Here is a 57,671-nt window from a genome sequence, read left to right as displayed (position 1 = left end):
ATTCTTAATAGACCATACAAATGAAAAAAAATATTGCAATAATAATGGGCGGTTATTCTAGTGAATATAAAATATCGCTTAAAAGTGGAAATGTGGTCTATGAGTATCTGAACAAAGAAAAATTTAATCTTTACAGAATACATATTTTCAAGAATAAATGGGTCTATTTAGATGATGCCGGTAACGAAACTCCAATTGACCGTAACGACTTTTCTATCCCTTTGAACAATACCTCTATAACATTTGATTGTGTTTTTAATGCCATACACGGTTCACCTGGTGAAGACGGACTCATGCAGGCCTATTTTGAATTATTAGGAATAAAACACACTTCTTGCGATTTTTATCAAGCAGCGCTAACTTTCAATAAAAGAGATTTATTAAGTGTATTAAAACCTTACGGAATTAAAGCTGCACCTTCTTATTACCTAAACTTAGGTGATGAAATAAATGAAACTAAAATTATAGATAAGGTAAAACTACCTTGTTTTGTAAAGGCCAATAAGTCTGGTAGTAGTTTCGGTATTACTAAAGTCTATAAAACAGAAGAATTAAAAGGTGCTATTGAAACTGCTTATAAAGAAGATGATGAAATCATTATTGAAGGTTTTCTTAATGGTACAGAAGTTTCTGTAGGCGTACTAAAACTAAATGGAAAAACTACTGTATTCCCGATTACAGAAATTGTTTCTGAAAATGACTTCTTTGACTACCAAGCAAAATATGAAGGTAAATCACAAGAGATCACTCCTGCAAGAATCAACCCTGAACAATTAGAAAAAGTTACGATCGCTGCTAAAAGAATATACGACGTTCTAAAAATGAAAGGCTTTTCTAGAAGTGAGTTTATATTTATTGATAATGAACCATTCTTATTAGAAATTAATACTACACCTGGTTTAACGACAGAGAGTATATTACCACAACAAGCCAAAGAAGCTGGTATTGAGCTAGGTATGTTATTTGAGTATGCAATTACAGAGGCATTGGCTTAAATTAACTATATTTAAAACGTAAAACCCATCTATGAGACGCGCAATTTTTCCTGGTTCTTTTGACCCTTTAACTTTAGGGCATCATGATATTATTATGCGTGGTATAACTTTGTTTGACGAAATTATTATCGCCATAGGAAAAAATGCTGATAAAAAATACATGTTCAGCTTAGAACAGCGTATTTCATTTATAGAAGAGGCATTTAAAGATGTACCCTCTATTTCAGTAAAGTCATACACAGGTCTAACTGTTGATTTTTGTAAGAAAGTAGATGCAAATTTTATTTTAAGGGGATTACGAAATCCTGGTGATTTTGAATTTGAGAAGGCAATTGCACATACAAATCGTAAATTATCTGAGATAGAAACTGTGTTTCTATTGACCTCATCGGGCAAATCATACATCAGCTCATCTATTGTAAGAGACGTAATACGTAATGGTGGTGACTACACTGGCTTAGTACCCGATTCTGTAAGAAAATAGATGAAGTTCATTGGTCTCACAACAAAATAGTCACATAAAACCACACTTTTAAGTAAAAACACAACAATTTGTAAGAAAGAATTGGAATATTCCTATAAATTAATAGGAAAATTCTTTCTAACCATGTTCAAAGCACAAAATAGTTCATCTTTTTCTTTAGATTGGATCAATCAAATTCCTTCATCTATTGTCATAATTGACACAGATTTTAAACTGATCAGTGCTTCACCTAGATGGCAGGCAAATTTTGAATTGGACCTAAATGATATTGAAGGCAAATATTTTCTCGATTTATTTCCTGATTTATCTCAAGATTTTATTTCTAGACTAAAATATAGCTTAGATGGATTAAGAGATATTAAGTTTAAATATAATGCTAAGGACAATCAGTACTCTTCTAAAGATTCTGTTTGGCATCTAAATCCTTGGAAAGATGGTTATGGCAACATAATAGGCGTTATCATTAAAGTAGAACCTATTTCAAAAACTCAAGAGATTGAAATTGAACTTAATAGAACCAAACTTATTCTAAATCAAAAAAGTTCTGTTGCCAAAATTGGTAGTTGGGAATTTGATGTACTTAAAGAAGAATTAAACTGGACTCCGGTTGTAAATAAAATTTATGGTTTATCTGCCAAATTTGAACCCAATTTAGAAGACGCAATAAGTTATTATACCGAAGAATCTAGAGAAGTTATCACGAAGGCTATTTTTGAAGCTATAAACTCTGGTATACCTTGGAATGAAAAAGCACAACTTAAAAGAGAAGATGGCATCATCATATGGGTCAACACCATTGGTAGACCAAAATTTAAAGATGGTAAGTGTACAAGAATAATTGGTACAATTCAACATATTCAAAATGAAACAAAGCCAAATATAGAAGTTAAGGACAACGCATTAATTGAATATCCATTATTTGAAAAGGTGCCTTTTGGATTAGCAATTATAGACTTTTCAAATGGAAATTTTTTAGACGTAAATAATGAATTCGCCAAACTTACATCTTTTGAAAAAGAACACTTCTTAGGTCATAATTTTAAGAATTTTATTAACGATACTGTTAAAAACAAAAGCACTGAACTTATAGACGAACTGAATGAACAGGGTTGTTTTAAACCTGTTAAGTTCACCTATACCAATCAAAAAAAACACAATATAAATATTAAAATGAGTGGTACTCTAGTTGAAGGTACCTCTGGTATTAAAAGAGTTTTATGCACTTTTGAGAATATAACCTCACAAACAAAATTAGAAAGAAACCTAAAGAACACCATTACATCGTCAAGAGAAAAAAATGAGCAACTATTAAATTTTGCCCATATGGTATCTCATAATCTAAAAACACATGCAACGAATTTTTCACTTTTACTAAATTTTTTAAATGATGAAGCTGGAAAAATTCAGCGTAACAAATATATGAACATGTTGTTTAGCGCTTCAGACAACTTATCTGAAACAATAAGAGGGCTTAGAGAGATTGTTGCCGTAAAGTCCAGCATTAATGAGGAGAAAAAATTACTTTCTTTAAATGACTGCTTATTTGTTGTTGAACAGAATGTGGCAGGTCTACTAAAAGAAACAAATGGTAAAATCATTAATGAAATACCAGAGACAACTCAAGTAAAGGCACTACCAGCCTATTTAAATAGTATTTTAACCAACTGTATTACAAACTCAATTAAATACAGGTGTGATGATAAAAAACCAATCATCATTTTAAGTATCGAAGAGAATAAAAACTACACAATTCTAAGTGTAGAAGATAACGGTCTGGGTATCGATTTAGAAAAATATGGCAACGAATTGTTTGGTCTTTATAAAACCTTTCATCAAAATAAAAAATCTAGAGGTATAGGTCTATATATTACTAAACACCAGGTAGATGCAATGAATGGTAAAATAACGGTTGAGAGTAAGCCAAATGAAGGAACCACTTTCAGGTTTCACTTCAACAAAAAATAAAATTGATAGAATAAATAGTTTATAGATTGTTTTACAACATAATTGACAACATTCACAACAAATATGTACCAAAACAAAGCAACCCCCACTACATTCGTAAGAAATTTCATCGGTATGATAAAAGTTCCCCTAATATCTAATACCTCGTTTATAATTAGACAATTGCCAACACCAACCGCTTTTGTAGACACAAATTATAACATTGTTCAGACATCTGACAAGTGGACGAGTATTTTTAATGAAAATGAAGAGTCTAACAAATCAAACAGTTTATTTGCGGTTTTTCCAAATTTAAGCCATAAATGGAAAATGGTATTAGAGAATTGTTTTAAAGGAAATCCTCAGCCTATGGGCATACATAAAACCATTGATACCAAAGGTCAAGACATTTGGTTCGAGTGGACGAATGCCCCATGGTATGACGCTAATGAGAATATTGTTGGAGCAATTATTCAATTAAATAATATTACCGATGCTGTTAATAATGAACTAGAACTTAATAAGAAAGAATTACTCTTACAACAACAAACGGAAATTACCAAAATTGGCAGGTGGGAATTTAATATGGAAGACAACCAGCTATTTTGGTGTACTACAACAAAATCCATTCACGAGGTATCACCTGATTTTAAACCCAATATTGAAACTGCACTTTTTTATTATAAAGAAGGGCATAGTAGAAATACTATATCAATGGCGCTTTTTGAAGCGCAAGATAAAGGTAAACCTTGGAGCAATTTAAAGCTGCAAATTATAACGGCAACAGGCAAAGAAAAGTGGGTAATGGCCGGCGGAAAACCTATTTATAATAAAGGTAAAATGGTAGGTCTAATAGGTACTTTTCAAGACATTCACGAGCAAGTTGAAGCTGATATTAAAATTATAAATAACGAAAAATTACTTAGAACCTTAATAGATAATTTACCTGTAAATGTTTATATAAAAGATACGGAATCAAGAAAGGTTCTTATAAATAAAGCAGAGTGCGAATATTTAGGGGTTAACGACCCAAAAGAAATTTTAGGCAAAAACGATTTTGAACTTTACCCTTCCGAATCAGCTGAAAAATCTAGAGCTGAAGATTTAAGAGTAATGAAAACTTTAAAACCGGTAATAGCAAAAGAAACGGTCAATACTAGATTAGATGGCAAGCAGACTTCATTTCTAAGCTCTAAAATACCATTGCTAAATGGTAAGGGTATTGCATATGGACTTGTGGGTATTAGTCTAGATATATCTAAACTTAAGGAAAAAGAGAAAGAGCTTAGAAATATTATTAATATTGCATCGGTTCAAAATAAAAAACTTTTAAACTTTGCACACATTGTTTCGCATAATTTGCGTTCTCACTCTGCAAATTTCTCCATGTTATTAAACTTTTTAGAAAGTGAAAAAGATGAAGATGAGAAGAAAAGCATAGTTGCTATGCTAACTAAAGCTTCTAATAATTTATTAGAAACTTTAGATAACTTAAACGAGGTAGTTTCAATAAATACGAATACAAATATTGAAATTAAAGAAATAAGTTTAAATGAAAAGGTAGAAGATGCATGCCAAAATCTTTCACCTTTCATCTTAGACAATAAAGCGACATTAGAAAACAAAATACCAGAAAATTTTATAGTAAAGTCGGTACCTGCATATTTAGATAGTATACTTACCAACTTTATCACAAATGCGGTAAAATACAAACATCCAAATAGAGATTCATATGTATCGTTGAGTGCAGAAAAAAAAGGCAATTATGCTATTTTAACTATAAAAGATAATGGTCTAGGTATTGATTTGGATAAATATGGCGAAAAACTTTTTGGCATGTACAAAACATTCCACGACCATACAGACGCTAGAGGTATCGGCTTGTACTTAACAAAAAATCAAATTGATGCTATGAACGGCAAGGTTGAGGTAACTAGTAAAGTAGGAAAAGGAACAGAATTTAAAATTTTCTTTAATGAAAAAAATTAGTGACATCACTATTATTGATGACGACGCCATTACGGTGTTCGGCTTACGTAAATTAATATCTACAAGTATTGAATGTAATTCAATAGAGTCTTATGCCAATGGAAAAATTGCATTGGACGCTCTGACCAATTTCTTTAATAACAATCAGCAAATTCCGCAGATTATCTTTTTAGACATCAACATGCCTATAATGGATGGATGGGAATTTCTAGAGGCTTTTATTGAGCTTCCGATTACCAATAAGATTAGAATAAATATAGTAACATCTTCCATTGACCCGCGAGATAAACAGCAATGGGAACATTATAAAGACAAAAGCCACCATTTAATAACTTTTAATCAAAAACCAATTGACAGAAATAAAATAACAGAAATTACCCAACTGGCTTAAAACAATGAAGTAATCGCTATTTTTACAATCAATTATCGGTTCTAATCACCTCTTAAATTGTTTGTACATGAAAAATATTTTTTTACTATTTTTAGCGCTGTTAATTTTCTCCTGTGAAAGTAAAGTTGAAGATACCAAGACCGATTTCCCCACTCCTTTTGAAAATTCGAACAAGGTAGAAACTGCTACATATGACCAGGTAATCGATTTTTATTTAAAACTATCGAAAGAGTTTTCTACAATAAACATACAGACCATTGGCACAACCGATAGTGGTAAACCATTACACGTAGTTACCTATAGTGCTGTAGGTGATTTTGATTTTAATAAATTAGGTGAGAATAATACCATGATGTTGATTAACAATGGTATTCACCCAGGTGAAAGTGATGGTATCGATGCTACAATGTTGCTTTTTCGCGATTTAGCAAGCAATAACATTGAAACTCCTAAAGAAACAATAATTGCTACCATACCTATTTATAACATTGGTGGTGCATTAAACAGAAACAGTACATCAAGGGCCAACCAAAACGGACCACTTGAATATGGTTTTAGAGGCAATGCCAAAAACTACGATTTAAATAGAGATTTTATTAAAGGCGACACCAAGAATGCTGCAACTTTTGCAGAGATATTTCATCTTATTAATCCTGATGTATTTATTGATAACCATGTTAGTAATGGTGCCGATTACCAATACACCTTAACGCATCTTTTTACACAGCATAATAAACTAGGAGGCGAATTAGGTGAATATATTCATGATTCTTTGATGCCTCAATTACAAGATTCGTTAGCAAAATCTAATTGGGATATTACACCATATGTAAACGTATTCAATTCCCCACCAGAAAAAGGGTTTCAACAATTTTTAGATTATCCAAGATATTCTACCGGTTACACAACACTGTTCAATACTGTAGGTATGATGGTCGAAACACATATGTTAAAACCATATGAAAAGCGTGTAACGGGCACTTATGAATTGATGCGAAAAATGATAGCCATAGTTGAAAAAGACGGCAATAAAATTAGAAATCTACGAGATTCCGCTTTATCATTTTATAACGAAAAGGAATATTACACCACTGCTTGGACTATTGATACCACCAAAGTTTCCAATTATATTTTCAAGGGTTTTAAGGCTGATACTATTATTAGTGAGGTTACCGGTTTAAAAAGACTAAAATACAACCGAGAAATACCTACTGAAACTGAAGTAGCTTATCAAGATTTTTATACGCCAGCAGACTCGGTTAAAATTCCGAATGCATATATATTAGGTGCACAATGGAGAAATGTAATTGAAAAAATAGATTTAAATAAGATTATATATACGACACTTCAGAAAGATTCGATAATTACCGTAGAATCTTATAAAATTAACGATTACCAAACCTATACATCACCCTATGAAGGACACTACCCGCATTATAATACAACCGTAAACGTCACAGATGACAATAAAGAATTTCATGCAGGTGATCTTATAATACCTACTAATCAACCAGGTTTTAGATATCTTTTAGAAACATTAGAACCCGCTGCATTTGATTCATTTTTTAATTGGAATTTCTTTGACACTATACTGCAGCAAAAAGAAGGATTTTCACCTTATGTGTTTGAAGATACCGCATTAAAAATGTTAGAAAATGATTCTATACTTAAAGCAAAGTTTGAGGATAAAAAAATGCTAGATTCAGATTTCAATGAAAATTGGTACAAACAATTAGATTGGCTTTTTAAGCAAAGTGATCTTTATGAAAAAGCACATTTACAATATCCGGTATATAGAATTAAAAAATAAAACCTAATCTTCCCCAAATAAAATTTTAATATTTACGTAAGAATTCTCAAGCGCCCTTTGAATTTTAGCGGATCCTTTCCATTTTACTTTATATATGCCCTCCTTTTTTTCAGGTTTTAATTTACCTTCAAAATCGGTGCTCATGGCGTACCAATATACTTGCTTCAATTTATTGACACCGTTACGTTTAAAAATGTGATAAGTGGTGCGTATATAATTATCAATAACAAGATCCCTAACACCTGTTTCTTCCTCAACCTCTCGAATGGCACATTCTTCTATTGACTCACCCTTATCTAACTTACCTTTTGGCAAATCCCATTTATCATTTCTATAGATAAAAAGTACTTTTCCTTCCTTATTTTTCACCACACCGCCACCAGCAATTACTAAAGGAATTTCTTTTGTGAACTTCTTTAAAATTTCGTCGTGATTAGGATGATAAATAAACGCTTCTTCCAACTTCCCCTTCCTCAATGAACTTATTGCCTCTTGTATAGATTCTTGATTTAACGAAAAATACTCCCCATTTGTAGTATCAGAGAGTTTATTTGTCAAAATCAAAGGCAATTCATTAACAAAAACTTTATACATTTGCGTCATGGTTTTAGACAAAAACACTGCAAAAAAAACAGCAGAGCTTCTCTTGCAAATTAATGCAATAAAATTGAAACCCGAAAATCCTTTTACATGGGCTTCGGGTTGGAAATCTCCAATATATTGCGACAATAGAATATTACTCTCTTATCCTATCATCAGAAACTATATTCGCGATGAAATGGCAAAGCAAGTAGAGCAACTTTATGGCAAGCCCGATTGTATCGTTGGGGTCGCTACAGGAGCAATAGGAATAGGAGCTTTAGTAGCCGATAAACTTAATTTACCCTTCGTATATGTAAGACCTGAACCAAAATCTCATGGTCGCCAAAATCAGATAGAAGGCCATTTAGAAGCACACCAAACGGTTGTTGTCATAGAAGACTTGATCAGTACCGGAAAAAGTAGTTTAAACGCTGTAGACGCCTTAAGAGCTATTGACGCGAATGTAAAAGGCATGTTAGCCGTTTTTACTTACGGTTTTGAAACCGCCGCAAATAACTTTAAAGAAAAAAATACCGAACTACATACTTTAAGTAGCTACGAATATCTTATCGAACAAGCATCTGATACAGGTTATGTAAAAGAAGAGCAGTTAATTACATTAATGGAATGGAGGAAAGATCCTTCAAAATGGACAAATAAATAACTATGTTAATAGAAACACCAAAGACACAAGTATCTAAAAGCACTGAAGATACTTTTAACTTTTTGAATGACCTGCCTAATTTTAGACAGTTAATGCCAGAGAATATTGACAAATTTGAAGTTTTAAACGAAAATAGATTTCTTTTTGCTTTAAAAGGAATGCCAGAAATTGTTTTAGAGAAAAAAGAACAGACACCATTTAATCAAATAATATTGGGTGCTGCCAGCGAAAAACTACCATTTACATTAACTGCAGATATTACAGAAATTGAAAGTGGTATAAGTGAGGTTGTTTTAAGTTTTAAAGGTGAATTCAATGCCATGATGGCGATGATGATCAAAAAGCCTATCACCAATTTCATCAATACTTTATCAACGAATTTGGGTACAGTCTAATACATCAACTGTATTTCTTTCAATCCATATTCTTGAAAATCACCATTTTCATCTTTCACTATAAGCTTGCCACTATTAGAGACTTTTTTTATTGTGCCAGTGAATAGTTTATTATGTTGGTTCTTAAAAGTACTCATCTCCCCTATTTTAAATAATAGAGAATGATATTGATTGTACAATTCATTCTCTAAAGATTGAATAGGCTTATTTAAATAGATATTTAATTGTTCTATTAAAGAATAAAACACCAAATCAAGATCAAAATCAGTACCCATAATATTTTTTAATGAAGACGCATGTGGTGCTTTTTTGAACACTTCTTGATTCACATTCAACCCAAAACCAATTATACTTCGTTTTATTTTAGAACCAGACAAAATATTTTCGATAAGAATACCTCCTATTTTATGATTACCTGACAGAATGTCGTTAGGCCACTTTATACTTAAATTTGGTATTCCTAAACGTTTTAAACTATCTATTATCGCAAGGGATACAGAGACACTGACTAAAAAAACTTCTTTAATAGGCACGTCAATATTGTGCTTCAACATACTGAATGCTAGATTTTTACCTGATTCAGATTCCCATTTCGCATTCATTTGACCCCTACCAGAAGTTTGATTTTTAGTTGTTATTATGGTAAAATCTTCCAATTCTTTTTCAAACAACAACTCTTTTAAATAGGTGTTTGTAGATTGCGTGGCATCAAGTTTGATTATTTGCATTTACCGTTCTTATTGTGAATGTTTAATGTATTGTTAAAAACTAGTCCTAAAAGAACAAAAAAATAATAACTTTGTAAAAACTAAAATTTTTGAATGCAGGAAAGTAAAACTAGCAAAGATGAGTTAATTGCATTAATAATTCAGGGAATTGACGAAGTAAAAGGTCATAACATCAACCTATTAGATTTAAGAGAAATTGAGAATACCGTTTGCGATTACTTCATAGTTTGTAACGGTACTTCAAATACGCATGTTAATGCTATTGTAGGTTCTATCCAAAAAACAGTAAGTAAAGCGATTCAAGATAAACCTTGGCACGTAGAAGGCGAAGACAATGCCGAATGGGTATTAATGGACTATGTAAATGTAGTAGTTCATGTATTCCAAAAGCAAGTACGAGAATTTTATGATATAGAAGGTTTGTGGGGAGATGCAAAATTCACAACCATAGAGAGTAGCGTAAACTAATAAAAAAATAAAATGGCAAAAGAAAACAAAACAAATCCGAAAAAACCAAAGTTTAGCTCTTGGTGGATTTATGGATTAGTAGCAGTATTATTAATTGGATTTCAATTATTCAATAGTGATGATCTAGCTAGCACCAATAAAACGACTACTTCAGAATTACAACAATATCTGAGAAATGGTGATGTTAAGAAGATTTTAATTATTACAAATACCAATCAAGCAAAGGTTTTTCTTAAAGACGAAGCTATAGCAAAAGAGGTACATAAAGATGTAAATGAGAAATCATTTCTTCCATCTTCCGGCAACTTACCACAGTATACGCTAGACTATGGTGATCTTCAAATATTTCAAAATGAAATAACTGACATCAAGAAAGAAAACAATTTAGATACCGTTGTTGAATTTGGTAAAGAGTCTACAGCCATTTTAGATTTCTTGCTATCCTTATTACCATTTGTACTAATCATTGGTATTTGGATTTATTTGATGCGTAGAATGTCCGGCGGCGGCGGCGGCGGCGCTGGTGGTCAAATCTTCAACATCGGCAAGTCTAAAGCTAAGTTATTCGATGAAAAGACAGATACTAGAACATCTTTCAAAGATGTAGCTGGTTTAGAAGGTGCTAAAGAAGAGGTTGAAGAGATTGTGGATTTCTTAAGAAACCCAGATAAATATACTTCATTAGGTGGTAAAATACCTAAAGGAGCATTACTAGTAGGACCTCCAGGAACAGGTAAAACTCTTTTAGCAAAAGCCGTTGCAGGTGAGGCTAAAGTGCCTTTCTTTTCATTATCTGGTTCAGATTTCGTGGAAATGTTCGTAGGTGTTGGTGCTTCTAGAGTACGTGACCTTTTTAAACAAGCGAAAGACAAATCGCCAGCAATTATATTTATTGATGAGATTGATGCTATTGGTAGAGCTAGAGGTAAAAACAATTTTACCGGTTCTAACGATGAGCGTGAAAATACATTGAACCAATTATTAACTGAGATGGATGGTTTCGGTACTAACACAAATGTTATTGTACTTGCAGCAACCAACCGTGCAGATGTATTGGACAAAGCCTTAATGCGTGCCGGTAGATTTGACAGACAAATTTATGTGGATCTTCCAGATATTCGAGAGCGTAAAGAAATATTTGAAGTTCACTTAAGGCCTATCAAAACTGCTGAAACTCTAGATTTAGATTTCTTGGCAAGACAAACGCCTGGTTTCTCTGGTGCAGATATTGCAAATGTTTGTAACGAAGCGGCATTAATTGCAGCACGTAACGAGAAAAAAGCAGTCACAAAACAAGATTTCTTAGATGCCGTAGATAGAATCGTTGGAGGTCTAGAAAAGAAAAATAAAATCATTACTCCTGGTGAGAAAGAAACTATAGCATATCATGAAGCTGGTCATGCAACCACAAGTTGGATGTTAGAGCACGCTGCCCCTTTAGTTAAGGTGACAATAGTACCTAGAGGACAATCATTAGGTGCTGCATGGTATTTACCAGAAGAGCGTTTAATTGTAAGACCAGAACAGATGTTGGACGAAATGTGTGCAACCATGGGTGGTAGAGCCGCTGAAAAAGTTATTTTCAATAAAATATCTACTGGTGCATTGAGTGATTTAGAGAAAGTAACCAAACAGGCGAGAGCAATGGTAACTATCTATGGTCTTAATGATGAAATAGGAAACATAACCTATTATGATTCTGCCGGGCAGGATTCTTATGGTTTTTCAAAACCGTATAGTGAAGATACCGCTCGAAAAATAGATGCTGAAATTTCTAAAATTATAGAAGAGCAGTACCAAAGAGCCATTAAAGTTCTTACAGATAATAAGGACAAGTTAACCACATTGGCCGAACGACTATTAGAGAAAGAGGTTATCTTTAAAGAAGATTTAGAAAAAATATTTGGAGTAAGAAATTTTGAAAAAGATATTCTAGCTCTAGAAAATAAAAAAAATCTTGAAAAATTAAAAGACTCAGATTCAAAAACAGAAGAGGAAGAAATTACAGAGAATAAATAAAATTGCAGTACTTTAGACTAGCAATTATTTCAGCAGCGTAAATGGGGTTTTTAGATATTTTATTTGGTGGTGGCAAGAAGAAGGTTTCGAAAGAAACTGTGGAGACGCGAGGTGACCACATGCCCGATTTAAATATTCCCGTTGATGAAAAATTTACTATTCATTTCAAGCAAAATGGCGGTAAGTTCATTTATTGCGATTCTGATGTAGAAGTATCAAGAGCGATTCAAAATATTGTTACAGAAAATAATTGGGAAAGTGAGCCTTTCTTTGTTCTCAATGAAAGGCTAGCCCAAAAATTTTCAAAAGAACCTATCACTTTTACCGATAAAGCTCGTGAAAGCGAAGTTTTTTTTACAACATGTGAACATTTAATCGCTCAAAATGGAAGTATTTTGGTTTGCTCTAATCAACTACACGAGAAAAAAGTAAACGAACTACCTAGTAATGTTGTGGTTTTTGCTACAACCAGCCAGCTGGTAGAGTCTATAGGTGAAGGTCTAAAGACCATTAAGAAAAAATACGGCCAAAAAATACCGGCCAACATAACTACATTAAAACATTTTAAAGCTACCGAAGAAAATTCAGATGATTTTTTAACGTATGGTAGTAGTACTAAAAATCTTTATCTTTTACTTCTGGAAGATTTATAGTATGAAAGAAATTTTAAGAAGGTCACTAACAGGGGCTGTCTACATTATATTATTATTGTCAGCAGTCTTTTTAAGTTCTGATGCCTTCGATTTTTTATTCATGACCTTTGGTTTAGCTTGTTTATATGAGTATAAAAAACTGGTACACTTAAAAGGCTATCACATATTTGCAGCATATTTAGCTTTATGGTGGGCTTTTATTTATTTGGTGAAAAACCAACAAGTCATCAATATACTAATGGTGATTACCATTGTTGTTGATATATACCTACTCATCAACCTTTTTACGAAAAAACCTGTAAAATTCAATACCTCGATGAAGTTTATAGTGGGTCTATTTTATATTGGCGGTGGTTGTATTTTTCTAACCATGATACCCTATAAAAATGACGCTTTTGCCAAATTATTGATCATGGGTATTTTTATACTAATATGGGTTAATGATTCATTTGCTTACTTGGTAGGTAAAAGCATAGGTAGAACTAAATTATTTCCTTCAGTTTCTCCAAAGAAAACCATTGAAGGTACCTTAGGAGGCTTTATATTTGCACTTATAGCGGCATATTTAATGGCTACCTTTGAAGCTTTGATTAGTCCAATTCAATGGATGATACTTGCAACTGTAATTGTTGTTGCCGGTAGCTTAGGCGATTTAATAGAATCGAAATTAAAAAGAGCAGCTGGTGTCAAAGATAGTGGCGCTATATTACCAGGCCATGGTGGCATGTTAGATCGTTTAGATAGTTTGGTTTTTGCTGCGCCATTTGCTTATTTAACTTTAAATATATTTAGTTATGTTTCATAAGGAGGGACAAAAAATAATATTGTTTTCTTTTTGTTTAGTAGGAATTAGCGTACTATTAGCTCATTTCTTCATTGATATATCTTGGTTAAAATTGACCATACAATTACTTGGTTTAATTGTATTGATAATCATACTTCAATTTTTTAGAAACCCTAAACGATTAGCAGCAAAAGACTTCAATGAAATTCTGTCTCCTGTTGATGGCAAGGTGGTTGTTATTGAAGAAGTTTTTGAAAAAGAATTCTTCAAAGAAAAGAGAAGACAAGTTTCTATTTTTATGTCCCCTGTCAATGTTCACGTAACAAGATACCCCGTAAGTGGTAGCATTACGTTTTCAAAATATCACCCAGGTAAATTTCTAGTAGCATGGCATCCAAAATCTAGTGAAGAAAACGAAAGAACTACGGTAGTAATAAAGACACCAAAATTTGGTGAAATATTATATAGACAAATAGCAGGCGCATTAGCAAGACGTATTGTTAATTATGCAGAAAAAGGGGAAAGTGTACAACAAGGAGATGACGCAGGGTTTATAAAATTTGGTTCTAGAGTTGATTTATTTTTACCTTTAGATTGTCAGATTAATGTAAAGCTAAACCAAAAGGTTAAAGGCGCACAGACTTGTATAGCTACTTATGTTGACCCAAACGAGAATGAAGAAATTACGTATTGAATTTGAGGAAACCGTTGCTTTGGTCAATAACTTTACCGAACCGATACCGGCTGACATACTTTTAAAGTTGTACGCTTATTACAAAATAGCCAATGCTAATTTTGACAACCCGGGTAGTAAAACCCCTTTAATCAATGCTTTTAAAGCAAATGCTTTATTTCAAGCCAAAAATATGACTAAGAAAAAGGCAATGAAAGCCTATATAGAATTAGTTGAAAAAGAATTGAAGTAAATAAGTATTTGATCCTAATTTTTACATTCTTAAAATAAAACCTTGACCGTGAATATTATCTATACTAATAGTCTTATCTTTTTCTAAATATTTGCGAAGACGGGTTATAAAAACATTCAAACTCTTTTTATTGAAGTAATCGTTAGCCCCCCATAGTGTAATTAAAATATCTTTATGGTTACATAACTCATTTTTTCTCATTACTAAATACTGTAGTAGCTTACTTTCTTTAGTTGTTAAATGAATAGCTTCTTCTCCATATAATAATTCTTGATTGATAGAATTAAAACTATACCGACCAATTTGAAAAATTTTATTTCCATTTTCTACTTTATCTGTACTATTTAATCTTGATAATAAATTTTCGATCCGAATAACTAGCTCCTCTTCATCAATTGGCTTTTTCAAATAATCTACAGCACCTAAGTAAAATCCCTTAAGTACATCAACTTTTAATGCACGCGCAGTTAGAAATAGAAAAGGTAAATTCGGAAATCTCTCTTTTATTTTCCCGGCAAGTGCAAACCCGTCCATATCTGGCATGGTAACGTCTAAAATTGCTAAATCATATATTGTTGTTTCTAAATCTTTTAAAGCGATTACCCCATTGGTAAACCAACTAATTTCAAAATTCTTCAAACCTAGGTATTCAGAAAGTAGATACCCTAAATCAGCACTATCTTCAACTAACAATATTTTGGGTTTTCGCTTATTCATTACTCAGAGGTATTGTAAGAGTTATTTTGGTTCCTTTACCTTTTTCACTTTCTATCACTACTTTTCCTTTATGCTTTTCAATAACTTTTTTAACATAGCTCAACCCAAGACCATAACCTTTAATAGGCTGCATGCCTTCTTCGGTAATTCTATAATATTTTAAGAATATTTTCTTTTTTTCTTCTTGCGAAATACCTTTTCCATTATCTGCGATTTCAATGACAAGTTGCTTATTCACCTTGTACGCATTTAGTTCAATCACTGGATTTTCAGAGTATTTCTTTGCATTATCCAATAGATTATTAATCGCATTTTCTAAATGAAAAACTTCAGTTTTTATTAAAAATTTTTCTTTTTCCACATGATATACAAACTGAACATTTTCAATAGTAATCAAAGTTGAAAACTCCTCACATAATTTCACTAAATATGGTCGAAAATCATTTTTCTCAAGCTCTAACACTTTATTGTTCGACTCTAGATTACCTAATTCTAATACTTTATCAATATGAACAGAAAGTCTTTTTACCTGCTGCCTTATTAACTCCAAAATCGGTCTCTGTTCTTGTGATGCCGATTCTTCAAGAATTTTAGTTGCCAACCCAATTGAAAACACCGGAGTTTTTAATTCATGTGTTAGATTGTTTATAAACTCATTGGTGGTAGTTATTACTTTACGTTGCCAATAATATGTTTTAAGAACCCAGATTACCGCAATACCTATACCTAAAATAAAGAGAATACTTGGTAAGGTAATTGCGTTTAATTTAAATAAAAAAAAATTGTTAAGGTTGTTGAACTGTAGTTCTAACAATACTTTTTCCTTAAGTAGTGTAGGTAAATAGCCAGTTAGTTCAATTGGGTAAAATTCAGCGTTAATATCATTTTTAAATTTTTTAGGTGATTGAAGGTAAAATGATGAATCTCTCGTGTATAGCGTATAACTAAAGTCGGTATCGATTCCATTTTCCACGAGTTTTTCTGTAATAAAATCTTTTAAATAATATCTTGAAGCATCTTGCACACTATCTACACTCATCGTAAAATACGCCGTATCTTTTCTTAATGCACTGCCTATTAAATAGGTTAACTGATTTTTTGACTGTAGCCCTAATGAAATATCGTTACTTACTTTTCCTAAATTAGAATTGAATTGAAATTTGGCTAAATTTAAACCAATCTTTAAATATTGGTATTGCACTACGGCCAACCCAATTAGACAAATAAAAAACAAGGCTATATAAATGTTTCTTTTCTTAAACATATTTCTCAAAGAAACTTAATTTAATCGGAATATTAATAAACTTAAACTTTTATTAAACCTATTAACTTTTCATTAATCATTGTTGTAAAACGGTTAATCTCAAAGTTGGTTTATTAAATTAATTTGGTCGCGAGTTAATTAAACAAACTTAAGTCTTTTAAGTTATTTCATAGAATTTCAAATAATGGTCTTCTTTATGCAAATAGAGATGGCCATTATTACCCTAACCAATTAATCATGACCAAAAAACTAGTATTCCTAACTCTTTTTATTTTTATTTCAGCTACAAAATTAAAAGCACAAGGGTGTGTAGCTATTCGTCATTTTTCATCTTGTGTAGGAAACAGCTTAGAGAACAACCTATTAAATAAAGGTGATATTCAACTAGGAATAAATTATCGTTTTTTTAAATCTTTTCGTCATTTTAGAGGTCTCGAAGAAGAGCCCGATCGCGTTACAAACAATACCGAAGTGGTCAATTTTTCACATAGCACCGATTTCTTTTTAACATATGGTATTAGTAAAAGGGTATATTCAAGTATTACATTACCAACCGTTTTCAATTCAAGATCTTCTCTATATGAGCATGGAAGAAATGAGAGAAATACAACTTTCTCTAGAGGTATCGGAGATATTCGATTCGGTATTGGAGCTTGGCTATTAAATTTTGAAGAAAATATAAACGGAAACATTTCAATAGGTCTTGGATTAAAATTACCTACGGGAAATTATAATGCATCAGACATATTTTATAACGTTGGACCTAATGCCGAACCACAAACCAGACCTGTAGACCAATCAATTCAACCTGGAGATGGTGGTATTGGCTTCACATTAGATTTTCAATCGTACAAAAAAATGGCTAATGGACTATTTGGATATGCCAGTGGCTTTTATCTTTTAAATCCGAGAGAGACTAATGGAATCAGGACTTTTAGAGAAACACTAAATCCAATACTTGAAAATGAATCTATAATGGCCGTACCTGACCAGTACTCTATAAGAGCTGGCTTTAGCTATACTATTTCCCCTTCCATATCAAGTTCTTTAGGCTCACGTTTTGATTGCGTGCCCGTAAAAGATTTAATTGGAGGGAATAACGGTTTTAGACGACCTGGCAATGTATTATCGATAGATCCGGGACTTTCATTAAACCAAAACAACTTTTCATTTAATTTGAATATTCCATTCGCTGTTAGAAGAGAACGCCCCCAAAGCATCACAGACATTCAAACTGAACAATTAACTGGATCGCCTAGGCATGGAGATGCCGCTTTCGCAGATTATGTAATCAATTTTGGAATTACCTACCGCATGAACAATTCTAAAGTAAAAATAGCCCCAGAGCTATTGGAAGAATTTAAATAATAATATCTTATATAATTGATGAAGCCATATTATGCAGTACAAAGAGAAATTACAAAGTAAAATCATCAGTATCGCACTTGGTACAGTTTATTTTATTTTTGGTGTTTTAAAATTTTTTCCAAATTATAGTCCTGCAGAAGATTTGGCTAAAAATACCATTCAAATACTAACATTACATGTTTTGCCACCTCATTTTGGTTTAATTTTCTTAGCAATTATTGAAACTTTTATCGGACTATCATTATTATTAAATGTGAAAAATAAATTTATAATATACACTGCTATAGTACATATATTGATGACATTTTCTCCTCTTTTACTAATGCAAGAAGAAGTATTCGGTGAAAATCAATTTAAAGTTACATTGTTAAGTCAATATATTTTTAAAAATATAATCATTTTAGGAGCCCTATACAATTTTAAAATAGAAGCCGACCTGATTCAAAATAAAGGAAATAACAAGAAAAGGGATTTTTTAAATTTACAAATCAGAAAAATGTAATTTTAAACAGCGTAAGCTCATTCAAATAATGAATCTAAGTCAGCATCGCAAAGTGAACAAAAAAGAGTATCTAATTTTGCACATACGTCATTAAAAAAACGCTCTCCTTTTTCTGATGTAGCAAACTCCGGATTACCAATACCTGTATCACTACTTACTTTAGACCACTGCCGTTCTGCCCACGCCCATCCTTCATTAAATGCATCGATCTTGAATGATTTTGCACTACCACTACCCCATTTGTCTTTTGTTAACACCAAATCTGGTCTTAAATAAAGCATTAAGCTTGTTTCCATCTCATCTGCATGATCGCCTTCTTCTTGAAAATATTTAGATTTATCTAACATTGGCGGAAAAAAGCAAAAGCTTATAAACATCTCAGGAAACATCAAGCCAAGCTCTCTTACAATAGGCTTAAAATTATTACCACCATGACCGTTAAATAGTAATAACTTCTTAATACCTTGTCTATTCAACACCGTCAACAGGTCTTTAAGAATAGCCAACTGTGTTGAAGGATTTAGATTCATATCTAAATAAATGTCGCTCTGACCTGTATTTACACCATAAGGTATTGTCGGCAGAACTATGACTTTTTTACCTTTCTTCCAACTAATGCCAGCTGCCGATTCAACCATACTTTGCGCTTGATAATTATCTGTACCATACGGTAAATGATAGTTGTGCGCCTCTGTAGCGCCCCAAGGCAAAACTGCCAATTCTATTTGTTCATCTTTTAAATGTTCCCAATTGGTTTCTGCAAGTACATATGGTCTAATCATAGTATTAAAGATACTATTTAAGCATAAAAAACCCTCGAATTAGATCAAGGGTTCATATTTTTTATTATAAAATGATATATGTAATCTTACTTACAAGACCTTCTTACCTGAAATGATATTGTAAAGAATAACAACAACTGCTATCACTAATAAAATGTGTACTAGACTACCTGTTGCAAGACCAGGAACAATACCTAACATTCCCAATAACCATATAATTATACAAATAACTGCTACTAACCATAATAGACTTCTCATAATGTGTTTTTTTAGATTGTTTATATGACAAAACTAAAGAGATTAGCACTGTCTGCTTGACTCAAATAAATTGATTTCTAGCTCAAAATCTGAAGTAAACTAAAAACACACGTTATTATAAGTGCTTAAAATCAGTCATTTAAACTAACTTTTCTTTAAAAAATTCAATAGTTCTGGACCATGCCAATTCTGCGGCAGGTTCGTCATACCTTGGTGTAGATGTATTATGAAAACCATGATTTACCTCTGGATAGAAATAGGCGACATTTTCTTTACCAAGTTCATTCAACGCCTTTTCATACGCTGGCCATCCGGCGTTTACCCGTTCATCTAAACCCGCATACTGCAACATCAAAGGTGCATTTATATTTTCTATGCCTTCCGTTGGTTGACCACCATAAAATGGAACAGCAGCTGCCAAATCTGGTATTTTTACTGCCATCATATTAGAAATCCATCCGCCGAAACAAAAACCTACAACTCCTATTTTGCCATTACAGCTTTCGTGATTTTTTAAATATTCAAATGCCGCTATAAAATCTTCTAACATTTCATCTCTATCTCGCGTTCTTTGCATCGCTCTACCTTCATCATCATTGCCGGGATAACCACCTAGCGGACTCAATGCATCTGGAGCGATGGTCATAAAACCAGACAAAGCTGCTCTTCTCGCCGTATCTTCTACATACGGGTTCAAGCCTCTATTTTCATGAACCACCACAATACCGGGTAATCTACCCTCTGCCGATTTTGGCTTGGATAATAACGCCTTTATTTCTCCACCACCTTTAGAGGAATTATATGTAATAAAACCCGAATCTAAATCTGGATTGTCTTTCGCCACCAAAAAAGTATTTTCATAATCTGGCATTAAAAAACTCATTAATGATGGCACTGTGAGTCCGCCAACGGCATATACCGATAGTTTCTGAACAAAGTCTCGGCGTTCTAATTTATTATGGGCATATGCGTCATACAGGTCGAATACCTCTTGTTTAATATCTTCTTTCTTTAATAATTTCATTTTTCTAGCTTTTTGTTCACTTAAAAATACGAAAACAACATGATTACCTAAATACTTTTAACAATAGAAAAAGCCTCATTCCCAATTAAATAGGAATGAGGCTTAATTAATTTATCAACTAAAATGCTAGCCTAAACTCGCTAAACTTTTTTCTAATGTTTCAATTTTAGCTTCAGCATCTGCCAATTTTTGACGCTCTATTGCGATTACTTTTTCGGGTGCATTATTAACAAATCGTTCATTAGAAAGTTTCTTTTGAACAGAAATCAAGAACCCTTTTGTGTACTTCAGCTCTTCGTTAATCTTTACGATTTCAGCTTCTACATCAATAGCTCCTTCCATTGGCACAAAATATTCGTTACTTTTTACACGGAACGTCAATGCGCCCTCTAGCTGCTCGCCTAAATAACTGATTTTAGAAACATTGGTGAGTTTAGAAATAACAACATCCCAACGGTTGCTTGCTTTTTCAGAATTAAGAACCGATAATTCCAAAGATTCTTTCATTGGAATATTCTTGTTTTTTCTGATGGTTCTTACTCCTGCAATTACCTCTGCAGCAAAATCGAATTGCGCTATAAGCTCTTCATCAATTTTACCAACTGTTGGCCATTTCGATATTACCAATGCCTCACTCTCATCTCTCTTTGCAATATGCTGCCAAACTTCTTCAGTCAAAAATGGCATAAAAGGGTGCAATAACTTCAAATTTTGTTCAAACAGCTGAATTACTTTATCGAACGTTGTTCTATCTATAGGTTGTTGGTATGCAGGCTTAATTATCTCTAATAACGAAGAACTATAATCGTCCCAAACCAATTTATAGATAGACATTAAAGCATCTGATATACGGAATTTACTAAAATGATCTTCGATTTCTAATAAGGTCTTATTTAGCTTTGACTCGTACCACTCTAAACCAAGCTTTGAAGCTTCTGGTTGTGGAATATCGGCTATTTCCCAACCTTGTACTAATCTGAATCCGTTCCAGATTTTATTGGCAAAGTTTTTTCCTTGCTGACATAAATCTTCATCGAACATTAAATCGTTACCTGCCGCCGAACTTAATAATAGCCCAACACGTACTCCGTCAGCTCCATAATCCTCTATCAGCTTTAATGCATCGGGTGAATTACCTAATGATTTAGACATTTTTCTACGTTGCTTATCTCTAACCAACCCTGTGAAATAAACATTTTCAAAAGGTTTCTCGCCTCTGAACTCATATCCGGCAACAATCATTCTAGCTACCCAGAAAAATAAAATATCCGGACCAGTTACTAAATCATTTGTTGGGTAATAGTAGTTTATCTCTTCATTATCTGGCTCCATAATACCGCCAAATACACTCATTGGCCATAACCATGATGAAAACCAAGTATCTAAAACATCGGCATCTTGTCGTAAGTCACTTTCTTGTAATTTAGCATTTCCAGATTTTTCTTTAGCTAGTTGTAATGCATCTTCCAAACTGGCCGCAACAACGAAATCTTCTTGACCGTCACCGAAATAAAATGCTGGTATTTGCTGACCCCACCATAATTGTCTAGAAATATTCCAATCACGAACATTCTCCATCCAATGACGGTAAGTATTTTCAAATTTCTTCGGATGCAGCTTTACATCGCCACTCTCCATAACCGCTTCTAAAGCTGGTTTTGCCAAATCTTCCATTTTCAAGAACCACTGATCAGACAATTTAGGTTCAATAACAGCCTTGGTTCTTTCTGAAGTACCTACTTTGTTAATATGAGTCTCTGTCTTAACCAGAACACCTAAATCTTCTAATTCTTTAGAAATTTCTTTTCTAACAACGAAACGATCTTTACCCTCATAATGCAATCCGAAACTATTTAAAGTCGCATTGTCATTAAAAATATCGATAGTTTCTAAATGGTGTTTTTCTCCAAGTGCTTTATCATTAATATCATGTGCAGGTGTTACCTTTAAACATCCTGTACCGAATTCAACATCTACGTACTCATCTTCGATAATAGGAATAACCCTATTACAAATTGGAACTATTACCTTTTTCCCTTTTAGATATGTAAATCGCTCATCGTTCGGGTTAATACATATTGCAGTATCACCTAATATTGTTTCTGGTCTGGTAGTTGCAATCGTTACTTTTTCATCAGACCCCTCGATAGCGTATGACAAATAATATAACAACCCTTGCTTTTCTTCATAGATAACTTCTTCATCTGACAAGGTGGTTTGAGCTTCTGGATCCCAATTAACCATTCTATACCCACGGTATATCAAGCCTTTATTGTAAAGGTCTATAAACACCTTTATAACACTGTCGTAGCGCTCTTGATCCATAGTGAATGCGGTACGGTCCCAATCACAAGAACAACCCAATTTTTTCAATTGCTCAAGAATGATTCCGCCATATTCATTTGTCCAATCCCAAGCATGTTTTAAAAACTCATCTCTTGTAAGATCGTTTTTATTGATGCCTTGTTCTTTTAATTTAGCTACAACTTTCGCTTCTGTAGCAATTGAGGCATGGTCGGTACCAGGTACCCAACATGCATTTTTACCTAAAAGACGTGCACGTCTGATCAATACATCTTGTATGGTATTGTTCAGCATGTGGCCCATATGTAATATACCCGTTACGTTTGGCGGTGGTATTACAATACTATAAGGTTCTCTATCATCTGGTACAGAATGAAAGTAACCGTTTTTCATCCAGTAATCATACCAATGAGATTCTGTGGACTGCGGATTATATTTTGAAGGAATTTCCATTTTTTGGAACAGTTTTTGAATAATAATAAAATGGGTTATTAAAAATAAAGCCGAATTGACATTCTAACGGTCATTTCAGCTGAATTTTACCCAAAGATAAATACGAAACAAAAATAAGTAACGTTAGAGTATAACAAAAGGATTTTGAGGTTGATCTGAAAAGATTTAATTTTGACATCCACCCAAAATTAGAAATGATGAAAAAAATAGTACTTGTATTATTTGTAGGCTTACTAGGATTTAGTTTAACCGCACAAGATGCTGCTGCCAAAATAGAGTTTAAATCTGAAACCGTGGATTACGGCGAAATCGCTAAAGGGTCAGACGGAGTAAGAGTTTTTGAATTTACAAACACAGGAACCGCACCACTTATAGTTAGTAAAGTTAGTTCTAGCTGTGGTTGTACAATCCCTAAAAAACCAGAAGACCCAATTTTACCAGGTAAAACAGGTGAGATTCAAGTGAAATATGATACCAATAGAGTTGGTCCGATCCGTAAAGCAATTACGGTTATTTCTAACGCTGACACTCCTACAAAAGTTTTAAAAATCAAAGGAGAAGTAAAAGCTACTACCGGTACCAAATAAAAGAATTTTTTAGAAAACTAAAAGCCCAACTTCTCAGTTGGGCTTTTTTTATGCTTTATTGTTCGTCAAACAAGGGTTTCAACTCAAAACTGAAAAGTAGGTCATTGTCATAGCGTTCCACTAAAACCTTTATCCTTTTATCTTTCTTTACGTTGAGCATATGCATAATCTCCTGTAATTTATATCGATGTATTCGCTTTCCATTTACTGCCAGAATAACATCCCCCTCTCGTAATCCTGCCGAATGTGCTGGACTACCTTGTCGTATTCCCGATACAACAATCTCTGGTACCAAACTCAACCTTGTAGCACCTTGAAGTATAATCTGAACATCACCATAGGTCTTAGCATCATTATTTACGACACCATTCGAATCGGTAATTCGTTCTGAAACATAACGCATACCTGCATGTTGTAAATCAATTCCGCTAATATTATATTGAAACATTTTGCTGAAATTGGCATTCTTGGCCATTATTAATTTTTCATTCTTATAATCGAACACAACATTAAAACGCCTTATCACCTCGCCACCTAAGCTTCCATTTCTTCCACCAAAATCTGAAATAGTTGTAAAAGTCTCCATATCTGGAAAAGCCGCTTTTGCATCACTCAATACAAAATCTGAAATTTTTAAATGACTAATTTTTGTTCGCTTCCCAAAAATATCACCAGCAAGACCTTTGCCTAAAAAATCTTGATAATGCTTTTCGGGCAATTGAATTCTTTCATCTTCAAAAAGCCAAACGGCATCGCTACTACCTGTGTCCAACAATAATTTTACAGGTACTTCTTCTGTTTTATTAATCATCACAAAAGCATCTAAATATGCCTTCTTTCTGATGACCGACAAATCTACAACCCTATTATTCTTAGACTTTTTATATTTATACAGCTCTGGGTCATGAAATTTAATGGTTTGTTTTATGTAATTTATATCGACAACAAAATCTCGAAATAAATCATAACCTATAATACCATGCACAGGTATACCCAAACTAGGCGAGAAATTGATACCGGCATCCATTACAACATAAATGTTTTGAGAAATATTCTTAACATTACCTAATTGAACAAAATTTCCGGTTGATTTTAATGCGTTGATTGGGTCGCCATCCCCTAACCCATTAATTGTAATTTCAGTAACATTATTTAACTGAATAGAATCTTGATCAGCCAAATTGAATAATATTGGCGTACCAACGCCAGAATCTAATACAAAAGACAACTCCGTTCCATTAACATCAATAGGTATTACCATGAGATTATTAATCAACTCAAACTTGACTTTGTGATATTTCTTTCCGGCAGGTAATTGATATGTCTGCGCTATTCCTGAAAATGAAAAACAACAGAATAGAAGAATTAAGATAACGATGTATTTTCGTAACATAATCTGTATGAATTAGTTAACTCTTTTTAAGATACATAATAATTTGTTATCACCTTCAATTTTAACATTATATGCAAAACCAAATTAAAGCCTAATTACTTTGTAAGAACCATAATCATTTACCACTTTTGTGTAAAATTCAATTTATATGCCATCTGTTTCAAACAAGGGGCTTACCATGCCTCAATCACCCATAAGAAAGTTAGTTCCGTTTGCTGAAAGCGCAAAAAAGAGAGGAGTTAATGTAATTCATTTGAACATTGGGCAACCAGATATAAAGACACCACAACAAGCTTTAGATGCTGTAAAGAACAATAACATTAATGTATTGGAATACAGCCGTACCGAAGGCTCAGAGGAGTTTAGAACAAAAATTGCGAAATATTATCTTAAAAATGATATACCCGTAAGTGCTACCGATATTATTGTTACTACCGGTGGATCTGAAGCTTTGTCTTTTGCGATGAACACTATTGCAGATACAGATGATGAAATTATAATACCTGAACCTTTTTACGCGAACTATAATGGGTTTGCCACTGCCTGTGGTGTAACGGTTGTTCCTGTAGTTTCAAAGATCGAAGATAATTTTGCTCTTCCTCCAATAGAAGATTTTGAAAAATTAATTACGCCTAGAACAAAAGCTATATTAATATGTAACCCTGGTAACCCAACAGGATATTTATATAGTAAGGAAGAAATTCAAAAATTAGCGGCATTAGTTAAAAAGCACAATATTTTTCTTGTTGCCGACGAAGTATATAGAGAATTCACATATGACGATAAGTCGCATACTTCAATATTAAAGGAAGCGGGACTAGAAGATCATGCCATAGTTATCGATTCGGTTTCTAAACGATATAGCATGTGCGGCGCACGAATTGGCTACTTGGTATCTAAGAATAAAGAATTTATTGCAACAGCAATGAAATTTGCACAAGCCAGACTATCGCCACCTACATATGCCCAAATAGCAAGTGAGGCAGCTTTAGATACTCCTGATAGTTATTTTGCCGAGGTAAAAACAGAATATGTTGCCAGAAGAAATATTCTTATCGCTGAGTTAGAGAAAATTGAAGGTATTAAAATAGCAAGACCCCAAGGTGCTTTCTATTGTATAGCCGAATTACCTATTGAAGATGCAGATCATTTTGCGCAATGGTTATTAGAAGATTTTAATATAGATAATGAAACTGTTATGGTAGCACCTGCAGCAGGATTTTATGCCACTGAAGGCTTAGGTAAAAATCAGATTAGAATTGCCTATGTTCTTGATAAGAATAGTTTAAAAAAAGCTGTACAAATATTAAAAGAAGCGCTTAAAAGTTACAAGGGCTAATGATTGTACACGAACACTTTTCTCTAAAAAACTACAATACTTTCGGTATTGATGCTTCTGCAAGATTCTTTGTTGAAGTGAGCTCTGTTGAAGAATTACAAGATGTATTAGGCAACCAAGATTATGATAGAAAAATTATTATTGGAGGCGGTAGTAATATGTTGCTTTCAGATCGTATTGAGGCATTGTTCATTCATGTAAATTTAAAGGGAAAGAAAATTATATCAGAATCTGTAGATACTGTCCAAGTAAAGGTAATGGCAGGTGAGAATTGGCATGAAATAGTAATGTGGACTCTTGATAATAATTTTGGCGGATTAGAGAATATGTCTTTAATACCTGGTAACACCGGTACTGCACCCATACAAAATATTGGCGCATATGGTGCCGAATTGAAAGATTGCTTCGTTAGTTGTGAAGCCATAAGAATTGAAGACCAGCAATTGGTCTCGTTAACTAAAGAAGAATGTAAATTCGGTTACAGAGATTCGTTTTTTAAAAATGAAGGAAAAGATCAATTCGTTATAACATCGGTCACTTTCTCATTTACCAAAAAAGATCACAAAATAAATTCTGGTTATGGTGCAATCGAGCAACAATTAGAAAAAGAGTCGATCGTAAACCCGACAATTAAAGATATTTCCAATGCGGTAATTGCTATACGACAAAGCAAATTGCCAGACCCAAAAGTATTAGGTAACAGTGGTAGCTTTTTTAAAAATCCAATAGTCGAAAAAAAAATATTTGAAGACTTTGCTTTAAAAAATCCTGATGCTCCTTTTTATAAGGTAACTGAAGATTTATATAAAATTCCTGCAGGTTGGCTGATCGAGCAATGCGGTTTTAAAGGAAAACGCTTTGGTGATGCCGGTGTTCATAAGAATCAAGCTTTAGTTCTTGTTAACTATGACAAAGCAACCGGAAAAGAGATTCTAGATTTAGCGGCAACAATTATTGATGCCGTGAAACTAAAATTCAATATTGAAATAAGTCCCGAGGTTAATTTAATAAAATAACCCCTGTAAAATTACAGGGGTTATTACCAAACCAAACCAACCAAAACAAAGTGGGCAGTTACCAGCCGACCACTTATTCGATATATATTTTTAGAAAACGCATCTTTAACAATCAATTTTATAATTTAGCGTTTAATCATATACGGTTCAATCTTTGTATTTGGATGTCCATTATAAAAAAATATGTACATCTTTTAAATTATGAGCACTTTATTAGAAAATCATATTGTTGAATTATTACAGGAAAGAAACGAAAAAGCGATTTCTCTCTTGTACGATAATTATGCCGACACCTTATTAGGTGTGGCGAACAAAGTCGTTCGTGATCCCGATTTGGCTCAAGATGTTGTTCAAGAATCTTTTGTGAAGATTTGGAAAAAAGCAGATTCATACGATCCTAAAAAAGCGAAACTTTTTACTTGGCTCTTTAGAATTACACGAAATACAGCTATTGACAAATTAAGAAGTGTCAACACAAAATCTGATAAAGAAATCCAAATAGACGTTTCTGACGTATATACTTTAGGCGTAGAAAGTACAAGACCTGAGTTAATGGATGTAAGAGAACATCTAGACAAAATTGAAGATAAATATCAAATTGTTTTAGAGGCTCTATTCTTTCAAGGTATGACCCAACAGGAAGCAAGTGACGAGTTGGATATTCCTTTAGGTACTATTAAATCTAGACTTAAAATTGGATTACGCGAATTAGGCAAAATCTATGGTCCAGCTGTAGTTGCCATGTTATTAAATTTCGTATTATGAAAGACAAGATAAAAATTTTCCTTGATTCTGATTTATTAGAAAAGTATCTACTGGGAACAACTACTGAGTTAGAAAGTCTTCAGGTAGAACGCTATATTGCTATGTACCCAGAGGTTAGAGAAACATATAGTGAATTACAGAATAATCTTGAAATTTTTGCCAAGCTTCATGCTATTGAAGCTCCACAAGGTCTAAAGGATAAAATTAACTCTAGAATAAAAGCAGAACGTAAGGGTAGAAAAAGATTCTATAGTTACGCAATCGCCGCGAGTATTACAGCTATAATGTTTATCGGTATCTCTACCTTTTTCTGGAATCAAAACCAGAGTCTGCAAGAAGAAAACAGTGTTGTTAGCAATAAGATAAAATTGCTTGAAGAGAACATGAAAGAGCAGTTAGAAGATGTACGTAACCAGTTTATCGTTTTAAACAATCCTCAAACCAAAAAATATAACGTTAAGGGAAATCAGAAAGCGAAAGACTTAAAAGCTGTTGCCTATATAAACCCGGTTAAGAAGTTATCTTATATCAACGTTAGCAAATTACCCCATATCCCAGAAAGTCAGTGTTTTCAAATGTGGGCAGAGGTTAATGGTAAAATGATTAATCTAGGTATTATAGAAGAAGCTGGTGACAAACAAAAGTTATTGGCATTACCATATGCAGAAAATGCAGTTGGTTATATTACAATTGAGCAAAAAGGTGGTAATCATGCGCCTAGTGTAGAAAATATAGTGGCGAATATAGCCTACTAGACCTTACACACATAAAGTATTCTTAAAGCCCCATTTTTGGGGCTTTATTTTTTATCTTTGTTTAAAATTTAGCACATGAAACTAGTATTACTAACCATTGGGTTGTTAGCATTGGCTTTTGCAGGTATTGCAATTAAAATATGGTCTAAAAAAGACGGAGAGTTTGCAGGAACTTGCGCGAGTCAAAGTCCTTTTTTGAATCAAGAAGGACAAGCTTGTGGTATGTGTGGCAAATTGCCAAGTGAACAAGATTGTAAAAAGGACATGATTACCGAATAATCTAAATTCCTTATCTTAACATTACGCATACCAAAATCATTTTTTGAATAACACAGACACTTTAGAAGAAACAATACGCAAAGCGAAAGAAGGCAAGCAAATTGCCTTTAGCCGCCTGTTAGATATGTTTTGGAACGATGTTTACGGCTTTCAACTAAAGCGAACCGAAAATGAGAATGATTCTGAAGACATTACTATTCAGACTTTTTCTAAAGCTTTCGATAAAATAAAGACCTATAACGAGTCGTACGTATTTAAAACTTGGTTAATTGCCATTTCTAAAAACATTCATATCGATTTAGTCAGAAAGCGAAAAAAGAGCTTATTAGATTCTAGAAGTAATTCTGAAGTAATAACAAGTGCCTTAGATGCCTCACCTTCTATGGAAGACCAATTAATTCAAGAACAAAACTTAGCCGATTTACTTAGAGATATTAAAAAACTGAAACCTCATTACCAAGCTGTTATTAATCTTAGGTATTTTAATGAGTTAAGTTATGCTGATATTGCCACTCATTTGAACGAACCTATAAATAGTGTCAAAGTAAAACTTCTAAGGGCTAAAAAATTACTTTCAGAAATTATTAAAGACAGAAAGTAAACTTCAATTCAACAAGAAATTTCTCATAATTTAGAACTCATTTGTGTAGCACGTAATTCTGCTTTATCCTCACTTTTTTAGTTCGTATATTTGTATAAAATTTAAAGCATGTCTACAGTTTTAAAAGAAAATGTTGCCCCACCAAAAGGTAAACCGAAATGGCTAAGAGTAAAATTACCTACCGGTAAGAAATATACGCAGCTTAGAGGTTTGGTTGATAAGTATGACCTACATACTATTTGCACAAGTGGTAGCTGCCCTAACATGGGTGAATGCTGGGGAGAAGGCACCGCAACTTTTATGATACTTGGTAATGTTTGTACCAGATCATGCGGATTCTGTGGTGTTAAAACCGGTAGACCTGAAAATGTAGATTGGGCAGAACCTGAGAAGGTTGCGAGATCTATAAAAATTATGGGTATTAAGCACGCCGTTGTTACATCTGTTGATAGAGATGACCTTAAAGACATGGGTTCAATCATATGGGCAGAAACGGTAAAGGCGATACGCAGAATGAACCCTACTACAACTTTAGAAACTTTAATTCCTGATTTTCAAGGTATAGAAAAGCATTTAGATAGAATTGTAGCCGTTTCTCCTGAAGTGGTTTCTCATAACATGGAAACCGTTAAAAGACTTACTAGAGAGGTACGTATACAAGCAAAGTATGAACGTAGTCTTGAAGCGCTTAATTACTTAAAAAAACAAGGTATCAATAGAACTAAATCTGGTATTATGCTAGGTCTTGGTGAACACGAAGATGAAGTTATTACCACATTAGCAGATTTGCGAAATGCAGATGTCGATGTTGTTACTATTGGTCAGTACTTACAACCATCTAAAAAACATCTACCTGTTAAGGAATTTATTACTCCAGAGCAGTTTAAGAAATATGAAGACATAGGTCTTGAAATGGGGTTTAGACATGTTGAAAGTGGCGCTTTAGTTAGATCTTCTTACAAAGCACACAAGCATATTCTATAATTCTACAAGAACGTACTTCTTATTTACTTAGAAATAATCTAAGAGAAATAGCCTGTTCTAATTACATGGAAATATGAGTATTAACCAAGCACATCCATCGGTAACCAATGCATAAACTGAACATCGGCATTAATGGTTTTGGAAGAATAGGCAGAACCCTATTTCGCCTTCTACAATCGCATGAAATTTTAAATGTGGTTGCTATTAATGATCTTGCAGATACCCGTACACTTTCGCATCTATTAAAATACGATAGTATTCACGGTACCTCGCCTCATGATATTTCACATGACGAAGAGCACATTATTGTGAACGGAAACGCTATTTCGTTGTACAACGAATCTCACCCATCTAAAATAAACTGGTCATTGACAGCGGTAGATGTTGTTGTAGAATGTACCGGCAAATTCAAGGATAGAGAGTCATTATCATTTCATATTAAAAATGGTGCTAAAAAAGTTATTCTATCTGTACCACCAACTGAAGATGATATAAAAATGATTGTCTTTGGTATCAATGAAAATACATTGACAAAATCTGACGATATTATATCTAATGCGTCTTGCACTACGAACAATGCTGCGCCAATGATAAAAATTATCAATGATTTATGTGGTATCGAACAAGCCTATATTACAACCATACATTCTTACACTACAGATCAAAGCCTACATGATCAACCTCATAGAGATTTAAGAAGGGCTCGTGCGGCATCGCAATCTATCGTACCAACTACTACAGGTGCAGCAAAAGCATTGACCAAAATATTCCCCGAATTGGCAGATACTATTGGGGGTTGTGGCATAAGAGTACCGGTACCTAATGGGTCGTTAACAGATATTACATTGAATGTAAAACGAGCTACAAGTATTGAAGAAATAAACTCTACATTTGAAAAAGCATCACAGAACCATTTTAAAAATATTGTACACTACACTAATGACCCAATAGTTTCTATTGATATAAACAATAGTTGCTATTCTTGTACGTTTGATTCTTTGATGACCTCTGTAATAGGAAAAATGGTTAAAATTATCGGCTGGTACGATAACGAAACCGGATATAGCAGTAGAATTATAGATTTAATTAATTTTATTAGTACTAAAAATTATATTTGAAGTTTTTATTTTTAAATAAAGCATTAAGAATTTTATTAGTCACCATTTTAATTTTGGCGACTACCACTACCCTATTTTCCCAAGATGCCATTGCACAAATAGACATACAACCTTATTTCGATCAAGCAAGAAAATTTAAGAACCAAGATAAAATCGATCTTGCGCTTGAAACACTAAATACTGCTGCAAATGAAGCTGAAAAAGGTGAAGATATTAAAGGTCTTATCGACAGTTTACACGAATTAGCACTACTCTACTTAAAGATTGACAAAGAAGGCGACACTGAATTTTATTGGGATCGTGCCAGTGTTCTTTTAAAAGATATCGCATACCCATATGGAGATGGTATGCACAAATATATTGAAGCAATTCTTTTACATAGAAGTAACCGAAATTTTCAAGCATTGTTTATGCTCAATGAAGCTAAACAACTAAATAACGATCGTAATTTTTACAATAATCTGTTATTGACCGAGGCAAAGGTATATCTCAGTTTAGAGAAATACGATAGCGCCACTAAAAATTTAAACTCACTTATTGTAAATACCGATCTTTACGAAAAAGAATACCTGACCACACAGGCTTACCTAACACTTGCCGAGTTAAATTTAAAAATCGATAATTTATCTGAAGCTGCAAAAAACGGAGAGAACGCTCTAAAGCTAGCAATTGATAACGGATTTTTAGAAGACATTAAAAATTCAAACACATTGTTATCTTCTGTTTATGAAAGGTTAGGTTTATACCAAAAGTCTCTTGTAAATACCCAAAATCTGGTGCAATTAAAAGATTCGATATTTAATATCGACAAAAATAAAATTGAAGCTAAAACAGCAGATAAAATCAGGGATGATTACAAAACAGAAGAGATTGCACGCCAAGAGAAAAAAATAGAAGAGCTTACCGAATCTCAAAACAGGTCTGAACTAACGGCAATTTTAACTTCTGCATTTTTAATCATTATTTCATTATTAGCAGTTACACTGTATAGAAACAATCAGATTAAGTTAAAAACGAACGACCTTTTACAGACTAAAAACAAAGAACTACAAATTGCTCGTGATGGCGCCGTACAAGCTATGGAAGCAAAAACGAACTTCCTTTCTACAGTGAGTCACGAACTTAGAACACCCTTGTACGCTGTTACAGGATTGACACACCTTCTATTGGAAGAAAATCCAGAAGAGCATCAAAAAGAACATTTAAAGGCACTGAAATTCTCAGGAGACTACTTACTTAACTTTATTAATGACATTCTTCACATCAACAAAATTGATGCGAACAAATTAGAACCCCTAAACATGGAGTTTAACCTTAGTAAGGTGATTAATGAAGTAATTAATTCTTTAAGCCAAAGTGCTAAGTCGAACAAAACAGACTTAGTTTTAGAATACGATTCAGATATACCAAACAATTTACTGAGCGACCCACTTAAACTATCCCAAATTTTTATGAATTTGATTGGTAACTCCATCAAATTCACCAAAGGTGGTGAGGTAAAGGTTATTGCCAAATTATTGAACAAAATCGAAGATGATATTACTATCTATTTTGAAGTTAAAGATAATGGTATCGGCATCTCAAAAGAAAAGCAAAAAAGCATTTTCGAAGGATTTGAACAAGGCTCCATTCAGATTAATAGAGAATATGGTGGCACTGGTTTAGGTCTTACCATTGTTAAAAGCTTATTGAGCTTATTTGAAAGTAAAATTGAGCTTGAGAGCTCTTTAGGAGAAGGCAGTTCTTTCTTCTTTGAAATTAAAATGAAGTACATTGACAGCGCTTCTGAAGATATTTCGTTTGAAATTACGCCTAAAGATTATGATTTTAAAGGGTTGCATTTGCTCATTGTCGAGGATAACAAAATTAACCAGGTTATTACAAAAAAGATGCTTTCTAAAAGAGATATGACCAGTGATATTGCCAACAATGGTCATGAGGCGATCACGGCTGCACAAGAAAATGTATACGATGCAATTTTAATGGATATTCATATGCCGGGTATCAGCGGAGAAGAAGCGACCATTGAAATTAGAAAATTCAATCAAGACACTCCTATAATTGCCTTAACAGCTATTTCACTTGATGACAGTTTAGAAAGTTTCTATGCCGCAGGTTGTGACGACGTGGTTACCAAGCCATTTAAGCCCGATGTTTTTTATCAAAAGATAGGTGAGAATATTTTTGATAAAAGAGCTAAGAAATCGTTGTCATAAATTGTAGTAATTCCTTTTTCAAAAGTTCGCGATCATTTTCAAAAAACTCATGTTTCACTTCTATATAGTGTAATCCCGTTATCTTAGATTTTAAACGTACATAATCCTTTTCAGTAGTAAGAATACATTCCTTTTCTTTTAAAAGTTCAATTTCTTGATCAGTAAAGAAATGATGATCATTGTATTTTAAATGTTCAAACGTAATTCCTTCTGAGATTAGAAACTTTACTAAGGGAGCAGGATTCGCAATACCCGTCACCAAGGTTACTTTTTTTCCCTTCAACGCATCTAATGACAGCCCTGATCCCTTTAGCTCTTTATTATAAGATAAATAACTGAACAATACTTTTTGATGGAACTTAGGGTCAATACTAGCTCTAATTTTGTCCTTTTCTGATGACGATAAGTTAGCCGGACATTTTGTAACTACAATTAAATTTGCCCTACACGCCTCTCTCTTAGAATCTCTTAAATCACCCGTTGGCAAATACCAATCTTTCGTATATAAATTATCATGAGCGGTCAACAAAATAGATAACCCAGCTTTTACTTTTCTATGCTGAAAGGCATCATCTAGCAGAATAACATCAGCATTTATCTTTTGCTCAAGTTGACCGATTCCATTTCTTCTATCGGCATCAACAGCAACAGTAACTTTAGGAAACTTTGATTTCAACTGAAAAGGTTCATCACCCAAATCCTCAACACTGGTTTGTTCATCTGACAGTAAAAATCCTTCTGATTTCCTTTTGTACCCCCTACTCAATATAGCTACATCAAACTTTTCAGAAAGTTCACGCACTAATAGCTCGATCATAGGAGTCTTACCAGTTCCGCCTACACTTAAATTACCTACACAAATAGTTTTTGTATCAAATGATTTAGAAGAAAATATGCCCCAATCATATAATCGATTTCTAAGAAACACAATTAATCCGTAGATTAATGAAATAGGAAAAAGAAGTTTTCGTAACACCTGCATCAGAACGAAATTATAATAATTTATCTTTGAATATCTTATTTTTCAATAAAATGACCGTAAAAGACATCACCCATATCCTAGAAGAATTTGCCCCGCTGACCTATGCTGAAGATTTTGACAATGTAGGTTTGTTAGTCGGTAACGCATCTAATGAAGTAACCGGAGTACTGGTTACCTTAGATACTTTAGAAAATGTTGTCGATGAAGCTATTGCTAAAAAGTGTAACCTAATCGTAAGCTTTCACCCAATTATTTTCGGAGGATTAAAAAAAATTACCGGTAAAAACTATGTGGAGCGTGTAGTTATCAAAGCGATCAAAAACGATATCGCCATATATTCTAACCATACAGCTCTCGACAATGCTCGACATGGGGTAAATACCAAAATCTGTGAGGTTTTAGGGTTATCGAACACCCAAATATTGATTCCTCAAAAAAATACGATTAAAAAACTGACCACTTATATTCCTAATAACAATCTAGAAGAAGTAAAAAATGCCCTTTTTAAAGCCGGCGCAGGTGATATCGGCAATTATTCTGATTGTAGTTTTACAGTTGAGGGCAATGGTACTTATAAAGCGAATTCAGATGCAAACCCTGTAAAAGGAAGCATTGGCACTACGCATACTGAAAATGAAACTATGCTTACATGTGTTTTTGGCAAGAATGAAGAATCTACCATAATTAAGGCTTTGTTGTCTTCTCACCCTTACGAAGAGGTTGCCTATGATGTGCAAACCATAGAAAATACGAACCAAAACATTGGCATGGGTATGGTCGGAGAATTAGATAAAGAAGTCTCTGAAATCGAGTTTCTTGACCATTTAAAGCATAAAATGAATGCTAAATTGGTACGGCATTCTAATTTTTTAAATAAACCGGTTAAAAAAGTAGCTGTACTTGGCGGTAGCGGTTCATTTGCCATTGGCTCAGCAAAAGCTGCCGGAGCAGACGTATTTGTTACCGCAGACCTAAAATACCATCAATTTTACGAGGCTGAAAACCAAATAGTTTTGGCAGATATAGGACACTTTGAAACTGAGCAGTTTACAAAAAACCTTTTAGTTGATTATCTTACGAAAAAAATTCCTAATTTTGCAATCCATTTATCGGAAAGTATAACAAATCCCATCAATTATTTTTAATATGGCAAAAAAAGAAGATTCATCTGTAGAAGCAAAGTTAAGAGCATTATATGATTTGCAATTAATTGATTCTAGGGTTGATGAAATAAGGAATGTTCGTGGTGAACTTCCTTTAGAAGTAGAAGATTTGGAAGATGAAGTCCTTGGCCTAAAAACGAGAATGGATAAACTTAAATCTGATTTAGAGAATATCAATTTTGAAATCGGTGCTAAGAAGAACCTTATTGAAGAAGCAAAGGCATTAATTAAAAAATATGGCGAGCAGCAAAAAAATGTTCGTAACAGTAGAGAATTCAACTCTATCAGTAAAGAATTGGAATTTCAAGAATTGGAAATTCAATTAGCTGAAAAGAACATTAAAGAATTTAAAGCTCAAATTGACCAGAAGAAAGCGGTTATTTCTGAAACTAAAGAACGTTTGTCCGAACGTGAGGCTCACCTTAAGCATAAGAAAAGCGAACTGAATGCTATTCTTGCCGAAACTGAGAAAGAAGAAAAAGCGTTATTAGAAGAGTCTATCAAATTTCAAGATAAAATTGAAGAGCGTTTAGTAAAGGCTTATGCACGCATTCGTAACAATGTTAAGAATGGTTTAGCAGTTGTGCCAATTGAAAGAGGTGCTTCTGGTGGTTCTTTCTTTACTATTCCACCTCAGGTTCAGGTTGAAATTGCTTCAAGAAAGAAGATTATCACCGATGAGCATAGTGGTCGTATTTTAGTTGACCCAACATTAGCTGAGGAGGAAAGTGAAAAAATGCAAAAAATGTTCGCTAAACTATAATAGCAAACATCTAATTTATATTTAAAAAGCCATCTTTAAAAGATGGCTTTTTTTTGTTTAAATTCATAACTATGAAATCTCTAAAAATCTTTTTCACTTTTATGATGATGCAAACTTTGAACGTAGAAGCTCAAAATATATCTGATTTTAAATGGAAGAATAGAATTATAGTTCTTTATGAAAACGATACGAATGCTAACGAAGTAAAATCTGCCTTAGAAATTATTGATACCAATGCCTCTAAATATACCGAAAGAGATATTCGTGTTTTCGTTTACAAAGACGATGTATTTTATAACACTAATAGAAAAGCTACTGGTATAAAGAAATCAGATATACTGCCCGAGATCTTCAAAGGTTATATTTTAATAGGAAAAGATGGCGGAATTAAGGTTAAAGCCCCATACCCTTTTAATTTAGAAAACTTGTTTCTTCTAATAGATAGTATGCCAATGCGTAAAAGTGAAATGAGGTCTAATAAATAACTACCCGATTAGCTTCAACATTAGTTTTTCAACTTCTTCACTATCCCATTTCGCTGCTATATTTGGCAGTTTCATTACTTCTCTCATGATTTCTTCTTGAGCATCACCTTCTGCCAGTGCTTCTGCATAGGGTCTATTTGAGAATGTTACTCTACTGTAAGCGGGAATCCATTTTTCTGGATGCTTTGCCGAAAAGTGCTTTTCAATCTTTTTTTGAAGCAGAAAATTAACATCTGCTGTTTTACTACTCATCTCCACAAAATTGCGATAACTTAATTCCGCTATAGCATCTGCATTTGGTTTACGCTTTTCCTGATACGTAGAAAAAATACGTTCCCAGTCATCTCCGAATTCCTTTATAATTTCATCCAATACAAAAATATCTTCAAAGCCAGCATTCATTCCTTGTCCGTAAAACGGTACTACGGCATGCGCAGAATCGCCTACCAGAGCAACTTTGTCCCAGTAGGTCCAAGGGTAGCATTTCATTGTTACCATGGCGCTAGTGGGGTTCTTAAAGAAATCTTCTGTAAGATTCTCTATATCATCCATAACATTCGGAAAATACGTATTGAAGAAATGAACTGCTTCTTTTTTGGTCTTAATATTTTCAAAAGAAACATCACCTTCAAAGGGCATAAATAACGTACAGGTAAAACTTCCATCTAAATTTGGCATGGCAATAAACATAAATTTACCACGTGGCCATATATGAAAAGAATTCTTGTCTAATTTATGAGAACCATCTGCATTAGCCGGTATAGTCAATTCTTTATACCCAACATCGATAAAACGCTGAGAATAATCAAACCTACTGCGCCGCTGCATCTTATGACGAACTCGCGAAAATGCTCCGTCGCAACCAAATACCAGATCGAACGGGTATTCGACCCACTCCCCTTTCTCACTTTCACCTGTAAATACTTTGGCGCCTGGTAAATCTATATCCCAAACCTTCTCCTCGAAACGAAATTCTACTCCGCTTTGTTCTGCCAAATCGATCATGCGTTTATTTAGAACGCCACGTGAAATAGACCAAATGGCTTCACCTTCTTTACCGTATTTTTGAAAATATTGTTCTTTCCCTATTACATGCATTGCCCTTTTATCTAAGGGTATGGCGATTTCTTTAATCTCGTCTTCTATACCAACTGCCCTTAAAGCGTTCCACCCTCTATTGCTCATAGCAAGATTAATGGATCGACCAGAAAATTCTATATTTCTAATATCTGGTCTTCTATCGAAAACTGTAATTTGATGTCCGTATCGTTTCAGGTAAATGGCAAGCAAGGATCCTACCAGGCCTGAACCAATAATGGCAATGTTCTTTTTTTCTTGGGTCATGTTTAAGGCTTTAAGCCAACATTAATTGAATGTTAAAAATAGGAAATTATGCCTTCATTTCTTGTATAAATAGATAAACTAGGCAAATCATTTTCTTAATTGAGTACATATCTGTTTAATTTTTAATTATTTTTGTTAAACAAAATATACACCTTGAAACATTTTAATAAAGAAGACCTAGGTAAAATGCCTAGTAGATACAGAGCTCATTTAATTAATAGTTGCACCGGATATAAATCTGCCAATCTATTAGGTTCAAAATCAGGTGCCGGTATTAGTAATTTAGCTATTTTCAATTCTGTAGTTCATATCGGTAGTACACCACCAATGTTAGGCTTTATTTTAAGGCCACTTACGGTAAAAAGAAACACCTATTCTAATTTTAAAGAAAGTGGATTCTTCACGGTCAACCAGGTAAATGAAGCCATTATAGAAGATGCACACCATACTGCCGCTAGTTATGATGAAGATATTTCAGAGTTTTCAAAAACGAATTTAACCGAATCTTATCTAGATAATTTTCAGGCTCCGTATGTAAAAGAGAGTGTTATTAAATTGGGGTGTAGCTATGTCAACGAATATGAAATTAAAGAGAATGGTTGTCTATTAATAATTGGCGCTATTGAACATGTTTATTTACCGGAGGATATTTTGCACGATGACGGTTGGTTGCAGTTAGATAAGGTAAATACTACTGCTATCAATGGTTTGGATGCTTATGCACTACCTCAACTTTTGGCAAGATTCGCATACGCTACACCAGACGAACCTAGTAAACATATACTATAGTGGCGCATAAAAAAGTAAATCTAGAAACAAAAATTTGCGCTACTTGCAATAAACCATTTTCATGGCGCAAAAAATGGGAACGCAATTGGGAAGAAGTAAAGTATTGCGGAGAAAAATGCAGACGCAATAAATAGAAAAAGGAAAAACATGAATAATTTAATCTGGTTTAGAAACGACTTACGAGCTAGTGATAATTCTTCGCTTGTTGAAGCTATGAAAGGCAACAAGGTTATCGGGTTTTATTGTTTTGAATCTTCATTCTTTGAATCTGACGAATACGGCTTCAAAAGAACAGAAAAGTTCAGGGCCAAATTTCTACTCGAAACCGTACATCAATTAAAAGAAGAACTTGAAAAACTAAATATTCCACTTTTTGTTTACTATGGTAATTCGGCAAATTACCTACCTAGCCTAATAGAGAAACATACTATCGATTCTATCTTCTTACAAAGAGAATGGACTAGAGATGAAAAGGTTATACTTGATAATGTAAAGAAAAAAGTACCTTCTGGGGTCAAATTCAATGAGGTGTATGACCAATTTTTATATCACCCCGATGATATACCATTTAATGACTTTAAATCCATACCCGATATTTTTACAAACTTCAGAAAAAAGTGCGAAGTAAATTCTAATATAAGACCTATTATCCAAGTGTCATCAAAAATGCCTGTTTCAAATTTAATTGATACTGAAACCAAAATTCCCACTTTAAAAGAACTAGGTTTTACTAATTTCTATATACATGTAAATACGGCTTTTCCTTTTAAAGGAGGGGAAGCAGAGGCAATTAAACGTATTCAAAACTACTTTTGGGAAACAAAAAAACTAGGTTTTTATAAGAAAACCAGAAACGGATTAATTGGTGTAGACTACAGTTCTAAATTATCTGCTTGGTTAGCAAATGGTAGTATTTCACCAAGAATAATCTACTGGGAAGTGAAAAAATTTGAGAGTGACATAATTAAAAATCAAGATACTTACTGGTTAATATTTGAATTGATTTGGAGAGATTACTTTAAATATGTTTCGCTAAAACACCATGATGCAATTTTTAAGTTAGGGGGAATTTTAAATGGTACTTATAATACGAAAATCAATGAAAAAGATAAACATAACTGGATTAATGGTTTAACTAAAGAACCTTTTGTAAATGCCAACATGAAAGAACTATTAGAAACCGGATGGATGAGCAATAGAGGCAGACAAAATGTGGCTAGCTTTTGGTCTAAAGAACTAAATCAAGATTGGCGAATAGGTGCTGCTTATTTTGAAAGTATGCTAATAGATTATGATGTACACAGCAATTGGGGAAATTGGATGTACGCTAGTGGTGTAGGTAATGATCCCAGAAACAGAAAATTTAATATTAAAAGTCAAGCAGAACGATATGACGCTACAGGCAAATATCAACGAATGTGGCTACAACAATCATTATTCTAATCATAGCATAAAACAATACACCAAATTATGAAAATAGTACGCTTAATTTTAGGTGATCAATTAAATCAAAATCACTCATGGTTCTCTACCGTAAATAATGACATTACTTATGTCATGGCAGAAATGAGACAAGAAACGGATTATGTTAAACATCACGTTCAAAAAGTGGTTGCCTTCTTTTTAGCTATGCGAAATTTTAAAGAAGACCTTTCTACAAAAGGTCATCGATTCATTTATTACAAACTGAATGACAAAAAAAACCCTCAAAAATTAGAACAAATAATTTTAAAAACGATACAAGGAATTAATGCTGATAAATTTGAGTATCAGTTACCTGACGAATTTAGACTTGATCAACAGCTAGAACAAATTTGCAGTTCTTTAAATATAGCTACAGGTAGCCATGATACCGAACATTTTTACACGACAAGATTTGAGTTAAAAGATTTCTATAAAGGCAAAAAACAAATGGTCATGGAAAGCTTTTATAGAATGATGCGCAAAAAGCACGACATAATGGTGCAAAATTCTCAACCAGAAGGCGGTAAATGGAATTACGACCAAAGCAACAGAAATAAATGGAAAGGCCAGCCACCTATACCCAAAGAAAAAGAATTCGTTAAAAATGTAGATGAAATCATTAAACTTCTTAAGAATGCGAATGTGCAAACAATTGGTGAAATAGATTCAGAATCATTTGCATGGCCGGTTACCAGAGAAGAATGCTTGACTACATTAGATTATTTCTGCAACCAACTACTACCGCATTTTGGCGATTACCAAGACGCAATGCATACCGATAAAAAGTTTCTCTTTCATTCACGTTTATCATTTGCTATGAACGCCAAAATACTATCGCCCAAAGAAGTTATAGATGCTGTTTTAAACCAATTTTACGATAAAATTACCGATATAAACATCTCTCAAGTAGAAGGTTTTATAAGGCAAATTTTAGGTTGGAGAGAGTATATGAGAGGTATTTATTGGAAAGAAATGCCTGAATACAAAAAACTAAACACCTTAAATAACACGAACAAATTACCAGATTTTTTTTGGACAGGTAATACAAAAATGAATTGTCTAAAAAAAGCTATAGGGCAGAGCTTAGATGCTTCTTACGCCCACCATATACAAAGACTTATGGTTATTGGTAATTTCGCTTTATTGACTCAAATAGACCCCGATGAAGTCGACAACTGGTATTTAGGTGTTTATATCGACGCCATTGAATGGGTTGAAATCACCAATACTAGAGGCATGAGCCAGTTTGCCGATGGTGGTATCGTAGCAACCAAACCTTATGTTAGCAGCGCTAATTATATCAATAAAATGAGTAATTATTGCGGTAATTGCCATTACAGCCACACTAAAAAAATAGGCGATAAAGCGTGCCCATTTAACTCGCTGTATTGGAATTTTTTATCTGAAAAGAGAGAACATTTTAAAGAAAATCAACGTATGAATATGATGATGGCTCTTTTAAATAAAATGGAGAGTAATAAACTGGCAGAAATTCAAGAAAGGGCAACTTTTATAATTAATAATTTAGATGAATTTTAATGGTTATTTAAAGACAAATTAACATTAAAACATGGTCTAAATCATACTTTTGAAACGTAAATATTTAGAACATTCCGCGAGAGCGCCTATATAAAGAAAACCCCTTTTCATAATTATGAAAAGGGGTTTTTATTTTGTTTAATATCATTATAATAATAACACATCCTCATAATAATATTTTCTTTAACACCTCGGTTACACCAAAGGCGTTAAGTAATGAGACAAACTATTGTTCTTGAACCTGTTCTGGATTTAAAATTATTAGCGGGACTTAATAAGATATATTTCGATTTCAATAAAAGTGATATTAGACCTGATGTTGCAAGGGAATTGGATAAAGTGGTACGTGTAAAAAAAAGATGTATTAGCATCTAAATTAGAAACTATCAACCACAAAAAAAGTCCTTTACAAATTGTAAAGGACTTTTTGATTTTTATAAGTTATAATAGCCTACTCTAAAATACCGTCAACTATTCCGTATTTAATAGACTCTTCTGCATTCATCCAATAATCTCTATCGAAATCTCTTAAAACCTTCTCAAAATCTTGACCACAGTTATCTGCTAATATTTGTGCACTTAACTCTTTGGTCTTAATAATTTCTCTAGCTTGAATTTCAATATTAGAAGCTTGACCTCTCGCACCACCACTTGGTTGGTGTATCATTACCTGAGCATGTGGCTGAATGAATCTTCTACCTTTTTTACCTACTGATAACAAAATCGAACCCATTGATGCAGCCAAACCTGTGCAGATAGTTGAAACGGGACTCTTCAAAGCTTTTATCGTATCATACATTGCAAAACCAGAAGTAACATAACCACCCGGACTATTAATATATAATTGTATTTCTTTATTGTTCTGCATATCTAGATACAACAACCTGTCAATTACATGTTTTGCAGAATCGTCATCAACCATACCCCATAGAAAGACTTTTCTTTCCTCCAGCATTTTTTCATCTATGGCTTCCTGAATTTTTCCTTTTTTAGCACTCATATTTTAAGTTTATTTATCTCTAACAAAATTAATGAATTAAATCATAAACATAATTAGCAATAACCCTTTGAATTATCACCCAACCCTGTTTCTATTAAATGGAAAACGTTAATATTCGATTAGGATTGCTCTTCCACCGTAACTGTTTTCTCTACGACCTTTTTAATAGGGATAACAACCTTACCGGTTTTTGTTTTTAATATCATTGAAATATTATCGATACCGATTACCGTACCCTGTAAATCTCCTATTTTAACCTTATCCCCTACCTCATATATTTTCCTTGAATAGAATGTTCTTAATAGATCACCTACAATTTCTCTAGACCCTAAGCCTAATGCCAATGCAATTGCCAATAAGAAAGCACCTAGTACAATGGTAAAGTTATTAGTGATAATCTGAGTATCTATACCTGCTTGATTCAACGCAGTAATACTTACAAATATGATAATAAGATAAAATAATACGTTGCCTAACAACTTACCACCACCTAAACCTATTGAATCAAATACTTTGACTATCGTTTCTTTAATTGTTTTGGCTAAAAATAGACCAATCATAAAAATTATCATTGCTGACAATAATATTGGCAAGTATCTTAAAAGATTTGCGATTTCTGTAGATATAATGGTTAAGCCCATAATATCTGATGCAACGATTATAAATACCAACCATAACAGCACCTTTATAAAAGTGACAATTATTTTAGGTAAATCTATTTTGATATCGGCATCGCCAAATAATTTCGCTTCATTAATTTTCTCGGAAGCCTTATCTAGTTTGATCGCTTTAAATATTCGCTTTAAAATAAAGGTGACCACTTTAATAATTATCCACCCAAAAATAATTACGATAAATGCCCCGAATATGCCTGGTAATGCAGAAGCAATATCCTTGAATATATTACTTAATGATTCAAAGGTGAGGTCTTTCCACTTATCAACTGTTTCCATATAACATTTCTACTTTATTTGTATTCTTTTTTCGATTTTGTATTTAGCATACCTTCAATTATAGACGCAAAACTACCTGTAAACAAATGAGACAATTCCATGATCAACTTAGCCGTTGCAACATCATCCATAACTTTTTTACGTAGTTCTGGTGGAACATCTTTAAGATCTCCCTGCAAGTTTTTAAATGGATTTTTGTCCTGTTCTAACATTAAGGTAGGGTTTTATACATTTCCGTAACTTTCGCTTTTGCTCTTTTGAGCCTCATTTTTATGGCACTTGATTTTAATTCTAAAATATCCTCTAATTCTTTAATAGATGCTCCGTCTTGATATTTCAACAGTAAAATTGATTTATCTTCAGGTGCTATAAGCTCTAATGCTTTCTTAAGTTTATCCACCTGCATCTGCAATAACAAGTTATCGGTAACCTCTACAGGTACATCTTCATGCGTTTCAAACTTTACTGAATTATCATTAATTTTTCGCTCCTTATTTCTATTCACATAATTGACACAGAAATTATAGGTGAAGGAATATAACCAGGTAGAAAATTTTGAATTTCCTTTGAACGAACCCAATTTTACATAAAGCATTAGAAATATATCTTGGGTCAAATCTTCTGCTTCTTTATTAGACTTTGCAAAACCCAAGCACTTATTATAAACTAATTTCGAGTACCTATCATAGATCACACCAAAGAGCATAGAGTCATTGTTCGCAACAATGCGTTCTACTAACTCTAAATCGGTATATTCTTCCTTTTCACCACCAGAAACCGATTTCTCATTGAACTGGTTTCCGATAATAACAAAACAAAGCTTTTTAAGAAATGTCACTTTGATAGATGGTTTACAAAAAATAAAAGTAGGTTAAAGATACTGTAATTGATATATTTACTTGAAAATCTGCCGAAAATGAAAAAATTAATTATTCTTTCCGTTCTTATATCTAGTGTTTTTACAGCATGTAAAACCGACCAAAAAAAGCCTAAAATTGCTGTTGCCGAAGATACGGAATTGACAGTACTTGAAAAAATCGCAAATGCAAACGGATTTGAAAACTGGAAAGATGTTGAGAGTATCAAGTTTACCTTTAATGTTGATCGTGAAGATGAGCACTTTGAACGTACCTGGTTATGGGAAACATCGTCTAACGATGTTACTATGATGACCAGACAAGATACTATTACCTATAATAGAAAAGCAGTAGATAGTGCTATGGTTTCTACAGATGGTGGATTTGTAAATGATAAATTCTGGCTACTAGCACCTTACCAATTGGTTTGGGACCAAAAAAGCTTCACCTATAAACATACAGAAAATGTAGAAGCTCCAATCAGCAAAACTACCATGCATAAATTGACCACGGTCTATAATAATGAAGGTGGTTACACACCTGGTGATGCCTACGATTACTACTTTGGTGATAATTATATTATTAAAGAATGGGTCTATAGAAAAGAAAATCAGTCTGAACCTAATATGACTACCAGCTGGGAAGACTATAAAATGCTAAACGGATTAAACATTAGCATGATGCACAAAAGACCAGATGCTGATTTCTCTCTTTTCTTTACAGGTGTTGAGGTGAAATAATGAGGTACAATTAAGAACTAGCTTAAGCCTTTTTTCGCTTTAACAACAGCGTAAATAGTAGAATTAAGAATCCGCATGCTAGCAACACAACAAAGCTTCTTGTTAGACTGTAATTTTCTGCCAGGAAACCCAATATTGGAGGAGCACATAAAAAGCCTGCATATCCTGCTCCTGCAATAAATGCTATGCCCTTTGAGGAATCTATCCCTTTTACGTTCCCTCCTATTCTAAATACTTCGGGCACCATTACCGAAAAGCCTAATCCGTTCAGGGCAAAACCAAAAATGCTTAAATAGGTATTTCCCGAAAGGACCAAAAAATAACCTAGTATTGCGAGAATAGCCCCTAACGCGACTATTTTAACCGAACCAATTTTATCGCTGATACCATCACCTAGAAAACGACCTAAGGTCATGGTAATTTGAAATCCTAAAAATCCTAATCCCCATAAGGCTTCTGGTGCTAGTGCAATTTCTTTTAAGTATAGTCCGCTCCAGTCAACAATAGCCCCTTCACTTCCCATTGCCATAAAAGAAATAAGTCCTAAAAGCAATAATGGTTTTAGCAGTCCAAAACTAAATGGCTCATTTTCAATTTCTTCGGCTAGTTCAGTAAAATATTGATTCCTGAATTTTAAATTGACGACCAAAACCAGTAAGACGGCAATGGACATGTGTAATACGGGATTCGATAACGGACCAATTAAAAAACTACCCAAACCTGCCAATACTCCGCCAAGACTAAAAAAACCATGTGAGGCCGCCATAAATTTCACCTTGTCTTTTTTCTCTATTTCCGTCACTAGGGTATTCATCGAAATATCGGTAATTCCGTTTGCTGCCCCAAAGAGAAATAAGGCTCCCGTTAATACATAATAATTTGGGGCTAGCAAAGGCAACATAGCAGCTGCGCAGCTTAATAACACACCATAAAAAGTGGTTTTACCTACGCCTACCCTATTGACTATACCAGAAGCAAAAGGAAAAATAGTAAACACTCCCAATGCCAAAAAGAAAATAGCAATCCCTAATTCAGACTTACTAATTGCTAACGATTCTTTTACCGCAGGTATATAGATTGCCCATGTACCAAATAGAATATTAATACTGGCGAAAACCCATGAAGGTCCGAAGTATCTGGCATTCCCTAAAATTAATCGTAATGATTTCACTTAGAATTGGTTATTGGTTATTGGTTGTCCGTTAAATATTAAAAAAGACTTTTCTATTCTCTATTTTCTAAAATTCTATAAAGTTTAATTTGCTAGAACTCCTGCTTTTAAAATTTGTCCGAAACGGTACATATCTTCATAGGTAGAATAAAAAGGTGCTGGTGCCAAACGAATTACGTTTGGTTCGCGCCAATCGGTTACTACGCCATTTTTCATTAAATAATTGAATAGAGATTTTCCTTGTCCGTGTAAAAACACAGATAACTGACAACCTCTATCTTTGGGAGTAATAATTTCAAAAGAGCTATCTACTTCTTTATCTATTTCGTGTAAAATGAATTCCAAATACGAAACTATTAACTTTCTCTTTTCTATCAGCTTTTGCATGCCCACTTCTTCGAACATGGTAAGTGATGCCAAATAAGGTGCTACCGATAATATGGGTGCATTACTTATTTGCCAAGCGTCTGCATTTTCCATAGGTTCAAATTCTGGCTTCATAAGAAAACGGGTTTCTTTCTTTGTTCCCCACCAACCTTCGAAACGTTGAATATCTTTCTTGTTCAGGTGCTTTTTATTCACAAAAATACCAGATGTATTACCAGGTCCACTATTCATATACTTATAACTACACCAAGATGCAAAATCGGCATCCCATTCATGTAGTTTCAATTCAACATTACCTACTGCGTGAGCTAAATCCCAACCAACGTTGGCTCCCACGGCTTTTCCGGCTATTGTAATGGTTTCCATATCCATTACCTGACCGTTGTAATAATTTACTCCGCCAATTAAAACTAGTGCAAGCTCATCGCCAAGCTCTTCAATTTTCTCCAATATATCTTCTGTTCTCCAATGATGTTCTCCATCTCGTTTCTTTATTTCAACAATAGTTTCTTTCGGATCTAGACCATGAAAGCGTACCTGACTTTGAAACATGTATTGATCACTAGGAAAAGCCTTTTCTTCGCACAGAATCTTAAATCTCTTTTTTGTCGGATTGTAGAAAGATACCATCAACAAATGGAGGTTTACGGTCAAGGTATTCATCACCGAAACCTCTTCGGGCAATGCACCAACGACTTTCGCTAAAGGTGCTGCTAAACGCTCATGATAGTCCCACCATGGTTTCTCGGCATAAAAATGCCCTTCTACGGCTAATTCTGCCCAATCTTTCATCACCTCATCTACAAAAGACTTGGTTCGTTTTGGCTGTAGCCCTAAAGAGTTTCCTGTAAAGTAGATAACTTCTTCCCCGTTGATTTTTGGGAAAATGAATTCATCCCTATATGCTTTTAAGTTGTCTTGTGCATCTAACGATTGTGCAAAGTCCAACGTATTTTTAAATTCCATAGCTAATTTTGTACAAAAGTAATCATATGCCTATAAAACTATAGACTCTATTCAATAAATGGGTATTACGATTCTGTTCTTAAACGCATTTCTATCATATGTCTTTTAAACCCTTTTTTCTCGTAAGCTCTTATGGCAGGCTCGTTTTCAGTATATACGTGCAATCGAATTTCAATTAAACCAGCGTTTGTAGACCAATCTTGCAAAGCACTTACAATTTTACCATTTATACCCTTGCCTCTATATTCGGGATCTGTGTACATAAAACCTAAATAGGCAAAAGTCTCATGATCCAAGTAGGTTCTTGCCAGTTTTTCTAAGGCATAGCCGGTCGCAACAATTTTATCGCCATCACAAGCAACCATAACAGTTGCTCTAGGGTTATCCATCAAAGCATCTAAATCGTAATATTTTACTCCGCTATTTCTAATGGTCGGGTCCATCGGTCGTTCTGCTTTCACTACCTCTTGTTCATATTGCAACAATACAGGTATATCACTTTTTACCGCTTCTCTTATCGTAATTTCATTATTCATCGCTCTACTCTTTTCAGTTCATTAAATTAAGGCTTAAAACCCTATTTTTGCAAAAAGAAACACATGCATTTTTTATCACCTCTTTTAGAAAGCTATTTAGCCGATAATTCACAAGCTGAACCTAAATTATTACAAGAGCTTACGCGCGAAACGCACTTAAAAGTCATACAACCACGCATGCTTACCGGGCATTTTCAGGGTCGTGTTTTAAGTTTGCTTTCTAAATTGATAAATCCGACCAATATTCTTGAAATCGGTACCTACACCGGGTATTCTGCCTTATGCCTTGCCGAAGGTTTACCTAAAAACGGACAATTGCATACCATAGATGTCAATGCAGAACTAGAACAGATTCAGCGCTCCTTTTTTGATCGAAGTAATTACGGTTCTCAGATTATTCAGCATGTGGGCAATGCACTGGATATTATCCCTAAAATGGATATTACTTTCGACCTTATTTTTATTGATGCCGAAAAAAAACAGTATAACAAATACTTAGAAGCTGTTTTACCAAAAACCAAGTCTGGTTCTGTTATACTTTCTGATAATGTATTATGGTCGGGTAAAGTGGTCGAGCCTTTAGACCCTAAAGATGTTACTACTAAAGTATTATTAGATTACAATAAAAAACTAAGTGAACACCCGCTTTTAGAAACGGTATTGCTACCTATACGCGACGGTCTGACCTTAAGTAGGGTGAAATAAGTACCCCGTACAATCTATAGAACAACCAAGCCGATATAATACCTACCAACGCACCAACGATTAAATCGATTGGAAAATGTACACCTACGTACACTCTACTCATTGCAAATAATATAGGCCAGATATAAAATAGGTAGACCCATTTAAATTTTCGTCTTAAAAAAAGAACCGTTATGGTTATGACAGAAAAGGATGATGAAGCGTGACCTGAGAAAAAACTGTAGCCTGACGGACTTCTTAAAATACGAATCAAAGTATTTAATTCTTCGTCATTATTTGGTCTTAACCTGGCAACCACATTTTTGGTCAAATCTGTTACTGTAGCCACAAATACGACCATGACCAATAAGGTCAAAATCATAGCTGTAGCTTCGCGTTTCGGAAACTTAACAAAGAATAGAATTATTATAAATGCAAATAAGGGAAGCCAGGGTGGAAATTTGGTGACCGTAGACCAAAAGACATCGTACTGCTCAATACCAAGACTGTTAAGATAGACAAAGGCATCTCGATCCCATTGTAAAATCTTATCTAACATAGAAGATTACTTTCTCTTGATACTACCTGTTACATCGTTGATGTTTTTGCTGACATCGGTAATTTGTTTCTTAACATCACTACCTAAGCCCGAGCTAATATCTTTTTTCATATCATCGATATCTTTCTTAATATCGGTAACAAAACTAGTATCAATACCCTGCTTGTCTGCACTCTTCTGAATTTCTTGTTTAATATCTTCGGTAGCATCTTTAAGTTGACGCATACCTTTACCCAACCCCTTAGCAATATCAGGAATTTTGTCGGCGCCAAAGACCATCACTACTATAAACATAATGAAGAATATTTCTGCGCCACTAATAAATAATGAATACATAGCAATCATACTACAAATATAAACAAGTTTAGTATCCAAAATTAAAAAAGCCCCGTAGTTATACGAGGCTTTTAACAATAATTATTTTATTAATTATTTTCCTTTAATTCCTTCTTTCATTTTATCGAAATCGCTCTCTTGCTCTTTCTTCGGCCAGCTATTGTTTGTGGTGTCAATATCTGCCGTTTCCATTTTAGGATCTATGTTTACACCTTTTAGCTCAGAAGTAGATGAAATTACCATACTTACTTCTTTGCTATTCTTTCTCCAAATTTCTGGAGGGTAGGTTACATTCTCTACAGAACCATCTGCATATGTATATTCTACAATCAATGGCATTGGTAAACCACCCGGACTGTTATATGTTACTTCGTAAAAATACTTTGGTTCTTTAACCGCTGCTCTTTCTGCCGCGGTCATGTTATCCATCATAAATTCTTTTAAAGTTTTTGAAGTTTCTGATGGTAAATTATCCTTTAATTCAGGAGCTATCATACCTGAATCATCATACTCCTCTAAATAAACCATTGGTCTTAAATTAGATTCTGGAATACCACGCTCAGCCAAATACGCTTTCATTTTTTTATTCGGCGTATCGCTTACGTAATACTTTTTAATATCCTTAACGGCCATATCTACATAATCAGTTGTATAGAACCAACCTCTCCAGTACCAATCTAAATCAACAGCAGAAGCATCTTCCATTGTTCTAAAGAAATCTTCTGGTGTAGGATGCTTAAATTTCCAACGTTGAGCATAGGTTTTAAATGCATGGTCGAACAACTCACGCCCCATAACAGTTTCTCTCAATATATTCAAAGCTGTTGCCGGTTTACCGTATGCATTCGGACCTAGTTGATATACATTCTCTGGATTAGACATAATCGGAGAAATTGTACTTTGATCTCCGCTCATATAAGGTACGATCTTCGCAGGATCGCCTCTTCTAGATGGGTATTTAGCATTTGGTGCAATTGCTTCTGGATAAGTTTCACCGAATTCTTGCTCTGCCATGTATTGCATGAACGTATCTAAACCTTCATCCATCCATCCCCATTGACGTTCGTCTGAGTTTACGATCATTGGAAAAAAGTTATGACCTACTTCGTGAATAATTACACTGATCATTCCGTATTTAGTTCTATCAGAATAGGTACCATCTTTATTTGGTCTACCGTAGTTCCAGCAGATCATTGGGTACTCCATACCCTGATTTTTAGCATGTACAGATATTGCTTTAGGGTAAGGGTAGTCAAATGTATGAGATGAATATGATTTCAACGTAAGTGCGACCGCCTTGGTAGAATACTCTTCCCACAACGGGTTACCTTCTTTAGGGTACATAGATACCGCCATTACATCTCTGTTACCTAGCCTAACCGCTTGCATGTCCCAAATGAACTTTCTTGATGTTGCGAAACCGAAATCACGAACATTTTCCGCCTTAAGCTTCCATGTTTTTGTCTTATCAGAGAATCCTTTTTCAGCTGCTTCTGCCTCTGCCTGAGTTACTATTATAACAGGTTTGTCATACGACTTCTTTGCCTGCTCATAACGACTCATCATTGCTTTGGTGTATACTTCTTTTCTATTTTGAAGTACACCTGTACCATCTAAAATATGATCCGCAGGTACCGTAATATTCACTTCATAATTACCAAATGGCAATGCAAACTCGCCATTACCCCAAAACTGGTGGTTCTGCCATCCTTCTACATCATTATAAACTGCCATTCTTGGAAAAAACTGAGCAATTACATACGCTCTGTTTCCATCTTCCTCAAAATACTCGAATCCGGATCTTGCTCTGTTTACCGTATGATCAGGTATGTTATAGTCCCATTTGATATCAAAAGAAAACTTATCTCCACTTTTAAGCGGTGTCGGTAAATCTACACGCATCATGGTGAAGTTCACTGTATATGGTAATGCTTTACCTGAGTTATCTTTTACGTAATCGATATTAAAACCGCCATCGAAAGACTCGGTCATATAATTACCGACAAATTTCTCAGGTGAATCGCCAAGTGGAATACCACTGCCATTCTTTAAGGCCGCTTTTGAATCTTTTGTTCTAATGTTCTGATCTAACTGCACCCATAAGTACTCTAAATCATCGGGAGAATTATTGGTATAGGTAATGGTTTCTGTACCGAATATTTTAGCGTTCTTGTCATCTAAACGAATATCCATTACATAATCTGCCTGTTGCTGATAATAATCAGGACCAGGAGCACCTGATGCCGACCTGTAGGTGTTCGGCGTAGCGAACTCCTCGTATAATTGTTTGAACTTGCTCTGGTTGTAGTGCCCAGGCTCCTTTTCTTTTGTTACAGCCTCTTGTGCAAAAGATACTGCGGCGAAAAGGAATAAAATAGACGCAAATGCGTACTTTACTCTTATCATTTCATAGTTATTTAGTGTCGGAAAATTAAAGTTTTTATAGCGATATCTTAATATATGTTACAAATTTAACATTCCTTTAATACGTGATTTTACAAGTACATGGCTCTTTTTCTTCCCTTTTGCCTTCATATGTACCACATTCTGCTGATCATCATATATATCTGTAAGCACCTCATTGGTAATACCAATCTGTTTTAAAGTTTCAATAGGAATATTTGGCACCTCTAAATAACAGATGACCATATCTGAATCGTATTTATGACCGATGAAATCGTACTTCGTAGTTTCGCCATTTATCTCTACCAAAAATTTAGTGCGCAAGTATCTTTCTAAATACTCCTTATCTACCGATGATTCTTTATCTGTACCCAATGAAGAAGAAAATTCATATCGTTCTTTTAATACCGCATTCATATCATCGATAAAAACACGCGTAATTATCTGCACGGCTTGATCTTTCTCTGAATAATCTACATTGGTAACACTGATGTAAAATTTATGTGCTCCTGCAAAAGCAAAAAGAGGAAGTATCAACAACAAGAATGCTGTTCTAACAAGTTTCATATTGTATTGTTTTATAACATCTGTACAAACCATATGCCAAAGATATAGTGCTTAGTCTAAAAAGTTATTCTCTCTGTATAGTAAACTTTTCTTTCGTAGGTACTCCCAAATTTCCAATTCGCTATGGGTATCGACCACCTGTTGAAATCTTGGATCTACCTCGCAGTAATATAGAAAATCGTCTATTTTATCTTTAGGGATAAATAGTTGTTTTACATAAACACTATCGGCATAAAACGCTCTTACCCGTTCTGTTCTATCGTAAAGTTTATTTCGCTCTACACGTTTTTTTAACATTTTAGTACGCCCTGAAATTGCATTTATTAAGGGATCAAAACTCATAATAGGGTTACCAGTGGCCGCCTTAAGTTCTCGTTCTGCCTTGGTCGGTATTTTTACATAAGCATTTGGTAGCCCCAATGTAGATGCCGTAACTATAGGATCTAAATCTAAGGTAGTTAGATCGGTCAATAAATTACCGCTAAGGTTATAGGGTGTTACGGTTACTTCATCTAATTCGGTCAAGGCATCTTCTAGCCCTACAGAGATTAGCTTACTTTCAAAAATAGCCGAACTGACTACTACAATTTTCTTTTTATACTGAACGGCAGAGAACTCTAAAGTATCAAATAGCTTAACATCAATAGCAAAATACCCGTATTCGTCTGTAATAGTGGCTCTTTGTGATGTTAAATTAAGTACATGTGTTGCAGCAACGTCTCCATCATCACTATATACCCTACCCTCTAATCTTTTAGAATCACCTATTTGCGCGACAACCAATGCGCTATAAAAAAGAAAAAATACAAGGAGTCTACTCCCCATTTAAATCTTTAAGAAACGATTTACTATTATTGACCAAAGCATCGATCAACTGAAACTCATTTTCTTTTTTAAGTAGCGATTTAGTAGGCATTTTATCATCACAGTAGTACAAAAACTCATTTATCTTATCTTGAGGTATATGAAGATCTACCACAAAGAAAGAATCATCGTAAACCTGACGTAGTACTTCGCTAACTTTTAATTTTGGTCCTTCTTCTACGGCTTCATTTTGAGCTTTGAAAATAGCCCTAAAAATATTCACGAAATTTAAGCCGTCTTGCATACCTCTATCCGCCTCAGACATAGCTATATTTTCCACTTCTGTACCACGATCAATTTCGTATTCGTATTCCTTAAATTCTTGGTTCTTCACCTCTAGAAAACGCTCTTGTTGTTCTGGTGTAATAACTACCTCGTCTAACTCCGTCACTTTTTCGTTGACCTCTACCACCAAACGATTGTTGGCTAAAATTTCTTCGGTAATCGTTACCACTTTTATATTGTAGTTAACGGCAGTAAAAACAATTTGGTCACCCACCTTTACATTAATTCTAAACAAACCTTGATCATTGGTAATTGTAGCCCGTTCAGAAGTTGCGTTGATCACATTTTCATTGGGCACACCAATGTTCATATAGATTACCGAACCGCTTAGAGGTTGCCTAGCATCATCTTGCGAAAAGCCCGATATTGCTGTAAATAATACAAGTAAGAAAAGTAATTTTTTGGTCATTTAGTGTATATTAAAACTGATAATACCCTTAGCATAGGGCATTCAAAAGATAAAGAAAAGATTTGTAATCTTCATAAAAAAAAACCCGTCAATAAACTTTTGTTAATTTCTTCATAGCAGACCCTATTTTCTACAGCTACCAAATTCTGAATTGCCAAGTAAAAACAACCCCATTCAACGACATTAGATGTTCTTTAACCTATTACCCTATTATTTCAACTTATAAATAAAGCGGATTAAGAAGATAATTCTATTTTTGTTTATCACTATTTTCTCGTCATAAGACACTAAGTATGAAAGCAATAATTTTCTTTATTTTATTTACAGTTCTAGCGGTACCTACCGCATTCGCACAAATTAAAATAGGAGACAATCCACAAAATATAGACGCTTCATCGGTTTTAGAGCTTGAAAGTACCTCTAAAGTATTGGTCATAACACGGGTTACTACGCTAGAGATGGAAGCAATTACCCCACAACGTGGTGGTATGGTCTATAATACCGATACAGAGTGTATTAATTATTACGACGGCACCCAGTGGGTAAATTTATGCGATGCCGTAAATTTCACCATCACCAACGATCCAATTATTAATGGTAGAAGTACCATTGAAATTACCGAATCTGCAGCAGGTTATAATCTAGAAGTTGCCAAAAACAGTATTTTGGGCGATAATATTATTGATGGTGGTATTGGGCCAGATGACATTCAAGATAATTCTATTACCCAAGACAAACTAGCTGCAGAATCTGTAGGTTCTAGTGAACTTAGACAGAACTCCGTAGGATCAGAAGAAATTAGAGATGGTAGTATTGCCCCTGCAGATATTGCCAATTTTGTACCGGGACAAGTATTGACAACGGATGAAAACGGAATTGTACAATGGGAAGACTCAGACGGACTTTTCGATTTAACGTTCAACAAATTAGATACTACGTTAACTATTGCCAGATCTACCATAGCGGGAGTTTCTACCATTAGCTTAGGAGCTTTAATAGGTTCTGATGATCAGCAATTAGACCTTACGAACAATATTCTTAGTATAGAGAATGACCCGAATACAATAGACTTATCAACGTATTTTCAAACCTTAAGTATTAACCCTGCTACAAGCGAAATAACTTTAAGTAATGGCAATACAATTACCTTACCTGCTGCAGCTGCAGAGGTTGATGGTATTGTAGGAAATGAAGTTTTAAATGCTACAGATGGTACACTTGTACGAAATGGTGATGGAACAAATGCTAACCCTTACACTTTAGATGTCGCACCTAAAGCTATTGATACTGAAGAATTAGCAAATAATTCGGTAAACAATGACATTCTTGCTAACAACTCAGTAGAAACAGTAAATATTGTAAATGAAACTATACTATCAGCTGATATATTAAATGGTACTATAGGATCCATAGATTTAGCACTTGGTGCCGTAACGACCCTCAAAATTCTTGATGATAACGTTACTCCTGCCAAAATAGAGGCAAGTGCTACAGACGGACAGATACTTACCACTGATGGTACAAACGTTGTTTGGGCAAACCCTGTAGCCCACAATGTCAATACGGATGAAACTTTGATCGGAAATGGCAACTTGATAGACCTCGGTATTGCCGACGATGCCGTTACGACCATTAAAATCCTTGATGATGCGGTTACCCCTGCGAAAATCGAACCTGCACCTGGAATATTGACCGAAGACCAAGTATTAATTACAACTACTGCTGGAGTTGTTCAATGGGCAGATTTCCCACCTGATGGAACAGCAGCTACTACAGATTGGGCTACGCTAACTAATATCCCCCCTGATTTCATGGATGGAATTGATAACGATACTAATCTGGACGAAGCAGCCGTCGATGCTTTTGTA

60 protein-coding genes are annotated in these 57,671 nt (G+C 34.0%); 36 read left to right on the top strand and 24 right to left on the bottom strand.

The features are described 5' to 3' along the window. Positions 1-20 precede the first annotated feature (20 nt). The 6 genes from DFQ03_RS17735 to DFQ03_RS17710 all read left to right on the top strand — a co-directional run bounded on the left by DFQ03_RS17735 (position 21) and on the right by DFQ03_RS17710 (position 7,613). Entirely contained in the window at positions 21-995 is a 975-nt protein-coding gene (locus DFQ03_RS17735) for a D-alanine--D-alanine ligase (RefSeq protein WP_133674578.1), read from the top strand. 31 nt (positions 996-1,026) lie between these two features. Further along, a complete protein-coding gene (gene coaD, locus DFQ03_RS17730) occupies positions 1,027-1,479 on the top strand; it encodes a pantetheine-phosphate adenylyltransferase (RefSeq protein ID WP_133674577.1) in 453 nt (150 codons plus the stop codon). Positions 1,480-1,602: 123 nt separating this feature from the next. Then, positions 1,603-3,444: a PAS domain S-box protein gene (locus DFQ03_RS17725; protein ID WP_133674576.1), complete on the top strand. Its 1,842-nt coding sequence runs from the start codon at positions 1,603-1,605 to the stop codon at positions 3,442-3,444. Between the two features lie 114 nt (positions 3,445-3,558). After that, a complete protein-coding gene (locus DFQ03_RS17720; protein WP_133674575.1) occupies positions 3,559-5,412 on the top strand; it encodes a PAS domain S-box protein in 1,854 nt (617 codons plus the stop codon). After that, a complete protein-coding gene (locus tag DFQ03_RS17715; protein ID WP_133674574.1) occupies positions 5,399-5,803 on the top strand; it encodes a response regulator in 405 nt (134 codons plus the stop codon). Before DFQ03_RS17720 ends, DFQ03_RS17715 begins: the two co-directional genes overlap by 14 nt. 67 nt (positions 5,804-5,870) lie before the next feature. Continuing rightward, a complete protein-coding gene (locus DFQ03_RS17710; RefSeq protein WP_133674573.1) occupies positions 5,871-7,613 on the top strand; it encodes a M14 family metallopeptidase in 1,743 nt (580 codons plus the stop codon). Between the two features lie 3 nt (positions 7,614-7,616). On the opposite strand, the gene DFQ03_RS17705 is transcribed toward DFQ03_RS17710, so the two are convergent. Next, positions 7,617-8,207, bottom strand: coding sequence for an NUDIX hydrolase (locus tag DFQ03_RS17705; protein WP_133674572.1), 591 nt, complete (start codon positions 8,205-8,207; stop codon positions 7,617-7,619). A 7-nt stretch (positions 8,208-8,214) separates the two neighbouring features. Here DFQ03_RS17705 and pyrE point away from each other — a divergent pair, with 7 nt between their 5' ends. Together pyrE and DFQ03_RS17695 are read left to right on the top strand one after the other, a co-directional pair. Next, positions 8,215-8,859, top strand: coding sequence for an orotate phosphoribosyltransferase (pyrE, locus tag DFQ03_RS17700; protein ID WP_133674571.1), 645 nt, complete (start codon positions 8,215-8,217; stop codon positions 8,857-8,859). A 2-nt stretch (positions 8,860-8,861) separates the two neighbouring features. After that, positions 8,862-9,254 carry an SRPBCC family protein gene (locus DFQ03_RS17695; RefSeq protein WP_133674570.1) on the top strand — a complete coding sequence of 131 codons (393 nt, stop codon included), beginning with the start codon at positions 8,862-8,864 and terminating at the stop codon, positions 9,252-9,254. Here DFQ03_RS17695 and DFQ03_RS17690 read toward each other — a convergent pair. Then, positions 9,251-9,982, bottom strand: a complete 732-nt coding sequence (locus DFQ03_RS17690; protein ID WP_133674569.1) for a biotin--[acetyl-CoA-carboxylase] ligase — start codon at positions 9,980-9,982, stop codon at positions 9,251-9,253. The two genes, DFQ03_RS17695 and DFQ03_RS17690, sit on opposite strands and share 4 nt — an antisense overlap. Before the next feature lie 93 nt (positions 9,983-10,075). Here DFQ03_RS17690 and rsfS point away from each other — a divergent pair, with 93 nt between their 5' ends. Genes rsfS through DFQ03_RS17660 form a run of 6 tightly spaced genes read left to right on the top strand, consistent with a single transcriptional unit; the run spans position 10,076 to position 14,832 of the window. Then, positions 10,076-10,450, top strand: coding sequence for a ribosome silencing factor (rsfS, locus tag DFQ03_RS17685; protein ID WP_133674568.1), 375 nt, complete (start codon positions 10,076-10,078; stop codon positions 10,448-10,450). A 12-nt stretch (positions 10,451-10,462) separates the two neighbouring features. Then, positions 10,463-12,469, top strand: a complete 2,007-nt coding sequence (gene ftsH / locus DFQ03_RS17680; RefSeq protein WP_133674567.1) for an ATP-dependent zinc metalloprotease FtsH — start codon at positions 10,463-10,465, stop codon at positions 12,467-12,469. Between the two features lie 41 nt (positions 12,470-12,510). After that, positions 12,511-13,122, top strand: coding sequence for an LUD domain-containing protein (locus DFQ03_RS17675; RefSeq protein WP_133674566.1), 612 nt, complete (start codon positions 12,511-12,513; stop codon positions 13,120-13,122). A 1-nt stretch (position 13,123) separates the two neighbouring features. Next, positions 13,124-13,927: a phosphatidate cytidylyltransferase gene (locus DFQ03_RS17670; RefSeq protein ID WP_133674565.1), complete on the top strand. Its 804-nt coding sequence runs from the start codon at positions 13,124-13,126 to the stop codon at positions 13,925-13,927. Further along, on the top strand, positions 13,917-14,600 hold the full coding sequence (locus tag DFQ03_RS17665; RefSeq protein WP_133674564.1) for a phosphatidylserine decarboxylase family protein: 684 nt from the start codon (positions 13,917-13,919) through the stop codon (positions 14,598-14,600). Before DFQ03_RS17670 ends, DFQ03_RS17665 begins: the two co-directional genes overlap by 11 nt. Further along, on the top strand, positions 14,581-14,832 hold the full coding sequence (locus DFQ03_RS17660; RefSeq protein WP_133674563.1) for an acyl-CoA-binding protein: 252 nt from the start codon (positions 14,581-14,583) through the stop codon (positions 14,830-14,832). Before DFQ03_RS17665 ends, DFQ03_RS17660 begins: the two co-directional genes overlap by 20 nt. A 21-nt stretch (positions 14,833-14,853) precedes the next feature. Here DFQ03_RS17660 and DFQ03_RS17655 read toward each other — a convergent pair whose 3' ends face one another. After that, a complete protein-coding gene (locus DFQ03_RS17655; RefSeq protein ID WP_133674562.1) occupies positions 14,854-15,549 on the bottom strand; it encodes a response regulator transcription factor in 696 nt (231 codons plus the stop codon). After that, positions 15,542-16,813: a sensor histidine kinase gene (locus DFQ03_RS17650; RefSeq protein ID WP_133674561.1), complete on the bottom strand. Its 1,272-nt coding sequence runs from the start codon at positions 16,811-16,813 to the stop codon at positions 15,542-15,544. The genes DFQ03_RS17655 and DFQ03_RS17650 overlap by 8 nt, the downstream gene beginning before the upstream one ends. Positions 16,814-17,050: 237 nt before the next feature. On the opposite strand from DFQ03_RS17650, the gene DFQ03_RS17645 reads away from it, so the two are divergent. Further along, positions 17,051-18,181, top strand: a complete 1,131-nt coding sequence (locus DFQ03_RS17645; protein ID WP_133674560.1) for a transporter — start codon at positions 17,051-17,053, stop codon at positions 18,179-18,181. A 31-nt stretch (positions 18,182-18,212) separates the two neighbouring features. Next, the gene (locus DFQ03_RS17640) at positions 18,213-18,683 is read left to right on the top strand and encodes a doxx family protein (RefSeq protein WP_133674559.1); all 471 of its coding nucleotides are present in this window, start codon (positions 18,213-18,215) and stop codon (positions 18,681-18,683) included. A gap of 17 nt (positions 18,684-18,700) precedes the next feature. Here DFQ03_RS17640 and DFQ03_RS17635 read toward each other — a convergent pair whose 3' ends face one another. The 4 genes from DFQ03_RS17635 to DFQ03_RS17620 form a co-directional block, all read right to left on the bottom strand. Continuing rightward, complete coding sequence (locus DFQ03_RS17635) at positions 18,701-19,465, bottom strand: creatininase family protein (protein WP_208295937.1); 765 nt, start codon at positions 19,463-19,465, stop codon at positions 18,701-18,703. Between the two features lie 90 nt (positions 19,466-19,555). Beyond that, positions 19,556-19,723 carry a lmo0937 family membrane protein gene (locus DFQ03_RS17630; RefSeq protein ID WP_133674558.1) on the bottom strand — a complete coding sequence of 56 codons (168 nt, stop codon included), beginning with the start codon at positions 19,721-19,723 and terminating at the stop codon, positions 19,556-19,558. Between the two features lie 139 nt (positions 19,724-19,862). Further along, a complete protein-coding gene (locus DFQ03_RS17625) occupies positions 19,863-20,747 on the bottom strand; it encodes a dienelactone hydrolase family protein (protein WP_133674557.1) in 885 nt (294 codons plus the stop codon). Between the two features lie 126 nt (positions 20,748-20,873). Next, entirely contained in the window at positions 20,874-23,504 is a 2,631-nt protein-coding gene (locus DFQ03_RS17620) for a valine--tRNA ligase (RefSeq protein ID WP_133674556.1), read from the bottom strand. A 194-nt stretch (positions 23,505-23,698) separates the two neighbouring features. On the opposite strand from DFQ03_RS17620, the gene DFQ03_RS17615 reads away from it, so the two are divergent. Then, positions 23,699-24,091: a DUF1573 domain-containing protein gene (locus DFQ03_RS17615; RefSeq protein WP_133674555.1), complete on the top strand. Its 393-nt coding sequence runs from the start codon at positions 23,699-23,701 to the stop codon at positions 24,089-24,091. 55 nt (positions 24,092-24,146) lie between these two features. Here the strand turns inward: DFQ03_RS17615 and DFQ03_RS17610 are convergent, their stop codons facing one another. Next, the gene (locus DFQ03_RS17610; protein ID WP_133674554.1) at positions 24,147-25,484 is read right to left on the bottom strand and encodes an aspartyl protease family protein; all 1,338 of its coding nucleotides are present in this window, start codon (positions 25,482-25,484) and stop codon (positions 24,147-24,149) included. Positions 25,485-25,632: 148 nt separating this feature from the next. Here DFQ03_RS17610 and DFQ03_RS17605 point away from each other — a divergent pair, with 148 nt between their 5' ends. The 9 genes from DFQ03_RS17605 (at position 25,633) to DFQ03_RS17565 (ending at position 34,557) form a co-directional block, all read left to right on the top strand. Continuing rightward, positions 25,633-26,823, top strand: coding sequence for a pyridoxal phosphate-dependent aminotransferase (locus DFQ03_RS17605; RefSeq protein ID WP_133674553.1), 1,191 nt, complete (start codon positions 25,633-25,635; stop codon positions 26,821-26,823). Further along, the gene (gene murB, locus DFQ03_RS17600; protein ID WP_133674552.1) at positions 26,823-27,839 is read left to right on the top strand and encodes a UDP-N-acetylmuramate dehydrogenase; all 1,017 of its coding nucleotides are present in this window, start codon (positions 26,823-26,825) and stop codon (positions 27,837-27,839) included. The genes DFQ03_RS17605 and murB overlap by 1 nt, the downstream gene beginning before the upstream one ends. A gap of 201 nt (positions 27,840-28,040) precedes the next feature. Further along, entirely contained in the window at positions 28,041-28,604 is a 564-nt protein-coding gene (locus DFQ03_RS17595; RefSeq protein ID WP_036156031.1) for an RNA polymerase sigma factor, read from the top strand. Beyond that, positions 28,601-29,359, top strand: a complete 759-nt coding sequence (locus DFQ03_RS17590) for an anti-sigma factor domain-containing protein (protein WP_133674551.1) — start codon at positions 28,601-28,603, stop codon at positions 29,357-29,359. The genes DFQ03_RS17595 and DFQ03_RS17590 overlap by 4 nt, the downstream gene beginning before the upstream one ends. A gap of 75 nt (positions 29,360-29,434) precedes the next feature. Then, complete coding sequence (locus tag DFQ03_RS17585) at positions 29,435-29,638, top strand: membrane or secreted protein (RefSeq protein WP_133674550.1); 204 nt, start codon at positions 29,435-29,437, stop codon at positions 29,636-29,638. 43 nt (positions 29,639-29,681) lie between these two features. Further along, entirely contained in the window at positions 29,682-30,239 is a 558-nt protein-coding gene (locus DFQ03_RS17580; RefSeq protein WP_133674549.1) for an RNA polymerase sigma factor, read from the top strand. Positions 30,240-30,347: 108 nt separating this feature from the next. Next, positions 30,348-31,223, top strand: a complete 876-nt coding sequence (lipA, locus tag DFQ03_RS17575; RefSeq protein WP_133674548.1) for a lipoyl synthase — start codon at positions 30,348-30,350, stop codon at positions 31,221-31,223. A 107-nt stretch (positions 31,224-31,330) separates the two neighbouring features. Continuing rightward, positions 31,331-32,341 carry a type I glyceraldehyde-3-phosphate dehydrogenase gene (gap, locus tag DFQ03_RS17570; protein ID WP_133674547.1) on the top strand — a complete coding sequence of 337 codons (1,011 nt, stop codon included), beginning with the start codon at positions 31,331-31,333 and terminating at the stop codon, positions 32,339-32,341. Beyond that, entirely contained in the window at positions 32,338-34,557 is a 2,220-nt protein-coding gene (locus tag DFQ03_RS17565) for a hybrid sensor histidine kinase/response regulator (RefSeq protein WP_133674546.1), read from the top strand. Before gap ends, DFQ03_RS17565 begins: the two co-directional genes overlap by 4 nt. Here DFQ03_RS17565 and lpxK read toward each other — a convergent pair. Further along, positions 34,538-35,539 (bottom strand): tetraacyldisaccharide 4'-kinase, encoded by a 1,002-nt coding sequence (gene lpxK / locus DFQ03_RS17560; protein ID WP_133674545.1) that lies wholly within the window; start codon positions 35,537-35,539, stop codon positions 34,538-34,540. The genes DFQ03_RS17565 and lpxK overlap by 20 nt on opposite strands. Before the next feature lie 50 nt (positions 35,540-35,589). Here lpxK and DFQ03_RS17555 point away from each other — a divergent pair, with 50 nt between their 5' ends. The 3 genes from DFQ03_RS17555 (at position 35,590) to DFQ03_RS17545 (ending at position 37,950) form a co-directional block, all read left to right on the top strand. Continuing rightward, complete coding sequence (locus DFQ03_RS17555) at positions 35,590-36,684, top strand: Nif3-like dinuclear metal center hexameric protein (RefSeq protein WP_133674622.1); 1,095 nt, start codon at positions 35,590-35,592, stop codon at positions 36,682-36,684. A 1-nt stretch (position 36,685) separates the two neighbouring features. Next, the gene (locus DFQ03_RS17550) at positions 36,686-37,465 is read left to right on the top strand and encodes a zinc ribbon domain-containing protein (RefSeq protein WP_133674544.1); all 780 of its coding nucleotides are present in this window, start codon (positions 36,686-36,688) and stop codon (positions 37,463-37,465) included. A 71-nt stretch (positions 37,466-37,536) separates the two neighbouring features. Beyond that, the gene (locus tag DFQ03_RS17545) at positions 37,537-37,950 is read left to right on the top strand and encodes a DUF4174 domain-containing protein (RefSeq protein WP_133674543.1); all 414 of its coding nucleotides are present in this window, start codon (positions 37,537-37,539) and stop codon (positions 37,948-37,950) included. On the opposite strand, the gene DFQ03_RS17540 is transcribed toward DFQ03_RS17545, so the two are convergent. Further along, positions 37,951-39,294, bottom strand: a complete 1,344-nt coding sequence (locus DFQ03_RS17540) for an FAD-dependent oxidoreductase (RefSeq protein WP_133674542.1) — start codon at positions 39,292-39,294, stop codon at positions 37,951-37,953. 153 nt (positions 39,295-39,447) lie between these two features. Between DFQ03_RS17540 and DFQ03_RS17535 the strand changes: the two genes are divergently transcribed. From DFQ03_RS17535 to DFQ03_RS18900, 5 genes are all read left to right on the top strand, one after another. Continuing rightward, positions 39,448-40,083 (top strand): flavin reductase family protein, encoded by a 636-nt coding sequence (locus DFQ03_RS17535; protein WP_133674541.1) that lies wholly within the window; start codon positions 39,448-39,450, stop codon positions 40,081-40,083. Next, the gene (locus tag DFQ03_RS17530) at positions 40,083-40,217 is read left to right on the top strand and encodes a DUF2256 domain-containing protein (protein WP_133674540.1); all 135 of its coding nucleotides are present in this window, start codon (positions 40,083-40,085) and stop codon (positions 40,215-40,217) included. Before DFQ03_RS17535 ends, DFQ03_RS17530 begins: the two co-directional genes overlap by 1 nt. A gap of 13 nt (positions 40,218-40,230) precedes the next feature. Beyond that, positions 40,231-41,526, top strand: a complete 1,296-nt coding sequence (locus DFQ03_RS17525) for a DASH family cryptochrome (RefSeq protein ID WP_133674539.1) — start codon at positions 40,231-40,233, stop codon at positions 41,524-41,526. 27 nt (positions 41,527-41,553) lie between these two features. Next, positions 41,554-43,086 (top strand): cryptochrome/photolyase family protein, encoded by a 1,533-nt coding sequence (locus tag DFQ03_RS17520; RefSeq protein WP_208295936.1) that lies wholly within the window; start codon positions 41,554-41,556, stop codon positions 43,084-43,086. A gap of 216 nt (positions 43,087-43,302) precedes the next feature. After that, positions 43,303-43,461, top strand: a complete 159-nt coding sequence (locus DFQ03_RS18900; RefSeq protein ID WP_166637493.1) for a hypothetical protein — start codon at positions 43,303-43,305, stop codon at positions 43,459-43,461. 76 nt (positions 43,462-43,537) lie between these two features. Here DFQ03_RS18900 and DFQ03_RS17515 read toward each other — a convergent pair whose 3' ends face one another. The 4 genes from DFQ03_RS17515 to DFQ03_RS17500 all read right to left on the bottom strand — a co-directional run bounded on the left by DFQ03_RS17515 (position 43,538) and on the right by DFQ03_RS17500 (position 45,877). Further along, positions 43,538-44,086, bottom strand: a complete 549-nt coding sequence (locus tag DFQ03_RS17515) for a ClpP family protease (protein ID WP_133674537.1) — start codon at positions 44,084-44,086, stop codon at positions 43,538-43,540. A gap of 119 nt (positions 44,087-44,205) precedes the next feature. Next, on the bottom strand, positions 44,206-45,039 hold the full coding sequence (locus DFQ03_RS17510) for a mechanosensitive ion channel family protein (RefSeq protein ID WP_133674536.1): 834 nt from the start codon (positions 45,037-45,039) through the stop codon (positions 44,206-44,208). A 14-nt stretch (positions 45,040-45,053) separates the two neighbouring features. Then, the gene (locus DFQ03_RS17505) at positions 45,054-45,251 is read right to left on the bottom strand and encodes a hypothetical protein (RefSeq protein ID WP_133674535.1); all 198 of its coding nucleotides are present in this window, start codon (positions 45,249-45,251) and stop codon (positions 45,054-45,056) included. Next, positions 45,251-45,877, bottom strand: coding sequence for an RNA polymerase sigma factor (locus tag DFQ03_RS17500; RefSeq protein ID WP_243834536.1), 627 nt, complete (start codon positions 45,875-45,877; stop codon positions 45,251-45,253). The genes DFQ03_RS17505 and DFQ03_RS17500 overlap by 1 nt, the downstream gene beginning before the upstream one ends. A 78-nt stretch (positions 45,878-45,955) precedes the next feature. Here DFQ03_RS17500 and DFQ03_RS17495 point away from each other — a divergent pair, with 78 nt between their 5' ends. Beyond that, positions 45,956-46,636 (top strand): hypothetical protein, encoded by a 681-nt coding sequence (locus DFQ03_RS17495; protein WP_133674534.1) that lies wholly within the window; start codon positions 45,956-45,958, stop codon positions 46,634-46,636. Positions 46,637-46,658: 22 nt separating this feature from the next. On the opposite strand, the gene DFQ03_RS17490 is transcribed toward DFQ03_RS17495, so the two are convergent. The 3 genes from DFQ03_RS17490 to DFQ03_RS17480 form a co-directional block, all read right to left on the bottom strand. Then, positions 46,659-47,807 carry an MFS transporter gene (locus tag DFQ03_RS17490; protein ID WP_133674533.1) on the bottom strand — a complete coding sequence of 383 codons (1,149 nt, stop codon included), beginning with the start codon at positions 47,805-47,807 and terminating at the stop codon, positions 46,659-46,661. An 84-nt stretch (positions 47,808-47,891) separates the two neighbouring features. Next, positions 47,892-49,160: a kynureninase gene (gene kynU / locus DFQ03_RS17485; RefSeq protein WP_133674532.1), complete on the bottom strand. Its 1,269-nt coding sequence runs from the start codon at positions 49,158-49,160 to the stop codon at positions 47,892-47,894. Between the two features lie 65 nt (positions 49,161-49,225). Next, complete coding sequence (locus DFQ03_RS17480) at positions 49,226-49,696, bottom strand: GNAT family N-acetyltransferase (protein WP_133674531.1); 471 nt, start codon at positions 49,694-49,696, stop codon at positions 49,226-49,228. A 63-nt stretch (positions 49,697-49,759) separates the two neighbouring features. On the opposite strand from DFQ03_RS17480, the gene DFQ03_RS17475 reads away from it, so the two are divergent. Next, the gene (locus DFQ03_RS17475) at positions 49,760-50,401 is read left to right on the top strand and encodes an O-methyltransferase (protein WP_133674530.1); all 642 of its coding nucleotides are present in this window, start codon (positions 49,760-49,762) and stop codon (positions 50,399-50,401) included. On the opposite strand, the gene DFQ03_RS17470 is transcribed toward DFQ03_RS17475, so the two are convergent. The 6 genes from DFQ03_RS17470 to DFQ03_RS17445 all read right to left on the bottom strand — a co-directional run bounded on the left by DFQ03_RS17470 (position 50,364) and on the right by DFQ03_RS17445 (position 55,803). Then, positions 50,364-50,939: a phosphatase PAP2 family protein gene (locus DFQ03_RS17470; RefSeq protein ID WP_133674529.1), complete on the bottom strand. Its 576-nt coding sequence runs from the start codon at positions 50,937-50,939 to the stop codon at positions 50,364-50,366. The genes DFQ03_RS17475 and DFQ03_RS17470 overlap by 38 nt on opposite strands. 6 nt (positions 50,940-50,945) lie before the next feature. Continuing rightward, entirely contained in the window at positions 50,946-51,275 is a 330-nt protein-coding gene (locus tag DFQ03_RS17465; protein ID WP_243834535.1) for a Sec-independent protein translocase subunit TatA/TatB, read from the bottom strand. A gap of 93 nt (positions 51,276-51,368) precedes the next feature. Beyond that, the gene (locus tag DFQ03_RS17460) at positions 51,369-53,681 is read right to left on the bottom strand and encodes a M1 family metallopeptidase (RefSeq protein ID WP_133674528.1); all 2,313 of its coding nucleotides are present in this window, start codon (positions 53,679-53,681) and stop codon (positions 51,369-51,371) included. Positions 53,682-53,738: 57 nt separating this feature from the next. Continuing rightward, a complete protein-coding gene (locus tag DFQ03_RS17455; RefSeq protein ID WP_133674527.1) occupies positions 53,739-54,245 on the bottom strand; it encodes a DUF6702 family protein in 507 nt (168 codons plus the stop codon). A 51-nt stretch (positions 54,246-54,296) separates the two neighbouring features. Beyond that, a complete protein-coding gene (locus tag DFQ03_RS17450) occupies positions 54,297-55,070 on the bottom strand; it encodes a carboxypeptidase-like regulatory domain-containing protein (protein WP_243834534.1) in 774 nt (257 codons plus the stop codon). After that, entirely contained in the window at positions 55,060-55,803 is a 744-nt protein-coding gene (locus tag DFQ03_RS17445; RefSeq protein WP_133674526.1) for a peptidase associated/transthyretin-like domain-containing protein, read from the bottom strand. Before DFQ03_RS17445 ends, DFQ03_RS17450 begins: the two co-directional genes overlap by 11 nt. Positions 55,804-57,671 lie beyond the last annotated feature (1,868 nt).

Origin of the sequence: Maribacter caenipelagi (assembly GCF_004364175.1) — a bacterium.
GTDB lineage: Bacteria > Bacteroidota > Bacteroidia > Flavobacteriales > Flavobacteriaceae > Maribacter > Maribacter caenipelagi.
This window is presented reverse-complemented; position numbering and strand designations above follow the sequence as displayed.

Bases quoted from the DNA above. Each gene is read 5' to 3' on its own strand.
- DFQ03_RS17650 (WP_133674561.1), bottom strand. From the start codon at position 16,813: ATGTTTAAGAAAAGAAACATTTATATAGCCTTGTTTTTTATTTGTCTA.
- DFQ03_RS17625 (WP_133674557.1), bottom strand. From the start codon at position 20,747: ATGAAATTATTAAAGAAAGAAGATATTAAACAAGAGGTATTCGACCTG.
- DFQ03_RS17695 (WP_133674570.1), top strand. From the start codon at position 8,862: ATGTTAATAGAAACACCAAAGACACAAGTATCTAAAAGCACTGAAGAT.
- gap (WP_133674547.1), top strand. From the start codon at position 31,331: ATGCATAAACTGAACATCGGCATTAATGGTTTTGGAAGAATAGGCAGA.
- DFQ03_RS17615 (WP_133674555.1), top strand. From the start codon at position 23,699: ATGATGAAAAAAATAGTACTTGTATTATTTGTAGGCTTACTAGGATTT.
- DFQ03_RS17460 (WP_133674528.1), bottom strand. From the start codon at position 53,681: ATGATAAGAGTAAAGTACGCATTTGCGTCTATTTTATTCCTTTTCGCC.
- DFQ03_RS17665 (WP_133674564.1), top strand. From the start codon at position 13,917: ATGTTTCATAAGGAGGGACAAAAAATAATATTGTTTTCTTTTTGTTTA.
- DFQ03_RS17445 (WP_133674526.1), bottom strand. From the start codon at position 55,803: ATGACCAAAAAATTACTTTTCTTACTTGTATTATTTACAGCAATATCG.
- DFQ03_RS17505 (WP_133674535.1), bottom strand. From the start codon at position 45,251: ATGTTAGAACAGGACAAAAATCCATTTAAAAACTTGCAGGGAGATCTT.
- DFQ03_RS17540 (WP_133674542.1), bottom strand. From the start codon at position 39,294: ATGACCCAAGAAAAAAAGAACATTGCCATTATTGGTTCAGGCCTGGTA.
- DFQ03_RS17725 (WP_133674576.1), top strand. From the start codon at position 1,603: ATGTTCAAAGCACAAAATAGTTCATCTTTTTCTTTAGATTGGATCAAT.
- DFQ03_RS17475 (WP_133674530.1), top strand. From the start codon at position 49,760: ATGCATTTTTTATCACCTCTTTTAGAAAGCTATTTAGCCGATAATTCA.
- DFQ03_RS17525 (WP_133674539.1), top strand. From the start codon at position 40,231: ATGAATAATTTAATCTGGTTTAGAAACGACTTACGAGCTAGTGATAAT.
- DFQ03_RS17655 (WP_133674562.1), bottom strand. From the start codon at position 15,549: ATGAATAAGCGAAAACCCAAAATATTGTTAGTTGAAGATAGTGCTGAT.
- ftsH (WP_133674567.1), top strand. From the start codon at position 10,463: ATGGCAAAAGAAAACAAAACAAATCCGAAAAAACCAAAGTTTAGCTCT.
- DFQ03_RS17610 (WP_133674554.1), bottom strand. From the start codon at position 25,484: ATGTTACGAAAATACATCGTTATCTTAATTCTTCTATTCTGTTGTTTT.
- DFQ03_RS17545 (WP_133674543.1), top strand. From the start codon at position 37,537: ATGAAATCTCTAAAAATCTTTTTCACTTTTATGATGATGCAAACTTTG.
- DFQ03_RS17635 (WP_208295937.1), bottom strand. From the start codon at position 19,465: ATGATTAGACCATATGTACTTGCAGAAACCAATTGGGAACATTTAAAA.
- DFQ03_RS17455 (WP_133674527.1), bottom strand. From the start codon at position 54,245: ATGAAACTTGTTAGAACAGCATTCTTGTTGTTGATACTTCCTCTTTTT.
- DFQ03_RS17495 (WP_133674534.1), top strand. From the start codon at position 45,956: ATGAAAAAATTAATTATTCTTTCCGTTCTTATATCTAGTGTTTTTACA.
- murB (WP_133674552.1), top strand. From the start codon at position 26,823: ATGATTGTACACGAACACTTTTCTCTAAAAAACTACAATACTTTCGGT.
- DFQ03_RS17705 (WP_133674572.1), bottom strand. From the start codon at position 8,207: ATGTATAAAGTTTTTGTTAATGAATTGCCTTTGATTTTGACAAATAAA.
- kynU (WP_133674532.1), bottom strand. From the start codon at position 49,160: ATGGAATTTAAAAATACGTTGGACTTTGCACAATCGTTAGATGCACAA.
- DFQ03_RS17675 (WP_133674566.1), top strand. From the start codon at position 12,511: ATGGGGTTTTTAGATATTTTATTTGGTGGTGGCAAGAAGAAGGTTTCG.
- DFQ03_RS17595 (WP_036156031.1), top strand. From the start codon at position 28,041: ATGAGCACTTTATTAGAAAATCATATTGTTGAATTATTACAGGAAAGA.
- rsfS (WP_133674568.1), top strand. From the start codon at position 10,076: ATGCAGGAAAGTAAAACTAGCAAAGATGAGTTAATTGCATTAATAATT.
- DFQ03_RS17480 (WP_133674531.1), bottom strand. From the start codon at position 49,696: ATGAATAATGAAATTACGATAAGAGAAGCGGTAAAAAGTGATATACCT.
- DFQ03_RS17645 (WP_133674560.1), top strand. From the start codon at position 17,051: ATGACCAAAAAACTAGTATTCCTAACTCTTTTTATTTTTATTTCAGCT.
- DFQ03_RS17735 (WP_133674578.1), top strand. From the start codon at position 21: ATGAAAAAAAATATTGCAATAATAATGGGCGGTTATTCTAGTGAATAT.
- DFQ03_RS17720 (WP_133674575.1), top strand. From the start codon at position 3,559: ATGATAAAAGTTCCCCTAATATCTAATACCTCGTTTATAATTAGACAA.
- coaD (WP_133674577.1), top strand. From the start codon at position 1,027: ATGAGACGCGCAATTTTTCCTGGTTCTTTTGACCCTTTAACTTTAGGG.
- DFQ03_RS17605 (WP_133674553.1), top strand. From the start codon at position 25,633: ATGCCATCTGTTTCAAACAAGGGGCTTACCATGCCTCAATCACCCATA.
- DFQ03_RS17640 (WP_133674559.1), top strand. From the start codon at position 18,213: ATGCAGTACAAAGAGAAATTACAAAGTAAAATCATCAGTATCGCACTT.
- DFQ03_RS17470 (WP_133674529.1), bottom strand. From the start codon at position 50,939: ATGTTAGATAAGATTTTACAATGGGATCGAGATGCCTTTGTCTATCTT.
- DFQ03_RS17450 (WP_243834534.1), bottom strand. From the start codon at position 55,070: ATGGGGAGTAGACTCCTTGTATTTTTTCTTTTTTATAGCGCATTGGTT.
- DFQ03_RS17515 (WP_133674537.1), bottom strand. From the start codon at position 44,086: ATGAGTGCTAAAAAAGGAAAAATTCAGGAAGCCATAGATGAAAAAATG.
- DFQ03_RS18900 (WP_166637493.1), top strand. From the start codon at position 43,303: ATGAGACAAACTATTGTTCTTGAACCTGTTCTGGATTTAAAATTATTA.
- DFQ03_RS17660 (WP_133674563.1), top strand. From the start codon at position 14,581: ATGAAGAAATTACGTATTGAATTTGAGGAAACCGTTGCTTTGGTCAAT.
- pyrE (WP_133674571.1), top strand. From the start codon at position 8,215: ATGGTTTTAGACAAAAACACTGCAAAAAAAACAGCAGAGCTTCTCTTG.
- DFQ03_RS17520 (WP_208295936.1), top strand. From the start codon at position 41,554: ATGAAAATAGTACGCTTAATTTTAGGTGATCAATTAAATCAAAATCAC.
- DFQ03_RS17630 (WP_133674558.1), bottom strand. From the start codon at position 19,723: ATGAGAAGTCTATTATGGTTAGTAGCAGTTATTTGTATAATTATATGG.
- lpxK (WP_133674545.1), bottom strand. From the start codon at position 35,539: ATGCAGGTGTTACGAAAACTTCTTTTTCCTATTTCATTAATCTACGGA.
- DFQ03_RS17590 (WP_133674551.1), top strand. From the start codon at position 28,601: ATGAAAGACAAGATAAAAATTTTCCTTGATTCTGATTTATTAGAAAAG.
- DFQ03_RS17465 (WP_243834535.1), bottom strand. From the start codon at position 51,275: ATGTATTCATTATTTATTAGTGGCGCAGAAATATTCTTCATTATGTTT.
- DFQ03_RS17620 (WP_133674556.1), bottom strand. From the start codon at position 23,504: ATGGAAATTCCTTCAAAATATAATCCGCAGTCCACAGAATCTCATTGG.
- DFQ03_RS17710 (WP_133674573.1), top strand. From the start codon at position 5,871: ATGAAAAATATTTTTTTACTATTTTTAGCGCTGTTAATTTTCTCCTGT.
- DFQ03_RS17690 (WP_133674569.1), bottom strand. From the start codon at position 9,982: ATGCAAATAATCAAACTTGATGCCACGCAATCTACAAACACCTATTTA.
- DFQ03_RS17550 (WP_133674544.1), top strand. From the start codon at position 36,686: ATGGCAAAAAAAGAAGATTCATCTGTAGAAGCAAAGTTAAGAGCATTA.
- DFQ03_RS17555 (WP_133674622.1), top strand. From the start codon at position 35,590: ATGACCGTAAAAGACATCACCCATATCCTAGAAGAATTTGCCCCGCTG.
- DFQ03_RS17715 (WP_133674574.1), top strand. From the start codon at position 5,399: ATGAAAAAAATTAGTGACATCACTATTATTGATGACGACGCCATTACG.
- lipA (WP_133674548.1), top strand. From the start codon at position 30,348: ATGTCTACAGTTTTAAAAGAAAATGTTGCCCCACCAAAAGGTAAACCG.
- DFQ03_RS17670 (WP_133674565.1), top strand. From the start codon at position 13,124: ATGAAAGAAATTTTAAGAAGGTCACTAACAGGGGCTGTCTACATTATA.
- DFQ03_RS17585 (WP_133674550.1), top strand. From the start codon at position 29,435: ATGAAACTAGTATTACTAACCATTGGGTTGTTAGCATTGGCTTTTGCA.
- DFQ03_RS17510 (WP_133674536.1), bottom strand. From the start codon at position 45,039: ATGGAAACAGTTGATAAGTGGAAAGACCTCACCTTTGAATCATTAAGT.